This is a genomic window from Lysinibacillus sp. GW821-FHT14F06, from assembly GCF_058803665.1.
In genome coordinates, this window is sequence record NZ_JBXAPF010000026.1 from 1 (window position 1) to 57,671 (window position 57,671).

The 57,671-nt window shown below is 36.5% G+C and carries 51 protein-coding genes and 1 pseudogene; 9 read left to right on the plus strand and 43 right to left on the minus strand.

The features are described from left to right. Nucleotides 1-201: 201 nt before the first annotated feature. Complete coding sequence (locus tag AC1RNS_RS19195; protein ID WP_492994992.1) at nucleotides 202-1,128, minus strand: manganese-dependent inorganic pyrophosphatase; 927 nt, start codon at nucleotides 1,126-1,128, stop codon at nucleotides 202-204. Nucleotides 1,129-1,541: 413 nt separating this feature from the next. Between AC1RNS_RS19195 and AC1RNS_RS19200 the strand changes: the two genes are divergently transcribed. Then, nucleotides 1,542-2,345: a GNAT family N-acetyltransferase gene (locus AC1RNS_RS19200; RefSeq protein WP_492994993.1), complete on the plus strand. Its 804-nt coding sequence runs from the start codon at nucleotides 1,542-1,544 to the stop codon at nucleotides 2,343-2,345. Between the two features lie 100 nt (nucleotides 2,346-2,445). Here AC1RNS_RS19200 and AC1RNS_RS19205 read toward each other — a convergent pair whose 3' ends face one another. Both AC1RNS_RS19205 and AC1RNS_RS19210 read right to left on the minus strand, forming a co-directional pair. Beyond that, entirely contained in the window at nucleotides 2,446-3,309 is an 864-nt protein-coding gene (locus tag AC1RNS_RS19205) for a MurR/RpiR family transcriptional regulator (RefSeq protein WP_492994994.1), read from the minus strand. 407 nt (nucleotides 3,310-3,716) lie between these two features. Further along, a complete protein-coding gene (locus AC1RNS_RS19210; protein WP_492994996.1) occupies nucleotides 3,717-4,946 on the minus strand; it encodes an MFS transporter in 1,230 nt (409 codons plus the stop codon). Nucleotides 4,947-5,150: 204 nt separating this feature from the next. Between AC1RNS_RS19210 and thrC the strand changes: the two genes are divergently transcribed. From thrC to AC1RNS_RS19225, 3 genes are read left to right on the plus strand one after another with little or no spacing between them, the layout of a single operon-like run. After that, nucleotides 5,151-6,203, plus strand: a complete 1,053-nt coding sequence (thrC, locus tag AC1RNS_RS19215) for a threonine synthase (protein WP_492994998.1) — start codon at nucleotides 5,151-5,153, stop codon at nucleotides 6,201-6,203. Beyond that, complete coding sequence (gene thrB / locus AC1RNS_RS19220; RefSeq protein ID WP_492994999.1) at nucleotides 6,200-7,093, plus strand: homoserine kinase; 894 nt, start codon at nucleotides 6,200-6,202, stop codon at nucleotides 7,091-7,093. Before thrC ends, thrB begins: the two co-directional genes overlap by 4 nt. A gap of 54 nt (nucleotides 7,094-7,147) precedes the next feature. Next, entirely contained in the window at nucleotides 7,148-7,834 is a 687-nt protein-coding gene (locus AC1RNS_RS19225; RefSeq protein ID WP_492995000.1) for a 2-hydroxy-3-keto-5-methylthiopentenyl-1-phosphate phosphatase, read from the plus strand. Between the two features lie 63 nt (nucleotides 7,835-7,897). On the opposite strand, the gene AC1RNS_RS19230 is transcribed toward AC1RNS_RS19225, so the two are convergent. The 7 genes from AC1RNS_RS19230 to AC1RNS_RS19260 form a co-directional block, all read right to left on the minus strand. Further along, nucleotides 7,898-8,506 (minus strand): phosphatase PAP2 family protein, encoded by a 609-nt coding sequence (locus tag AC1RNS_RS19230; RefSeq protein ID WP_492995001.1) that lies wholly within the window; start codon nucleotides 8,504-8,506, stop codon nucleotides 7,898-7,900. Nucleotides 8,507-8,760: 254 nt separating this feature from the next. After that, nucleotides 8,761-9,660, minus strand: coding sequence for a hypothetical protein (locus tag AC1RNS_RS19235; RefSeq protein ID WP_492995002.1), 900 nt, complete (start codon nucleotides 9,658-9,660; stop codon nucleotides 8,761-8,763). Between the two features lie 438 nt (nucleotides 9,661-10,098). Next, nucleotides 10,099-10,713 carry a response regulator gene (locus AC1RNS_RS19240; RefSeq protein ID WP_427537825.1) on the minus strand — a complete coding sequence of 205 codons (615 nt, stop codon included), beginning with the start codon at nucleotides 10,711-10,713 and terminating at the stop codon, nucleotides 10,099-10,101. Continuing rightward, nucleotides 10,697-13,018, minus strand: coding sequence for a sensor histidine kinase (locus AC1RNS_RS19245; RefSeq protein ID WP_492995003.1), 2,322 nt, complete (start codon nucleotides 13,016-13,018; stop codon nucleotides 10,697-10,699). The genes AC1RNS_RS19240 and AC1RNS_RS19245 overlap by 17 nt, the downstream gene beginning before the upstream one ends. Continuing rightward, a complete protein-coding gene (comX, locus tag AC1RNS_RS19250; RefSeq protein ID WP_492995004.1) occupies nucleotides 12,991-13,149 on the minus strand; it encodes a competence pheromone ComX in 159 nt (52 codons plus the stop codon). Before comX ends, AC1RNS_RS19245 begins: the two co-directional genes overlap by 28 nt. A gap of 12 nt (nucleotides 13,150-13,161) precedes the next feature. Next, on the minus strand, nucleotides 13,162-14,064 hold the full coding sequence (locus tag AC1RNS_RS19255; RefSeq protein WP_492995006.1) for a polyprenyl synthetase family protein: 903 nt from the start codon (nucleotides 14,062-14,064) through the stop codon (nucleotides 13,162-13,164). 76 nt (nucleotides 14,065-14,140) lie between these two features. Then, nucleotides 14,141-14,290, minus strand: coding sequence for a hypothetical protein (locus AC1RNS_RS19260; protein ID WP_492995007.1), 150 nt, complete (start codon nucleotides 14,288-14,290; stop codon nucleotides 14,141-14,143). A 145-nt stretch (nucleotides 14,291-14,435) separates the two neighbouring features. On the opposite strand from AC1RNS_RS19260, the gene AC1RNS_RS19265 reads away from it, so the two are divergent. Next, nucleotides 14,436-15,092, plus strand: a complete 657-nt coding sequence (locus AC1RNS_RS19265) for a hypothetical protein (RefSeq protein ID WP_492995008.1) — start codon at nucleotides 14,436-14,438, stop codon at nucleotides 15,090-15,092. Nucleotides 15,093-15,250: 158 nt separating this feature from the next. On the opposite strand, the gene AC1RNS_RS19270 is transcribed toward AC1RNS_RS19265, so the two are convergent. From AC1RNS_RS19270 to putP, 12 genes are all read right to left on the minus strand, one after another. Continuing rightward, nucleotides 15,251-15,565 carry an antibiotic biosynthesis monooxygenase family protein gene (locus tag AC1RNS_RS19270; protein ID WP_492995009.1) on the minus strand — a complete coding sequence of 105 codons (315 nt, stop codon included), beginning with the start codon at nucleotides 15,563-15,565 and terminating at the stop codon, nucleotides 15,251-15,253. A gap of 1 nt (nucleotide 15,566) precedes the next feature. Continuing rightward, nucleotides 15,567-16,574, minus strand: coding sequence for a siderophore ABC transporter substrate-binding protein (locus tag AC1RNS_RS19275; RefSeq protein ID WP_492995011.1), 1,008 nt, complete (start codon nucleotides 16,572-16,574; stop codon nucleotides 15,567-15,569). Nucleotides 16,575-16,637: 63 nt separating this feature from the next. Further along, the gene (locus AC1RNS_RS19280; protein ID WP_427537744.1) at nucleotides 16,638-17,399 is read right to left on the minus strand and encodes an iron ABC transporter ATP-binding protein; all 762 of its coding nucleotides are present in this window, start codon (nucleotides 17,397-17,399) and stop codon (nucleotides 16,638-16,640) included. Next, complete coding sequence (locus AC1RNS_RS19285) at nucleotides 17,396-18,349, minus strand: iron chelate uptake ABC transporter family permease subunit (RefSeq protein ID WP_492995012.1); 954 nt, start codon at nucleotides 18,347-18,349, stop codon at nucleotides 17,396-17,398. Before AC1RNS_RS19285 ends, AC1RNS_RS19280 begins: the two co-directional genes overlap by 4 nt. After that, a complete protein-coding gene (locus AC1RNS_RS19290) occupies nucleotides 18,342-19,292 on the minus strand; it encodes an ABC transporter permease (protein ID WP_492995014.1) in 951 nt (316 codons plus the stop codon). Before AC1RNS_RS19290 ends, AC1RNS_RS19285 begins: the two co-directional genes overlap by 8 nt. A gap of 479 nt (nucleotides 19,293-19,771) precedes the next feature. Then, nucleotides 19,772-20,824: a YkvI family membrane protein gene (locus AC1RNS_RS19295; RefSeq protein WP_492995015.1), complete on the minus strand. Its 1,053-nt coding sequence runs from the start codon at nucleotides 20,822-20,824 to the stop codon at nucleotides 19,772-19,774. Nucleotides 20,825-20,930: 106 nt separating this feature from the next. Further along, a complete protein-coding gene (gene menC / locus AC1RNS_RS19300) occupies nucleotides 20,931-22,037 on the minus strand; it encodes an o-succinylbenzoate synthase (protein ID WP_492995016.1) in 1,107 nt (368 codons plus the stop codon). A 22-nt stretch (nucleotides 22,038-22,059) separates the two neighbouring features. Beyond that, complete coding sequence (locus AC1RNS_RS19305; RefSeq protein ID WP_492995018.1) at nucleotides 22,060-22,884, minus strand: GNAT family N-acetyltransferase; 825 nt, start codon at nucleotides 22,882-22,884, stop codon at nucleotides 22,060-22,062. Next, nucleotides 22,884-24,029 carry a M20 peptidase aminoacylase family protein gene (locus AC1RNS_RS19310; protein WP_492995020.1) on the minus strand — a complete coding sequence of 382 codons (1,146 nt, stop codon included), beginning with the start codon at nucleotides 24,027-24,029 and terminating at the stop codon, nucleotides 22,884-22,886. The genes AC1RNS_RS19305 and AC1RNS_RS19310 overlap by 1 nt, the downstream gene beginning before the upstream one ends. 248 nt (nucleotides 24,030-24,277) lie before the next feature. Further along, complete coding sequence (locus tag AC1RNS_RS19315) at nucleotides 24,278-25,765, minus strand: peptide MFS transporter (protein ID WP_492995021.1); 1,488 nt, start codon at nucleotides 25,763-25,765, stop codon at nucleotides 24,278-24,280. A 380-nt stretch (nucleotides 25,766-26,145) separates the two neighbouring features. Continuing rightward, a complete protein-coding gene (gene hflX, locus AC1RNS_RS19320; protein WP_492995022.1) occupies nucleotides 26,146-27,429 on the minus strand; it encodes a GTPase HflX in 1,284 nt (427 codons plus the stop codon). A gap of 134 nt (nucleotides 27,430-27,563) precedes the next feature. After that, entirely contained in the window at nucleotides 27,564-29,048 is a 1,485-nt protein-coding gene (gene putP, locus AC1RNS_RS19325; RefSeq protein WP_492995023.1) for a sodium/proline symporter PutP, read from the minus strand. A gap of 157 nt (nucleotides 29,049-29,205) precedes the next feature. Here putP and AC1RNS_RS19330 point away from each other — a divergent pair, with 157 nt between their 5' ends. Continuing rightward, on the plus strand, nucleotides 29,206-30,366 hold the full coding sequence (locus AC1RNS_RS19330) for a class I SAM-dependent methyltransferase (RefSeq protein WP_492995025.1): 1,161 nt from the start codon (nucleotides 29,206-29,208) through the stop codon (nucleotides 30,364-30,366). Between the two features lie 65 nt (nucleotides 30,367-30,431). Here AC1RNS_RS19330 and AC1RNS_RS19335 read toward each other — a convergent pair whose 3' ends face one another. After that, complete coding sequence (locus AC1RNS_RS19335) at nucleotides 30,432-31,751, minus strand: ABC transporter permease (protein ID WP_492995026.1); 1,320 nt, start codon at nucleotides 31,749-31,751, stop codon at nucleotides 30,432-30,434. 1 nt (nucleotide 31,752) lies between these two features. Beyond that, nucleotides 31,753-32,439, minus strand: coding sequence for an ABC transporter ATP-binding protein (locus AC1RNS_RS19340; protein ID WP_492995028.1), 687 nt, complete (start codon nucleotides 32,437-32,439; stop codon nucleotides 31,753-31,755). Between the two features lie 376 nt (nucleotides 32,440-32,815). Between AC1RNS_RS19340 and AC1RNS_RS19345 the strand changes: the two genes are divergently transcribed. The 3 genes from AC1RNS_RS19345 (at nucleotide 32,816) to AC1RNS_RS19355 (ending at nucleotide 37,239) form a co-directional block, all read left to right on the plus strand. Further along, entirely contained in the window at nucleotides 32,816-33,436 is a 621-nt protein-coding gene (locus tag AC1RNS_RS19345) for a DUF47 domain-containing protein (RefSeq protein ID WP_283869854.1), read from the plus strand. A 20-nt stretch (nucleotides 33,437-33,456) separates the two neighbouring features. Then, entirely contained in the window at nucleotides 33,457-34,473 is a 1,017-nt protein-coding gene (locus AC1RNS_RS19350) for an inorganic phosphate transporter (protein WP_492995030.1), read from the plus strand. Between the two features lie 657 nt (nucleotides 34,474-35,130). Next, a complete protein-coding gene (locus AC1RNS_RS19355; RefSeq protein WP_492995032.1) occupies nucleotides 35,131-37,239 on the plus strand; it encodes an MMPL family transporter in 2,109 nt (702 codons plus the stop codon). A 51-nt stretch (nucleotides 37,240-37,290) separates the two neighbouring features. On the opposite strand, the gene AC1RNS_RS19360 is transcribed toward AC1RNS_RS19355, so the two are convergent. The 19 genes and pseudogenes from AC1RNS_RS19360 to AC1RNS_RS19450 form a co-directional block, all read right to left on the minus strand. Next, nucleotides 37,291-37,899 (minus strand): alpha/beta hydrolase, encoded by a 609-nt coding sequence (locus tag AC1RNS_RS19360; protein WP_492995033.1) that lies wholly within the window; start codon nucleotides 37,897-37,899, stop codon nucleotides 37,291-37,293. A 21-nt stretch (nucleotides 37,900-37,920) separates the two neighbouring features. Next, the gene (locus AC1RNS_RS19365; RefSeq protein WP_492995034.1) at nucleotides 37,921-38,112 is read right to left on the minus strand and encodes a hypothetical protein; all 192 of its coding nucleotides are present in this window, start codon (nucleotides 38,110-38,112) and stop codon (nucleotides 37,921-37,923) included. A gap of 22 nt (nucleotides 38,113-38,134) precedes the next feature. Continuing rightward, on the minus strand, nucleotides 38,135-38,599 hold the full coding sequence (locus AC1RNS_RS19370; RefSeq protein WP_492995036.1) for a hypothetical protein: 465 nt from the start codon (nucleotides 38,597-38,599) through the stop codon (nucleotides 38,135-38,137). 110 nt (nucleotides 38,600-38,709) lie between these two features. After that, nucleotides 38,710-39,333, minus strand: a complete 624-nt coding sequence (locus tag AC1RNS_RS19375) for an NUDIX hydrolase (protein WP_492995038.1) — start codon at nucleotides 39,331-39,333, stop codon at nucleotides 38,710-38,712. A gap of 11 nt (nucleotides 39,334-39,344) precedes the next feature. Next, the gene (locus AC1RNS_RS19380; RefSeq protein ID WP_492995039.1) at nucleotides 39,345-40,454 is read right to left on the minus strand and encodes an AI-2E family transporter; all 1,110 of its coding nucleotides are present in this window, start codon (nucleotides 40,452-40,454) and stop codon (nucleotides 39,345-39,347) included. 181 nt (nucleotides 40,455-40,635) lie between these two features. Further along, complete coding sequence (locus tag AC1RNS_RS19385) at nucleotides 40,636-42,333, minus strand: M3 family oligoendopeptidase (RefSeq protein WP_492995040.1); 1,698 nt, start codon at nucleotides 42,331-42,333, stop codon at nucleotides 40,636-40,638. Nucleotides 42,334-42,407: 74 nt separating this feature from the next. Beyond that, complete coding sequence (locus AC1RNS_RS19390) at nucleotides 42,408-42,983, minus strand: YdcF family protein (RefSeq protein ID WP_492995042.1); 576 nt, start codon at nucleotides 42,981-42,983, stop codon at nucleotides 42,408-42,410. Between the two features lie 85 nt (nucleotides 42,984-43,068). Next, nucleotides 43,069-44,811 carry a methyl-accepting chemotaxis protein gene (locus AC1RNS_RS19395; RefSeq protein ID WP_492995043.1) on the minus strand — a complete coding sequence of 581 codons (1,743 nt, stop codon included), beginning with the start codon at nucleotides 44,809-44,811 and terminating at the stop codon, nucleotides 43,069-43,071. A gap of 204 nt (nucleotides 44,812-45,015) precedes the next feature. Then, nucleotides 45,016-46,767, minus strand: a complete 1,752-nt coding sequence (locus AC1RNS_RS19400; protein WP_492995045.1) for a methyl-accepting chemotaxis protein — start codon at nucleotides 46,765-46,767, stop codon at nucleotides 45,016-45,018. An 82-nt stretch (nucleotides 46,768-46,849) separates the two neighbouring features. Next, nucleotides 46,850-48,145: an arsenic transporter gene (locus AC1RNS_RS19405; RefSeq protein WP_492995047.1), complete on the minus strand. Its 1,296-nt coding sequence runs from the start codon at nucleotides 48,143-48,145 to the stop codon at nucleotides 46,850-46,852. Nucleotides 48,146-48,197: 52 nt separating this feature from the next. After that, complete coding sequence (locus tag AC1RNS_RS19410; protein ID WP_492995049.1) at nucleotides 48,198-48,917, minus strand: YebC/PmpR family DNA-binding transcriptional regulator; 720 nt, start codon at nucleotides 48,915-48,917, stop codon at nucleotides 48,198-48,200. Between the two features lie 394 nt (nucleotides 48,918-49,311). After that, the gene (locus AC1RNS_RS19415) at nucleotides 49,312-49,776 is read right to left on the minus strand and encodes a low molecular weight protein-tyrosine-phosphatase (RefSeq protein ID WP_492995050.1); all 465 of its coding nucleotides are present in this window, start codon (nucleotides 49,774-49,776) and stop codon (nucleotides 49,312-49,314) included. Between the two features lie 109 nt (nucleotides 49,777-49,885). After that, entirely contained in the window at nucleotides 49,886-50,494 is a 609-nt protein-coding gene (locus AC1RNS_RS19420; protein WP_492995051.1) for a lysophospholipid acyltransferase family protein, read from the minus strand. A gap of 85 nt (nucleotides 50,495-50,579) precedes the next feature. Further along, a pseudogene (locus AC1RNS_RS19425) lies at nucleotides 50,580-52,498 on the minus strand (3'-5' exonuclease). Nucleotides 52,499-52,592: 94 nt separating this feature from the next. Then, nucleotides 52,593-53,423, minus strand: coding sequence for a putative RNA methyltransferase (locus AC1RNS_RS19430; RefSeq protein WP_492995052.1), 831 nt, complete (start codon nucleotides 53,421-53,423; stop codon nucleotides 52,593-52,595). Next, nucleotides 53,424-54,809 (minus strand): MATE family efflux transporter, encoded by a 1,386-nt coding sequence (locus AC1RNS_RS19435; protein WP_492995053.1) that lies wholly within the window; start codon nucleotides 54,807-54,809, stop codon nucleotides 53,424-53,426. Between the two features lie 136 nt (nucleotides 54,810-54,945). Further along, nucleotides 54,946-55,713, minus strand: coding sequence for a tyrosine-protein phosphatase (locus AC1RNS_RS19440; RefSeq protein ID WP_492995055.1), 768 nt, complete (start codon nucleotides 55,711-55,713; stop codon nucleotides 54,946-54,948). 173 nt (nucleotides 55,714-55,886) lie between these two features. After that, the gene (locus AC1RNS_RS19445; RefSeq protein ID WP_492995056.1) at nucleotides 55,887-56,417 is read right to left on the minus strand and encodes a hypothetical protein; all 531 of its coding nucleotides are present in this window, start codon (nucleotides 56,415-56,417) and stop codon (nucleotides 55,887-55,889) included. Nucleotides 56,418-56,431: 14 nt separating this feature from the next. After that, the gene (locus AC1RNS_RS19450) at nucleotides 56,432-57,664 is read right to left on the minus strand and encodes an aminopeptidase (protein WP_492995058.1); all 1,233 of its coding nucleotides are present in this window, start codon (nucleotides 57,662-57,664) and stop codon (nucleotides 56,432-56,434) included. Nucleotides 57,665-57,671 lie beyond the last annotated feature (7 nt).

Here is a 57,671-nt window from a genome sequence, read left to right on the forward strand (position 1 = left end):
GGCTCATCGGACGCCCCCAGGAAGCTCTGCTCTGCGCGAAAGCGAAGCGTCAGCGGCAAAGCACTCAGTCGGAACGGTGATCAACCCCTCGTTTTGAAAAAGGGCTATACTTTTTAATTTGTCACCTTGATTTCATGGACATAATAGTATTTCAACAACATGAAGAGGCTGTCTTTTTTTAAGACAGCCTTTTTTCTCTATTTATTTCAATGCATCCGTTAAAACTGGTACAATTTGTTTTTTACGAGATACTACACCTGGTAAAATAACACGATTATTAACTAGCTCTGCTCCAAAACCTTTTGCTGCAGCCTCTGCTACTTGTCCAATTGCAACAGCCGTTGAATCATTATTTAAAATATCTGTCACAACAAAGAAGAATAAATCTAATCCATTTTCTGCAACATTTTTATTTAATAAAATTTCTAATTCCTCTTGGCGTCCAAGCACGTCATTAATATCAACAGCGTTTACCTGAGCAACTACAGATTTATATTCCCCAAACTGGAACTCTTTTGCATCTAATGATAAAAGATCCTCTAATGATTTATCTGAAAGGTCAGCGCCTGCCTTCAACATTGCTAACCCGTACTCCGCGATGTCAACTCCTGCAATCGCTGCTAATTCATCACCAGCTTTTATATCTTGCTCTGTGCAAGTAGGTGATTTGAATAATAATGTGTCTGAAATAATAGCAGAAAGCATTAATCCCGCAATATTTGAAGGTATTTCAACACTGTTCTCCTTGAAGATTTTGTTTAAAATTGTAGCAGTACAGCCAACAGGTTCAGCACGGTAGTATAAAGGATCAGCTGTTTGGAAGTTTGCAATACGGTGATGATCGATAACCTCTGTAATTTGTACTTCTTCAATGCCATCAGCAGATTGTTGGAATTCATTGTGGTCTACAAGAATTACTTGTTCTGCCTCTCCTACTACTGTTGAGATGGAACGCGGTGCCCCAAAGCCAAATTTATCTAAAGCAAACTGTGTTTCGTTATTTACTTCTCCTAGACGTACCGCTTCAGCATCTACCCCTAGTTGTTGCTTTAAGTATGCATAGACAATAGCAGATGTAATTGTGTCTGTATCTGGATTTTTATGACCAAAAACTAAAACTTTACTCATTAAAATTACTCCTCCTAAATAGCAATAACATTTATTTTATTTTATCATACCCTATGAACTATCGTGATAGAAAGTAAAACTTTGTCTATCAGTGCTTGCAATATATTTGTATTAAAAATCCATATGATATTTTTCGTATACTAAAATAACTTCAATACATCGAATATCATACTTTTCCCATTGGTCAAAAAAGATAAATATGTGTAGCTATAAGGTAAATATTATCATCAACAACTATATTATTATCTTTTTTTACCATCCTATTTTTAACATTTAATATTAATAATAAATAATTCATTAAAAATAATTGCAATAAATAGATATATAGTTGCGTTTTTATGTTTAAGAAAACATAAGTTTATGATATTATCAGATAGTCTATATTTTAGGATATACAGGAAATGGGGATTACAATGACAAAGAAGATGGAAAAAAAGTATATTCCTTTAGCAAATTATTTTGAAGTAGCTTTACAACAAGAGATTACTTTATCCTTTAGCGAACTAGAAAATATTATGGGACAAGCCTTACCAAATGCAGCTTACCTGAATAAAAGCTGGTGGAAAAAAACAAAACCTCCTCTTACACATTATTTGTCATGGACAAATGCAGGTTACTACGTTATTGATATTAAACTTGGAACTAGTGTAACTTTCTCGCGTACACAAATGAAGGCTGCATCGAATAATATCTCTAAAGATGACGACATCCCATCTGCATACATAATCCGAGCAATCGAAGCCTCCGATGCTAGATCATTTATACATTTACAGGAAGAGATTTTCGAACAAACTGACTTTATGTATAACATTCAAGATGAGTTGGATTTAACTGTACAACAGCTTCGTAAAAATTTAACCTACTGGAAGCAACTAAGAAACAGAACAATTTTACTTTGTGTATTAAATGGGAATTTTGCTGGTTATGTAGTTATCCATGGCTACAAGCATTCAAAAAATAAACACGTTGCATCTATTCATCTAGCTGTTAAGGAAGAGTTTCAAGGAAAAGGAATTGGTTTGGCACTTATGGAGGCAGTTGAGAAATGGTCTAAACAGCGAGAAATTTCACGCTTAGAATTGTGCGTTATGGAGCATAATGATATTGCCTTAAATTTATTCAGAAAATTAGGTTATCAGCAAGAGGGTATTCGAAAAAACGCCATTAAGTTAGATGGTCGCTACATGAACGAATACAGCTTAAGTAAAATTTTATAAGCTTCTTTTCAAGGTGTCTAAAACTTATTTGGGCATCTTTTTTTATCTTCTCCCTCAAAAAAACGCATAGATCACTAACGTATCTACGCGTTGTAATGCCTTAGAAAACCTGCTTTTCTCTTGCAGCATCTAAGAATAATAAATTATTTTCTACTTGTTCATAGGATTGCTGATATTTCTCATATTGCACTTTATCTTGGTTGATCATTTCCTCAATTAATGCATGTAAAAACGAAAATAAAACGGGGACAATATCCAAAGACGTTTGGTTCTTCATTCCAAGCGCAAATATTGCACTTGCATAATCACGAACAGGCGACAACGCAGATCCAGTAATAGCAATAATTTTTACCTTCTTCATTTTTGCAATTTCAACGATAGTTTTTATATCATTTGTATGCTTATCACATGAGAAAACGATTAACGTTGTATGCTCTCCCATACTGTTAATTTGTTGAACAATATCATCAGAATCCGAACGAAGCTGCTTAACGTTAGAACGTAAAGTTCTTAGTGTGTATGATAGCCAGTTTGCAATAGATGCAGCTTGTCGAGTACCTAAAATATAAATATTATCAGCCTTATGCATCCATTTTGAACTTTTCTGCAACATACTATCATTAATAAGATGGATGGTATCTTGAATATTTTGACTATCACGTTGCATAACTTTACCAAAGCTTGTGTTTTGTTGCTTATTTGAAGTATATGTAGGTTGAAGAGTCGTCCCATTTTGAGACATTAAATAACCTCTAATTTCTTCCTGAAGCTCTACATAACCCGATAAATCCATCGCATAACAAAAACGGATAACAGTCGATTCACTAACATTTGCCTGCCTCCCGACTTCAGCCGCTCCGTTACCAATTACAGCTGTGGGGTTGTTCATAACAAATTGTGCAACTTTACGTTGTCCCTTTGATAGCCTTACAAACCTTCTTTTTATTTCTTCATTAATGCTCATCCCTAACAACCTTTCTTTCAATGAAATTATCACGAATGGAGATTGTTTACTACTGACTCTAAATTCGATTAAAAATACAGTATCACGATTACAATTTGAATACAATGACTTTTCAGAAAAATCTTTAGCGCTTCAGCTTGCTAATACAACAGTTCGCAATAAATTGACATAAATTCGTTATATTTTCACTAACCCCAGTATCTTTATCAACTTAATTTATTGGATGGAATTTTCTATTGATTTGTTATTTTAACAGATTCAAGAAAATAATTGTATAAAAATTAATAAAAACTAATTTTTATGTATTAAGAGAGCAATAATTAATAGCTTTTCGTTGCAAGATAGCACCTTCTTGACCAAAAAATAAATGTCTTGGACTATTATTAATCCAAGACATTCCTAATTTTTTAGTCTAATTCGATTTGCTTAGTTTCTTTTCCTAAAAATAGCACTCCGAGAACACCAATAATGATCGCTCCACAGAAAATCGTAAAAATAAAGCCAATATCATATCCTGCTTTTAAAAATGAACCCACTAGCAAGGGACCAAAAATACCGCCTATACGCCCAACAGCTGCCGCCATCCCTGCACCTGTACCACGAATCACAGCCGGATACTGCTCAGGAGTATAAGCATAAAGAGCACCCCATGCTCCTAAATTAAAGAACGACAAAAACATCCCAGACGTTAACAAGGCCGCTAGCGTCTCAGCATTCCCAAAAATGAAAGCACTTACAGCCGTTCCAATTAAATAGGAAACGAGTACAAATTTCCGACCAAATCTATCTATAAACCATGCTGCAGTAAAATAGCCTGGTAGCTGAGCAAGTGTCATAATTAGCACATATTTAAAGCTTGAGATCATATCGAAGCCTTTACCAACCATAACACTAGGAAGCCATAAAAACATTCCGTAATAGGAGAATACTACCGTGAACCATAGCACCCATAGCATAAAAGTAGAACGCGCATATTTCTTCGACCATACATCCACAATATTTTGTCTTATACTACGTGTCTTCGATTCTGCTTTTACAGTAAATTGAGGTGAATCTGGTAAATGCCAGCGAAGATAAATTGCATATACTGCTGGAAGCGCTGTTAACAACAAAGCAGCACGCCAGCCCCATGTAGGAATAACAAAATACGAAATCAGTGCTGCAATTAACCACCCTGCTGCCCAGAAGCTTTCTAGTAAAACAACTACTCTTCCTCTTTCCTTAGCTTCAACACTCTCCGAAACTAATGTTGAGGCAACAGGAAGCTCTCCTCCTAGCCCCATACCTACTAAAAAGCGCAAGGCCATAAATGCAAATAAAGTAGTTGTAAACGCGGACAGACCACTTGCAATCGAAAACAAAACCAATGTCCACATAAAAATTTGTTTCCTTCCTACTTTATCAGCAAATATACCGAAAACGAGTGCCCCTACAGCCATCCCAATAGAATTAATGCTACCTATCCAACCTGATTGATTTGGCTCTAGCCCCCAATCAGCAGCTAGGGCTGCAATGACGAACGATAAAATTCCTACATCCATTGCATCGAAAAGCCATCCAACACCCGCTACACCTAATAGCTTGTTACGTGAAATAGATTGTTGTGACTTATTTGTTGTAACCGTATTTGTTGTCATTTAACCACCTGTCTTTACACTTGACTTTACATTATGTGTATACTATACAGTTGTTTCAAGAAAGTGACAAGCACTATTCAAATTACCGAATTGTTTCGACAATTTCAGAATTGCTATTGAAAATATAGTACGATTTGCGTTAAAATGTCTTTTATATAAAAACAACTGTTCTTTCTATAAGAACAAAAGGAGATCGTAAACGTTATGTGGAAAGGCCTAATTGAAGAATATAAACAATTTTTACCCGTAACAGAAAATACACCTGCCCTAACTTTAAATGAAGGTAATACACCTCTTATACATTTGGTGAATCTATCCAAAGAACTTGGGATTGAGCTTTATGGAAAAATCGAAGGGGCAAATCCAACAGGCTCATTTAAAGATAGAGGTATGGTATTTGCCGTTGCAAAAGCAATTGAGGATGGAAGCAAATGCGTAATTTGTGCGTCTACAGGTAATACTTCAGCCGCAGCTGCTGCTTATGCAACGCGCGCTGGAATCCAGTCAATTGTAGTTATTCCTAAGGGCAAAGTAGCTCTAGGTAAGCTGGCACAAGCAACAATGTATGGTGCAAAGATTATCGAAATCGACGGAAACTTTGACGATGCCTTAAACATTGTTCGTCAAGTAAGTGAAACTACTCCTGTAGCTCTTGTAAACTCAGTAAATCCATATCGGATTGAAGGGCAAAAAACAGCCTCATTTGAAATCGTAGATGCTTTAGGAGCAGCACCAGATTATCTATGCATCCCTGTTGGTAATGCAGGCAACATTACTGCATACTGGAAAGGCTTTAAAGAATACAACGCTGCAAAAAGCTGTGGCCTTCCAAAGATGTATGGCTTTGAAGCTGAAGGTGCAGCTGCCATTGTAAAAGGAGAACCAATTGCTGAACCAGAAACTGTGGCAACAGCAATTCGTATTGGAAATCCTGCTAGTTGGAAATTAGCAGAGGCAGCTCGGGATGAGTCTGGGGGCATTATTGATTCCGTAACAGACGAAGAAATCGTTGCAGCCTATAAATTAATTGCTGGTACAGAAGGCATTTTCGTAGAACCTGGTTCTGCTGCATCATTAGCTGGTGTTATTAAATCCGTTAAAAATGGCAAAATCGCTAAAGGCTCAAAAGTAGTTACAATATTTACAGGTAATGGACTAAAAGATCCCGATACTGCCATGAACGTTTCAACAGTAGAGGTTGTTTCTCTTAAAAATAATGAAGAAGAAATTCGCCAATACATTGAGGGCGTACTATGAGTAAAATGTGGCAAATCTCAGTTCCTGGGAGCACAGCCAATCTAGGCCCTGGCTTTGATTCAATAGGACTTGGCTTGTCCCTTTACTTAAAACTAACTGTTTCTGTTCAAGAAAACTGGGAAATTATCCACCTCGATGATAATGGTCCTAAAGAGTTTGAGCTAGAAGAGCATTTACTATACGTGATTGCCAAAAAAATTGCTGATCAATTCGGGAAACAGCTCCCTGCATGTCGTGTAGAGATGGCAAGTGAGCTTCCATTAGCCCGTGGTTTAGGAAGTAGCGCAGCTGTTATTGTGGCTGGCATCGAGTTGGCTAATCAGGTCTGTGAGTTAGGCTTATCTGTACAGGATAAACTTAATTTATCCTCACAAATCGAAGGACACCCAGATAATGCAACAGCCTCAGTATTAGGAGGCTTAACCATTTCTTCAATGGATGAGAATGGCGTTGTTGATACATTCCATGTCAATGATATTGACGCAGCCTTTGTTGTTTTTGTACCTGATGTTGAACTAAAAACAAGTGAATCCCGTTCTGTGTTACCAGAGCAATTTGATCGTACATATGCAGTGCAGGCTTCAGCAAATGCTAATATGTTAGCAGCTGCATTAATGGCACGTGATTTCGAGCGAGCGGGTCGCTATATGGAAGCTGACTTATTCCATGAGCCATTCCGGGCAAAATTAATTCCAAACTATACAGAAATTCATGAAGCTGCGAAGAAGAATGGTGCATTTGGAACAGCATTAAGTGGTGCAGGACCAACGCTAATTTCTATTATTCCATCCACAATAGCTGACGATTTTGTAAAGGCTATGAAAAATCAATTCCCAGAACATCAAATTATCTTAACAAAAGCCGATGAACATGGTATACAAGTAAAGTAATGTATTAAACGTCTACTGAAAAAGTAGACGTTTTTTCTTGAAGGAGGAAGTAGCTTGAAACCAATTATTTTCTGTGATTTCGATGGCACTATAACAGAAACTGATAATATTGTCTCACTTATGACTCAATTCGTACCAGAGGCTTCTGAGAAAATCGCAAAAGCAATGATGGAACAAACCATATCCTTTAAAGAAGGTGTTTCAGCAATGTTCGAGCTATTGTCTACTAACCAAAAAGAAGCTGTGATTGACTATTTATTAGATACAGCCATTATACGTGAGGGCTTTGGGGATTTTGTAAGCTTTGCACAGGATAAGCAGATTCCGTTTTATATCGTTAGCGGCGGTGTTGATTTTTTCATAGACCCACTTTTAGAAAAGTACGGACCATTTTCAGGCATATATTGTAATCGTGCTGATTTTTCGGGGCAGCAAATCAAGCTCGTCTTTCCAAACAGTTGTGATGAGGAGTGTTCTAAATTTAATACACAAGGGTGTGGCTGCTGTAAGCCAAGCGTCATGCGTAAAGTTACACAGAATGATCATTTTAAAATTGTGATTGGAGACTCCCTATCTGATTTTGAGGCTGCTAAACAGGCAGATTTTGTGCTTGCGAGAGATCATCTTATAACACGCTGTAAAGAACTTGATCTCCCCTATAAACCTTTCGAAACATTTCACGATTGCTTAGATGCTGTAAAACTGCTTATTGAGGTTGAACAAGCTGTTTCCTTATCATGAGCTTCTTAATTTTTTATACAACAAAGGGAGCTATGCTTATTAAGCTAGCTCCCTTCCTACATATCATTTTTGATTTCTTTGAAAATATCGCTTTCGACGTTCATACCAAAACATACAAATGATGAACCAAGTATAGCCCATGCTCCAGCCAGCTAACACATCAGATGCAAAATGACGAGCCCCAGCAACTCTAGACAAACCAATAAGAACTGTTAAAATAATTGCACCAATCCAAAGCAATATTTTACGTCCTTTCCTATTATTTTCCGCTAAAATATAGGCTGTTGTGAATAAATACAAAATTCCAGTCATAGAATGTCCAGATGGAAAACTGAAAGAAGTAAGTTGCTCTTCGATTTCAGGACGTGGTCGTTGTACCCATTTTTTTAAAATTTGATTCAGTACATTACCACCAGCTACCGTTAACAATACAAATAAAATACCTCGATAATTTTTTGCCTGCCAAGCTAAATAAACAATTAAAACAAGGGCTACAGAAACTACAAATGCAGGTTCGCCGATATAATGAAAAAATTCAATAAAACGATTCCCGAAAATAAATTCTGCCATTTTTGTATCAAAATTTTTAATTGAATTACTTTGAAAAGTAGCTTGTAGCATACAATAGATAATTAGTGTTAATAATGATAATGAATATGCAAAAATTTTCATACCAGACTTCTCCTCAAACTGCTATCTATGTTTTCACATCATATCATATTTTAGTTAGTAAGAGGTGAATATCCATTTGTCTAAATCGCTGAACAATTGCTTTCATTTTCTTGAGCCATAATTAATGTTATTTTATCGGTTTTATTAAAATAATTGGAAAATGCTAATGCAGCGATAAATAAGATTGCAATGATAGGTATTATTTTTCTAAACAAAATAAACACTTCCTCATCTTAATATCATTGTTCAGATAGCTATTTTAATAGTACAGGGTCAAATAACCAATCCCTAGGTCCAAAGTTTTTATCCTTTTCGCCCCTTACCTCACGAGAAATATTATTTTTAATAATGATTTCTCTGAACTTTCTACTAAACAAAGTTTTTCGGTACAAATATCTGCCATCATGACTCCATTCTGCCGAGTAGAATATATCACCCGTCAGATCTTTCAAATCTTCATTCTTGTATATATCTGGACCATTAATAACTCCACTTAACCCACATCGACATGGAGGTTGCTCCGTTGCAAAATATAATTTCACTCTTTCATTACTACATTCAGGCAATACTTGTGTTGGTATAATTTGAAATGCCTTTTGTTTACCTTTCTCAGGTCCTTGATGAATTACCTCAAGAAGCTCATAACCTTGAATGTTCTCCAGCTTCATTAATGCTACTAATTCCTGTGAAGCTATCCAATATCCGCTCACATGTACAAGATGGCGATCTTTCATTTCTGTTGTATCAATAACAATTGGTGAAAGTTGCTCTTTCTCCATTAGCCCACAATGCTGGCAATGGGTACTTATAGAAAATAAAGTTCCTTTATCATCTAAAAACATATCAGGTGAATTACCTGTTGAATTTAACGTAAACAATGGTGCTTGCTCATATTCACTATCTGAAAAATCAAAGTAAAAACGTTCTCCAATAGAAACAATTCCTAATTCGCGCTCTAACGATTTATATAATGCAGCCACCTGTTCATATGTCACTTCTTCATTTAATGTAAAAATAGGATTAAAAGATGCCTTTAAATTTCTTTTTCTAATTTCAGGCGCACCGATAAAAATTCCATATCGATTATAAACTTTAATGACTTGATCTTGATTAGATTCATCTATAGAAAATAAATTTTCAAGTTCTACTTTCAAAATACACGCCTACCTTTATATAAAGTTTTATGGTGAAGTACGTTGACTAGCTAGTAACTTTAAAAAATCTACAATTTCTACTTTATTTATAGATAGCAAGGTTACCTATTTTCACTAATTTTTCTCATCTATCATTACTTACTGCAGCAAAATTTACTTAACCACGATTAACTTAAGCGTACCAGTACTTATACCGCCATTTCAACGTTAGGTTTACGCCAATTTTATGGCGGTCTTTACTCAAATTTCCGGCGTGATTTGGCGTATATATAAAAAACACCGCCACTTTTTGGCGGTGTCAACAGAAAAAAATAGGTACTTGGTATTATTTATAAGGAAATATTACCTAAGTTAATATATGGGAGTTTAAAACTACCTAATGTCTCCCTTTTTATTGAAATATATACCAGTACCATTTTAGTGTAACATATAATTGAACTAAAGTAAATTCATTCTTTCAGCAAGATTTACAGCCTCTGTACGTGAGTCAACGTTTAGCAAAGAAAACAACTGTGTTAAATATCTTTCCGTTGTTCGCTGAGGGATATTTAGCTCAATCGCTATTGCCTTATTCGTATGTCCTTCGGCAATTAATCGTAAAATCTTCTTTTCTTTTTCATTTAAATGAATATCAAGTTTAGCATCTTGCAATTTAAATCTATTATCAAGAAAGTCTAAGAAATTTTGAGGTAAGACGATTTCTCCATTTGCAATAGCTCGTATAGTCCGTAATATTTGTTCCTTGGATGCTGTTTTCGCCAAAATTCCTTCTATTTTCCGTTCTAAGATAAGTGGATAATAATCCGTAATATCATCACCAGTATAAAGAATAATTGAAGCCTTTGACTGAATAGCTTTAATGTTACGAGCTAAGTTTATTCCATTTTCTAATGGCATATTTATATCTATCAAATATATATCATGGGGGTTATTTCTAATTCTCTGGATAACATTTGTTGCGTCGCATTCTGTATCAACGATAATGTCTTCGTTTTCTTGAAATAAATTCTTTGTTCCCTCTAACACAATAGGGTGATCATCCACTATGAGCATCGTAATCAAGTGTGTCACTTCCTTCTTTTACTGTAATTCTAATCGACATCCCTTCATTAATTTGCGAATCAATATAAAAATGCCCGTTAAAGGCTTTTACACGCTCCTGCATACCCCGAATTCCCATTGACTCTGCAATAATAATATCATCAATATTGCAACCTACACCATCATCTTTGTAAAAAATTTCAAATCCATCGTCTGTCTCTTGAAGATGAATTTCAACCGTTCTCGCATAGGAATGTTTTAAAGCATTATTGAGCAATTCTTGGAAGAGTCGATAGATCATTAAATTCATGCGTTCATCCTCTAGGTAAAGGCGGTCAATCGTATATAGTAACATAAAATTAGCTCTCTCTGTTACTTTTCGAATCAGCTTCTCTAAAGCTGCATTTAATCCTAAAGTATCGAGTAATGGAGGCTTCAAATTTTCACAATAAGTTCTTAAATCATGCAAGGAACCAACCATCTGCTTATGAATCTTTGCAAGTTTTTGCTGAATATCTGTCGTATCCTTTGCATTGACAAGGACATCAACCTCTCGAGCAATATATAGCTGCTCTTGCAAATTGGTATCATGTAACTCCTGTGCTAATTGATATTTTTCTTCTTCAAAGCGTAGCCATAGTAGTTTGTTTAACCAAGGTAAATGACTATCGTCTGCTTGCTTCATATGCTTTAATTCCTCTAACAGTTCTTCCACCATCTTTGTATTTTCAATAAAATTATTTACATAGAGCAGGAGTAATTCAAGCCATAAAAGTTCTTCTTCTTTTAAATGAATCAAATTGTTATGTCCTAATACTAAGGCTCTTTTACAATGAGCATCCTGATGGAGAAAGGCTATATAGACTTTGTCAATTTTTCTTATCTCCCCCAATTTCAAATCCTCTATTACTATAGGATCAAACGGAAGCCTCCCCTCTTCCTTTGAAGAAAATTGATGGTTGTCATAATCATAGGTTAGTACAAATACATGCTCCAGCTCAAGATGTAGCGATACCTCCTGCGCAAATTTCTCTAATAACTCATCTATTTTAATAGTTTTACCAATTCGATCTACCGCAGTATATAGCTGATGTATGTAATCCCCTTTTGTTGAAAATAAGATTTTTCGTTTTCGATAATCAACCTTTTCTTTTATGTAAAAAAGTACAACTAAAGATACAAAGGTAAAGAATGAAATACCTGATATAACAGACATCGTTAAGTATTTACCAGCAATCCAGTATAGGCCAGCTGTAAACCACACAGTAAACAATAATGAAAAAATGACATAATACCGGAGTCTTGTAATATGATATTCAATATCAAATAATCGTTCAGCTAGCTGTGTAAAGATAAAGCTAAAAGGAATTAATAATAAAAATAGAGCACTAATTTCAGCTGAAAGAATGTATTGATGAAATAAGATATTAGGGAATGCATAAAGAAATAGGAATGGCAGAAATGGAATCATAATACTATTCAGCAACATCTTCAACTGAGGTGATTTATATTTGAAATAGCTTAGCAATAATATACTAAGTATGGTTATAAGGAAAATGAAGAAAATAGCTAATACAACATTAGAAAGTAAATTATGAGTAGATGGATAGATAATGCCGATACATCCTAAAACCATGGCTATTATGGGTAGTAAATAAAATAATTTAATATTATTAGAAAGCAACCAGTTTGTTTTTAAAAATGTATAATAATTTCTTAAAAAGTGTAGTAATAACACTAGGCATAGCAACATGCTTCCACGGTTAACTAGAATCCCAAGCTTATTTAGACTACCTGATGACCCTATGCTAACATAAGCCATTGAAACAGTTAGCATAAATAATGTAAGTAAGCTTAAAAGAAATGTATTCTTCTGCTTTTTAACTAAATAAATAACAATTATTAAAGTTAAGAAATAAAAACAGGCTGGTATTACTAGGACATAATATAATTGATCAGGGATATCTTTATTGCTTATTGGTATTTCTATTATTTGCCCATCAGGTTTCTTAATGGTTAATAAGCTTGCCGCTCTAATTATAAAATCATGCTTAACATTTGGTACATCTTCGGTTTGTATGCCATCCACAGTTAAAACAGTATCTCCTACTGAGATATTTTGCCCATTACCCCATTGCTTATAGTATGAATTAGTAACAATCCAACTTTCATTAGCTTCTTTTAAATCTATACCCAAATAAGGCTTGCTATAAGTAACATAGAGCAAGTAAAAACCTAGCCCTATGTAAGCACTTACAGCAAGCAGAAACCATTTACGTTTTATTAAACTTAATTCCAAAGGCCACTTTGTACGCATAAGTCTTCTTCAAATGAATCAAGTATTGCTTTTTGTTCCATAGTTGAAATTCCAATCAATGAGGCTTTTTGTTCCTTCAATAGTGTAACTAGGGCTGGGTTTTGTTCTAGATACTGAATTACGTTCATCATAATAATCTCTCCTCATTTCATTAGTTTTTTTAGGTAATCTTTACCTACTTCGTTTATAGCTACATTTTCAAGATAACTCAATGCTTTAAACTTATAGACATTTTTAATGGTAATGGCATAACGTATCGCACCACCATTTGTCAACTCGTTTTCTGTAGCATTATTATCCAAAACTGCAACTATATCATCATTATAATAGTTTTTTACAGATTTTGAAACATCATTTTTTTGTGATAAAAGATAAATAATAGGCAATGAGTATCTTTTATTTAGCAAATCATTTTTTGGCCCCCAAGTTTTTAGACCCTGGATATCATTTTTTATTTGTTGAATGATGCCTATGTATTTACTATATTCCTTCACCTGAGAAGAGATTTCGCCCTTCGCAAGCACTTCCCCTATTAAGCAGCTCAGAGCTGTTAAAGAGCCTGATTTTTGTTCAATCATTTGTATATATGACTGCTCATCTCTACAACTGTTGAGTAAGTCAAGCTGCTGTCCGTTAATACTGCTTAATGCGTACTCCTCAAGGATTTGATTAGCCTTATTTTTGTGTTCAAAAGAGGTTTCACGTATTATTTTAGAAGCCATAACTAACATAGCTAAAGCAACATTTAATGATAACTCAGGTGTTTTACTCCAACTATTGTCTGAATCCTTATCTTGCAAGTCATCTATAATATCGAAGGACAAAATTAGAAGTTCAATAGCTGCAGCTACTTTATAAATGTCCTCATCTACACAATCTGTAAATGCCTCATAATGCAAAACACAGAGTCTGCCAAATGAATAGCCTTCCGTTCTTTTTTCTTCTTTAAAGCTTTTTAGCATCGATTTTAAATCATAGCCCATCAAAGTCTCGTTTTCTAAAAGAATGTCCAATGATTCATTAATATGTTCATCAAGACCCTTCAATAGTCCCTTCCTCCTTTAATTATATTACTAAATATTATACATTTTAATGGGAAATAATACTACATGCTTCATTTTTTTAGTAATACTTTCCATATACTATTTTGACGTAAATACCGCCAAAAAATGGCGGTATTTGTAGACACCACGCCATTTTTTTGTTAAGAATTAGTAAAAAAAGTGGCGGTGTTGTATGATTGACCGCCACTTTTTGGCGTAAACTCACCATTGAAATGGCGTCCTTATTGATGTTACGCTTAAATTAAGCTACGATTAAGCATTTGGGCATATGGTATATAATTTTAAGTGATCAATATTTAATAAAGGAAGAATTTAAATCTATCGAAGATTCTCCGAAACTGGGAGTGATTGAAATGAAAAATGAAGTAAATGAAAATGTTTTAATCCTTACAGCTACCTTTTCTTGCGCAATTTCTGTCTTAGAAGAAGAAATTATCATCAAAAAACCTTCACATGAACAACAAAGCATTGAACAGATTATTATTGGAGCCGAGCAACAAGCTTATATGGAAACCTTGGCAGAATATAAAAATAATACTACATTATCAAATTTCATTATGGAGATACCTGGATTTGAAGATACTTATCAACAGAGGTTGGACATGTTTATTGAACCTTACGGAATTATAAGAGTTTTTGAAGAGGGTTCGTCCGTTTCACCTTTAGTCATTCCGTTTACCTCTGGGCTGAATATTAATGCACCAATTCTATATACAACTGCACATTGTACCATTATTAATGCAAGAGGTGCATCTATGACTAGTAACGACTCCAATACTTCAATTATTGGAAAGGCGGAGAATTTAATGGGCTCCTCCATCTATCATAGTAATACTGATTTAGCGATCGATATCTCCTCTTCAGGGGATTTATCAACAGTGAAGGAAACGAATTGGACCCACTATCACCCTACTGCCAATTTAACTGGCGTTTCCATTAATGATAGTGGTATTTCTTTTAATATTACTAAGGCCTTTAATTCATGGAATAGAGCGTCAATGAAACATTAACTTATATCTAAATGCTAGATTGTACGATTCATCAAAAAACCGCAAATTCCTCGCTCTCTTATTAGTCTATGGGAAGGTATCTTATTTTGTTGCCTTCCCTATCCTCTTCTACATCAAAAAAAAGGTGCCTCAAATTACTTTGAAGGCACCTTTAAATATTAATCTTTTACATAGTAAACTTCTTGACCGCTTTCAATAACGTATTCAGGCTTCGGCTTTCCTGCACTTGCCTTGTGACCTGCAATATGCTCGGGACTCTTCTCCCAATTTTTCCATGCTTCCTCTGATTCCCAACGAACCATAATTAGCACTTCCTCATCACCACGGCGCACTTTCTTAACAAGTACTTGCTTATCAACAAAGCCAGGTTGTTGCTCAAGCAATGATGGCCCGTCTGGCTTAGCGCCAAAACGTCCCACAACCTTATCCGAATTTCCTTCCGTCACTATAATACGTTTAATTTGTACAAACATATTAATTAAACGCCTTTAAAACATCTTCTACTTTTTGTGTTTCAGAAGTTAATCCACCACCTGATAAATACCATACTTGTGGATCAAGGTAGAAGATTTTGCTGTTTTTCGCAGCGTTAGTAGCGCTAACGATTTCATTTTCAATTGCAGCTTTTGTACCTGACTCACCTTCTGGGTTTACTGCAGCGTCACGGTCAACTACAAATAAAACATCTGGATTTGTATCACGAATATATTCAAAGCTTACATTGTCACCGTGAGTATCAACTTTAATATTTTCATCAGCAGCCTTTACACCAAATACATCATGAATCACACCGAAGCGTGAACCAGAACCATATGCAGATAATGAGCCTTCAGAACCTAAAACGATTAAAGCTTTCTCTTCTGACGCAGCAGTTTTTGCTTTTACTTCTTCTACTTTAGCTTGGTATGCAGCAAATGCATCAGCAGCTTCTTTTTCTTTACCGAAAATTTTACCAGCTAATTCAGTAGTCGTTTTGAATGATTCTACAAAATTAGCGTTATCTACACCAACAAATACTGTAGGTGCGATTTTAGAAAGTTCCTCATAAGCTGAAGCTTGACGACCAGAAATGAAAATAATATCAGGAGTCATTGAAGAAATCGCTTCAAAATCAGGCTCTTTTAAAGAACCAACGTTTACGTAAGTTGTATCAGTATATTTGCTTAAATAGCTAGGAACTGATTGTTGAGGAAGACCTGCAACTTCTACTCCTAAAGCATCTAAAGTATCAAGGAAACCGTAGTCAAATACTACAACGTTTTTTGGTTGTTCTTTAAGTGTTACTTCTTCAAATGTACTTTCTCCACTTGTGCTACCTGGAATTGTGATTGGGTAAGCTGAAGCCTCTTCTTTTTGTTCTTCAGCTGGTTTATCAGTTGTCGTACCTTTATCTTCTTCTTTAGCTTCTTCCTTAGAACTACAAGCAGCTAATACTAATAGCATCATCGCCATTAATACAGTAAGTAATTTCCAATTCTTCATTGTAAAATTGCTCCTTTAAAATTATAATTTATAGTTTAATGATGGTTGAACCATCTATTACTACTAAGAGTTAAAATACACGCATATACGACAGCCATTCTGTTCCTGAACAGGGATATCCATATCATAGATTTCCTTCAAAGCATCTGAGTTGATGATGTCATTGGTTGGTCCGTCTTTCACAACACGTCCATTTTTTAAAGCTACGATATGATCAGAATATACCGATGCAAAGTTAATATCATGCAATACAATCACAACCGTTTTACCTAGCTCATCTACTAGCTTTCGTAAAATTTTCATGATTTGCACAGAGTGCTTCATATCTAAATTGTTAAGTGGTTCATCAAGCAATATATAGTCTGTATCCTGAGCTATAACCATAGCAATAAATGCACGCTGGCGTTGACCACCTGATAATTCATCCAAATAATTGTGTTGCATATCATCTAAATTCATATATTGAATAGCTTCATCTACCTTTTGCTCATCTTCTGGCTTTAAATTCCCTTTTGAATAAGGGAAACGGCCAAATGATACAAGCTCACGAATGGTTAGACGTACATTCATATAGTTTGATTGCTTCAAAATAGAAACACGCTTCGCAAAGTCATCTGATTTCCAACGACGTACATCTGATTTATCGAGTAATACTTCTCCAGTATCTGCATTTAGTAAACGGCTTACCATTGAAAGTAATGTTGATTTACCTGCACCATTTGGTCCAATAAATGAAGTAATTTTCCCTGGTGCAACGTCGACACTGACATCTTGAATGACCGGTTTCTTACCAAAAAACTTGGAGAGTTCCTTTACTTGGATCATCCTGCTGACCTACTTTCCTTCAATAATAAGTAGATGAAGTACACGCCACCTACAAAGTTTATAATAACGCTAAGTGTTGTATCAAAGTTGAAAATACGTTCGACCATCCACTGACCACCGACTAAAGCAACAATACTCATTACACAAGAACCCGCTATTAACACAGAGTGCTTGTACGTTTTGAAAAATTGATAAGATAAATTCGCTACGATTAAACCAAAGAATGTAATGGGTCCAACAAGAGCAGTAGATACTGCAATTAACACCGAGGACAGTATAAGCATGCGCTGTACAAGCTTATCGTATGGCACTCCTAAGTTAATAGCTGTATCACGCCCAAGAGACATTACGTCTAATTGGCTCATATGACGCCAGCCATAGACAAAGGCAACTACAATTGCAATAGCTGCTAGCCACACTAAATCCGAATTCACATTATTGAAGCTTGCAAACATTTTACTTTGTAAGCTTAAAAATTCATTCGGATCAATTAATACTTGGAAGAACGTTGTAACGCTTCCTAAAAACGTTCCTACTATCATCCCAACAAGCAGTAAGAAATAAATTGGACGCTTTCCCTCTTTGAACAATACTCGATAGAAAATTAGCGCAAAGACAACCATCGCTGAAACAGCAAGTAAAAAATTGTATTGAGCGCTAATCACAAATATCGACATTGAACCAAAGAAATAGTAGATGATTGTTTGGACCATCATATATAACGCATCAAGTCCCATTACACTTGGCGTTAAAATACGGTTATGTGTAATCGTTTGGAAAACCACAGTAGAATATGCAATAGCTATTCCAGTTAACGTCATCGCTACGACTTTAATAAGGCGTCGAGGGAACGCATAATGATAGTTTCCATTCAATTCATAAAATACATACAGTAAGATAGAAGCTACTGCAAGACCAATCAAAATCAACATCTTTGTATGATTACGCATATGCTCTCCCCCTAAACAACATAATTAGGAAAATCGCACTTCCGATGACACCAACTGTCATACTAATTGGAATTTCATAAGGGAAAATCAGCACACGCCCTAAAATGTCGCATAATAGTAAAAACGACATCCCTAGCAAAGCTGTATGAGGCAATGTTTTAGCAAGATTATCCCCCTTGAACAGCGAAATGATATTTGGAATGATTAACCCAAGGAAAGGAATCACACCAACAGTAAGTACTACTGTTGTTGAAATAAGGGCTACTAGCACTAAACCTAAATTCACAACGAATTTGTAGGAGAGACCGAGGTTTTTAGCAAAATCCTCACCCATACCAGCCACTGTGAAACGGTTTGCATAAATGTAAGCTAAAATCAGCACGGGTACACTTATGTATAAAAGTTCATAACGACCTTTCATCATTAATGAGAAATCTCCTTGTAACCATGCAGAAATGTTTTGTATAATATCCGCCTTATACGCAAAGAATGTCGTAATTGACGAAAGGATATTCCCAAACATCAAGCCAATAAGCGGTATAAAGATCGCATCTTTAAATTTTATTCGATTTAATATTTGCATAAATAGTAGTGTGCCAGCTAAAGCAAATATGAAAGCGAAGGAAATTTTTTGAAAATACGTGACATTCGTAAAAAACATCATCGAAATCAGTACACCCAGCTTTGTGGCATCTAAAGTACCTGCTGTTGTGGGTGACACAAACTTATTCCTACTTAAGCTTTGCATAATTAAACCAGCAATACTCATACCTGCTCCAGCCAGTAAAATGGCTACAAGTCTTGGTACACGACTAATTAAAAAAAGTCTAGTTTCTTCTGATTGGAAGTCTAATAGATCACTCGGTTTAATATTCACTACTCCAATAAACAGTGACACAATCGACAACACTACAGTTGCTGTTAAAAGATATCTTATTTTCATTGTAATCCCCGGTAGATTCATTTTAGCTCGTAATCCATTCTCTAGTGAAAATGATTATCATTACTCACGATTTTCATTATAAGTCTGTTTTCATTCTCAGTCAACCTATAAATGAGAATTGTTCTCGTTTTTACTAGAATCCTTTAAAAACGAGCTTAAATAACAAAATAGCAACATTTTCTTTTATTTCACAAAATCAATTATGCCTCGGCATAATTGAGTCCGGAATCGGCTTTGTGCTTACACAAAGTACTCCTTTCCGATTCCGTGACATCCGCCGGAGGCTTTAACTTATTTCAGCGGGTGTTTGGACACCCGTTGAAAAGTAGCTTAAATTTGCATTCACCTCACCGCCTATAGAGGTGGGAGACTTCTGCTGAAAGAAGTTAAAAACTTTCACTTATTCTTCAAATTTCTTATACAAAGTGAAAAGGTAATTGAGAATAAAATACTTTATCTTTCCTCAATCACCTTTTTAATTAAGCTATACGTTGATTTCTTTTTAGCCATGCAAAAATAATAAAAATTACTAACATAAAACCTACATATCCCATAACAGCATATAGCTTTGCCACAAGTGTCGTAAATCCAGCAAGGCTTGCAAGAAAACCCAAGATGCCAATAATGACGCTCGCTACCTTAAAGCTCGGTTTATTAGGTTTAAAAAAACGTACCATGAAGGAATAGAACATTCCTACCGCAGTATTATAAATCATTCCCAATAGAGAGAAGGACATTAGAAGACCAACGAATGGATGAATTTCATTTGCCAATGCCAGCATCGGTATGTCCAATCCTACTATGACATTCATTTTAGCAAGAAGGGAAAGATTAATTAGCAATATTAAAGCTCCAAGCAAAACCCCACCTATAATGCCACCCATACCCGCAACTTTTTCATTGCGAATAGCCCCACACATAACTGTTAAAAGTGAAAAACAAACACCAATATTAAAAGACATATAGAGTAAAGCTGTCATCCACCAGCTTTTAGTACTTATTTGTGCCTGCTGTGCAATAACAGCTTGTTCTACAAAGGTAAAATCCATCGTGGCTAATGAATAGACAGCTATTATGGATACAATGATGAGCAGATAAGGGGTAGCAATCGCAATGATATTGATGATGCTTTTCACATTCATCATGACTGTTACTATCGTAAGAACAATCATGCAAATGCTCCCTAGCCAAACAGGTAGTCCAAACATTTGGTGGAATGTGGCACCCGCTCCAGCAAACATGATAACCGCTACGCCAAATAGAAAGAGTGACAGTAAATAATCCATCACAAAGCCCATAGATTGTCCTGATATTTGGTAAATCAAATCCTTATGTGATGATGTACGGTATCTTGAGCTAATTTGGGCAATGCACATACCTACTAAAGCAAACCCAAAAGTAGCAATAAATGCACCGTAAATTCCTTTAAAGCCGTAGCTCGTAAAATATAGTACGATTTCCTGCCCTGACGCAAATCCTGCACCGACGATAATCCCTACATAGGCACCACCGATTTGCAAGCTTTTCTTCAAACAGTCCTCTCCTCGTTTATGATGTTAAAATCACTAATTCAAGAGATGCATATCACAAAAAAGACTATAGGTTTTAGAGGAAGAATCGCCCTACATCCCACTCTAATTATTGGTAAACCTTCTTGCTAAGTGTCAACTTCTCAATTACTTTCATATTAGGCATATATCCTATTCCTATAGTCTGTGGCACACTTATATAGCCTTCATCCACGATAACTTCAGGAAAGATGATATCCTCATACCAATAATGACTAGAGCCTGCAGTATCTCCAGGCAATACGAAATTGCTAAGCGATGTTAATGCAATATTTTGTGCTCGTCCTATTCCTGCTTCTAGCATGCCGCCACACCAAACTGGAATATTATTATCTTTACATAAATCATGGATTCTCTTGGCTTCGGTTAATCCGCCAACTCGTCCGATTTTGATATTTATAACACCACAGCTACCCAGCTCTATTGCTTTGCGGGCATCCTCATAACAGGTGATGCTTTCATCTAAGCAAATGGGTGTTGTTAACTTCCCTTGCAGCTTTGCATGATCCACAATATCATCTACAGCTAATGGCTGCTCAATCATTAGCAGATTATATGCATCCAGTTGCTGCAATACATCTAAATCATTTAATGTATAAGCTGAATTAGCATCTACCATCAAGGGTAAATCAGGCATCTTAGAACGAATAGTACGTACCACCTCTACATCATGACCGGGCTTAATTTTCACTTTTACTCGTTTATAACCCTTCTCAAGATGATTCTGTATAACATTCAGTAATTCTTCCTTTGAAGGCTGAATACCTACACTAACGCCTACCTCAATTCGCTCCTTTTCACCACCTAAGGCTCTTGCCAGCGATTGATTTGTTTGCTGTGCATAAATATCCCATACAGCGCCTTCAATTGAGGCCTTTGCCATGCAATTACGTCGAATCGAGGAAAATAAAGTACTTACCTCATCTGGGTGCACAATCTCTTTATATAACAAGATAGGTATCAGAAAGTCCTCCAGCATATGCCATGTTGTTTTTATTGTTTCCTCAGTATACCAAGGTGCTGCAAAGGCAACTGCTTCTCCCCATCCTATTGTGCCTGATTGATCTTTTGCTTCTATCAGTAGTAATTCTTTTTCGTCAATGGTGCCAAAACTTGTTGCAAAAGGTGCCTTCATCGGCATTTTTATATGTCTAACGATAATTTCTTCTAGTTTCACAAAAATTCACTCCTTAATCTTATTATAAAGCTAATAAGGAGCGTCTTACTAATAGATAGCTATGCACATATTCTTTGTGTTTTTTCATTCTTACAATGGCATAATCTTGTTCAAATAATGTTGTTAAGATTGTACGAACCTTATAACGCCAGTCCTCCGCAAGCTTAGGGCTTTCCACTTTCATCTTTTGTAAACATTGAGGGATGGGTAGTAAATAGGCATCTTTATAAAAGGATTGCTCTCGCTGGAATTCACCATCGATATCTAGCACAGGTAAGCCATCCACCGTCAACGACCACGGTACAATTTCCTCAGCCCCCTCTTCCAGCTCATCCAGGCTATCCTCTACTCGATCACGTTCAATCCACCATTCCACAACAATTCGATCTGAAGGCAGCCCCTCGTTAAAATCATCTTGGAGCGGACCATAATAATCATTTTCATACTGATAACTAAAAGCATTCAACTTCAAAAATGACAAATTAGCCATACGTGCTTCCAATGGTTCAAATAGCCAATGCACAAGCTGAAACCCATGATCCCTTGCATATTCTTGTTGCGCGTGCTTTAATAATTCTCCTACACCTTGTTCACGATATGTTTTCTCCACACCAATCATGTGTGAATGCAGATACATTTTCCCTTCACGATAACCTACAAAACAATAGTTAAAGCCAATAAGCTTGTCCTCTAAATAAGCTCCAAGTACTAGTCCACCATTTTGTACAGCTGCCAATAATTGATGTGAGGGGATAGCCTGTGTTCCCCAAATCTCCGCATTTAAACTCTGCACTTCTGCAATCTCAGCAGGTGTCATTATTTTTTGAATTCGCACTCTTTCTAACATTATGCTGATGCCTCCTTTGTATTCCCCGACTCCAAAGCTAACAATACAGCTCTTGTCAGGATTTCAACTCCCGTTACAAGTCTTGCCTGCTTAAATCTCATCTTTGGATGGTGCAGCCCAGGCGTTAATCCACATCCTAAACCTAACATACTTGTTTTTAAATGGGGGCGTTGCACTGCATAGTGATGAAAATCCTCTCCCCCTGGTGTACGAACTGGTTTTCTTAAATTCGACAACCCGGTCGCTTGGACGATCGCCTGTTCCATAATGTATTGAGCAGTAGTGTCTACCTCCGCTGCGACTATATTCGCAACTGTTCTTAATTCAATTTGTACTTTATGCAAGATTTTAGAAGAGTCAATGACTCGCTTTACACCTTGGGCAAGTGCATCCATGACATCATTTTGCTGTGCGCGAATATCAATCGTAAAGGACGCATTCCCCGGAATAATATTGCCAGATTCTCCCCCTGCGTGGAATTTAGTCATCTTGATGGATACAGGAATCATTGGATCTGTATGAATGGTTCTCAAATCTTCAATAATCGTAGCTCCTACCTCAATGGCGTTTACACCAAGATGTGGTCTTGCTGCATGTGCATCCTCACCAATAATCTCTCCCTCCATTAATCGTGAGGCGCCATGATACAATGCAGCACAATATGTACCATCTTCAAGTTCATGCACTGGTCTTACATGGACACCAAATAAAAAGTCTAAATCATCAATAACCCCCTCCTTTAGAACCGATAAAGCACCTGTTCCTTTTTCTTCAGCGGGCTGGAATATTACACGAATAGTACCCTTAAACGACTGAGCCTGCTCTTTTAAGAGCAATAAAGCACCAATAGCCATCGTCATATGTCCATCATGCCCACAGGAGTGATTTGCTCGAAATACACCATCTACCTCCTGCCATAATGCATCTATGTCTGTACGCAAGCCAACCTTAGGACTGCCTTTTCCTATGTCAACATAAAGTCCTGTACTGTTTTTAAAGCGTATAGGTGAAAATCCTTCATTTGTTAATAAATTAAAAATATAATTGGTGGTTTCAACCTCATGCCAGCTTACTTCTGGATTTGCATGTAAATACGTAAAAATTTCCATTAGTCTTGGCCTCAAACGATCCAATGCTTCCTTCACAGCAACCAGCTCCTTTAATTTTCATACTAGTAAGATTATTATAACTAAAATAAAATCTTTTCATAGAAGCTTATACCTACATTTAGCAAATAAAACGACTGTTAAAGCTCTAATTGTTGTGACAGCTCTTTCCTATCAAGCACTTTATATATTCTATCCTTCACTTGAGCTCCCCTATCCATCACTTTTAAAATCAATAAAAAAAATGTAAATACAGCCTTCGATAAACTGTACTTACATCTTTTGATTTAATTAATACCTCGCATAGCTTTTGAAATGATTGGCGAAAGTACTAATAAAATTATCCCTATAACAATTGATAAAGAACCTAAAAAGCCGAAATAAGTGAATTCGCTTACAACTTCATATACCCTAACAAGTTGCGCATTAATTGCTTGCGCTGCGGCACTTGTTAAAAACCATAGAGACATTGTTTGTGCAGCAAATGCCTTTGGTGCTAATTTTGTCGTAGCTGACAACCCTACTGGTGATAATAATAGCTCTCCAACAACGACTAAAAAGAAGGATAGGACTAGCCACCATGGGCTTACCAAAGTTTCTCCACCTGATAAATATGCTGGAATCATCATTACTAGGAAGGATAGTCCTGCAAAGAATAATGAATAGGCAAATTTTCGAGGTGTCGTTGGTTGTTTATCTCCCCATTTTAACCATAGCATTGCAAATAACGGAGCCATCGTTATAACGAATAAAGGGTTTAATGATTGGAACCATGAAGATTGAATGCGAAAACCACCAATATTCAACTGTGTACGCGAGTCTGCATACGTTGCTAAAATAGTAGCACCTTGTTCCTGAATTGCCCAAAACATAACTGCCGATAAAAACAGCGGAATATAGGCAAGTAGACGAGATTTCTCATCCTGGGTTGTTTTTTTACTACGATACATGAATATAAAGAACAGCGTTGGAATAATAATTCCTAAAGCTGTAATGATTAAACTGAATACATTCATTGTCAATACACCCGTTTTAATGCCGATTGCACCTAAAATAATAATAACTAATGCAGCCACACCAAATTGTGTAAAAACTTTTTTACGCTCTTCTGGCTTTAAAGGATTATTAACTTGTAGGCCTGCTAATCCTAAATATTTTTTCTCTGTTAATTTATAAACAATTAAACCAATTAACATTCCTAACCCTGCAAATCCGAAGCCTAGGTGGAAACTAAATTTTTGTCCAATTGTTCCGACAATAAATGGTGCAATGAATGCTCCCATATTAATACCCATATAGAAAATTGAAAAACCTGCGTCACGACGGCTATCTGTTTCAGCATAAATATCACCAACGATACTTGAAACGTTTGGCTTTAATAAGCCTGTCCCCATAACAATAAAGGCCATTGAAGTAAATAACATACCTATTCCACCAGGTAAAGCTAGCAGTAAATGACCAATCATTATTAACACGCCACCATAAAAGATCGTTTTACGTGTACCTAACAGTCGATCGGCAATCCAACCTCCAATGATTCCCGACATATATACAAGTGACCCATAAATAGCCATAATAGAGTTTGCTGTTCCACGATCTAAACCAAGTCCACCTTGATTCAATTCATAATACATAAAGAAAATCAGAATCGCTCGCATACCATAGTAGGAGAATCGTTCCCAAAATTCTGTAAAAAATAATGTAAAGAGCCCTTTAGGATGTCCAACAAAGCCATTTTGAGGGACGGATTTTACAATTTCATCTTTAGTAGACATAACAATTACCCACTCCCAATTTAATTATTCAACAAAAATATTATTACCCATTTTCATGGATAAAAAACTTTGTTTCATCATACTAAAGTGTTTTAAAAACTTTATCAAGAGTTTTAAAAAATGTTGAAAATTTATCTCTTTTCTATAAATTCTGATTAAATATTACGAAATAATACTAAATCCTTTGATATATCTAAGTTTTCTTACTCTTTCACTACAATGTAATTCCAAACGACCATTAAATTATTCTAAAATATTTTATAGTCAGATTATTTATAGTATTAACATATAAGCTAGGATTATCCTCAAAGCCTTCAGACATAGCCATGAAAAAAAGCATGCTAGAAACGTATCCAGCATGCTTTAAATCTGTATGGTGATTAAATTACATATCCTTCATATTTCGTATAGTCCGCTTCCTTGACTTCGAGAGTTAGCAGTGTGCCATTTTCTTCATATTCTGTGTCGTAAACAGAAGCATGCTCATTTAAATAGGACACAATATTTCCTTGTTCATAGGGTATGAGCATTTTACACGTCACATAGTTAGCAAAAATATGTTGACGTATCAATTGGAGTAATTCTTCTAAACCAACTCCCTGCTTTGCAGATATCCAAATATTATCTCCACTTACAACTGGGTATGGAACGTTTGCTAAATCAGCTTTATTGTAAACATAAATAGTTGGTATTCCTTCAACACCTACCGCTTTAAGTGTTTCATTCGTTACCTCCATCATAAAACCATGCTCAGCATTTGACACATCTACAACATGCAGCAATAAATCCGCATCACGAGCTTCCTCTAACGTAGAACGGAATGCCTTTACTAAATGATGTGGTAATTTACTAACGAATCCAACTGTATCCGTTAATAAAAAACTCTTTTTATCAGGTAGTTCTATTTGACGGACAGATGTTTCAAGTGTGGCAAATAGCATATCCTTTTCAAACACTTGTTTATGATCCTCCTGCCCGATTCTAGCAAGCAGTTGATTCATAATAGTGGACTTCCCAGCATTCGTATAGCCAACAATAGAAACGACAGGGACGGCATTTTTACGTCGTTGTTTACGCTGTGTCTCTCTTTGTTCCTTTACTTGCTCTAGCTCTTTCTTAATTTTTGCAATTTGATCCTCGATTTTCCGACGGTCTAGCTCTAGCTTTGTTTCACCAGCTCCCCGGTTTTTAAAGCCACCGCCTGTACCACCTCCTTGACGGCTCAAAGAGGCATGCAAGCCAACTAATCGAGGCAGCATATATTGTAACTGCGCTAACTCTACTTGCAGCTGTGATTCTCGTGTTTTTGCCCGACGTCCAAAAATATCTAAAATCAACATCGTTCGATCAATGACCTTTGTCTCCAAATCACGCTCTAAATTACGGATTTGTGAAGGAGACAATTCATCATTGAAAATGATTAGATTGGCTTTTGCTTCTTCAAAAAAGTTTTTTATTTCTTGAATTTTGCCTGTACCCACATAATGAGATGGTGTAATGCGCTCTAAATTTTGAGTAACAACCCCTACTACCTCCACATTTAAAGCTTCTGCTAAATTTTTTAGCTCCTCCACTGAATAATCAAAATGCTCATCATTTCGTAAATTGACGCCAACTAATATGGCCTTTTCTAACAATATATCGACATCCTTGATTCTATTCATCCACAATCCTCCCACCAATACTTGGTGTTTCTTACGACAAATTTTCTTCATCTTACCATATAATGCCCTAAATCGTGCCGTTTAAAAGCTGATTTAAATAAGAAAAATGCGCCCTCCTAAAAGGCGCATTTTTCTTATTTTTCTTCCTTCAGTAATTTTTCCGTACGTTCAAATTCTTCTTCTATTTCTTTGTTCGGTCTATACGTCACAATACTGACGATAACAGCAACGATTAAACAAACCACGAAGCCTGGTACAATTTCATACAGTGTCTCAGTTAAAACTTTAATCTTACCCCAAATAAAGGCTGTTGCAGCTCCTGTTACCATCCCACTTAGCGCCCCGATATTTGTTAGCTTTCTCCAATATAATGACAGTAATATGATTGGACCAAATGCAGCACCAAAGCCTGCCCATGCAAAACCAACTAAGTCCAATATAGAACTATCTGGATTCCATGCTAAAATGGCGGCTACAATGGCTACAACTAATACAGCGATACGCCCAACGAATACATAATGCTTATCATCTGCTGTTTTATTAAATAATGCTTTATAAATATCTTCTACAAGTGCTGAAGATGTCACAATTAATTGTGATGAAATTGTACTCATTACCGCAGCTAATATTGCTGCTAGCATAATCCCCGCAATAAAGGGATGGAATAAAATTTGACCAAGCACAATAAATACTGTTTCAGCATCCTTTAACTCGCTTGCATTTTGTTCGTAATAGGCTACACCGACCAGTGCAGTCCCAATTGCACCAAATAGACTAAGCATCATCCAACCAATTCCAATACGTCGAGCCTGCTTTGTCTCCTTCACTGAGCTAATAGCCATGAAACGAACAATAATATGTGGCTGTCCAAAATATCCTAACCCCCATGCGAGCGAAGAAATAACTCCTGCTGCTGTTGCGGTTGCTGGCAATAAATTCAAATGCTCAGGATTAACCGCTTTAATAGATGCTATCGTATTGCCTAGACCGCCCGTTAAAAACAAACCAAATAATGGTACAGTTACAAGCGCCAAAAACATAATAAGTCCTTGTAAAAAATCGGTATAACTAACCGCTAAAAAACCACCGAAGAGAGTGTATGCTACAACAACTGCTGATACAATCAATAAACCTGTGTGATAGTCATAGCCAAATGAACTATCAAAAAACTTACCTCCTGCTACCATTCCTGAGGATACATAAAATGTAAAAAAGATTAAAATAATAATACCAGATGCAATTCTTATCAACTTGGTATTGTCACGCAAACGATTATCCAAATAACTTGGAATGGTGATGGAGTCGTTCGTCACTTGTGTATAAACACGAAGTCGCGGTGCAACAACTAACCAGTTCAAATACGCTCCTATGGTTAACCCAATAGCAATCCAAGCCTCCACCAAACCAGATAAATAAATAGCTCCTGGCAAGCCCATTAAGAGCCAGCCAGACATATCAGCGGCTCCTGCACTCAGCGCAGTTACAGCTGGGCCAAGCGATCGACCACCAAGCATATAATCTGTTAAATTGGACGTTTTAACAAATGCATACCATCCGATTCCAAGCATTGCGACCATATAAATAACAATCGCCAGTAATTGATACATGTTACCTGACATATTTTCTCCTCCTTGTCGCTCTTTCAGCTATTCCGATTAAATATACCATAAATATACTTATATGCCTTTATTTTGTATAATCTTTAAAGTATCATCGCTCTATATAAAGTGTGTTAAACTAGTGCCATCTATTACAGAATAAAGAAGGCGAAAAAGTATGATATTTGAAGAAATGAAAACTCAACTGACAGAGAGAATTTTACAGCAGCAACTTGTTACTGCTACCATTAGTCAACCACGAATGAAATCAAATGAAGTTAAGCGCATCAAGCTAAAGCCTATTTTGCTTAAGGATGTTTATCATATACAAATTGAATACCAATTTGAACGCATTTTAAAACACGAAAATATCCTTCTAGAAGATTTTCCAGAAAGACTTGCATTATTTTTTGATGATTACCGTCAAGCGCATATTGATTTTATAGACGAAAAAGTACAAATCCAACTATCCAAAAAGAATAAAGTACTATGGAAATCCGATAAATCAGTCGCTCCCAAGCAAATTAATTTAGCGCATAATCGCCAAAAAAACTATCTTCTTAAAGAGGAGCAACCATATCCATTTTTAATTCGGCTTGGTGTGCAAACAGAAGAAGGAAAAATTAAAAAACAAAAATATGATAAATTTAAACAAATTAATCGCTTCATTGAATTTATTGATGATACCCTAGCTTATTTACCAAAGGATCGTCAGGTTCGTATTTTAGATTTTGGCTCTGGAAAATCCTATTTAACATTTGCGCTATACCATTATTTAAAGGTTGAAAAGGGATTAGATATTCGTGTTACAGGCTTAGATTTGAAAAAAGAAGTCATTGAAGAATGCTCCACAATCGCAGCTGATTTAGGTTACGAGCAACTCGAGTTTTTAGTAGGGGATATTAATGAATATAATAGTGAGTCAAATGTAGATATGGTTGTTACGTTACATGCCTGTGATGTTGCTACAGATATGGCATTAGCTCGGGCTGTGAAATGGGGAGCAAAGGTTATTTTAAGCGTTCCTTGTTGTCAGCATGAGTTAAATCGCCAATTAGATACACCTGCACTTGACATCATGCTTCAGCACGGGCTTGTACGCGAACGATTTGCCGCACTTGCTACCGATGCTATTCGTGCTGAAATTTTATCCCTTGTTGGCTATGAGGCACAATTGCTGGAGTTTATCGACATGGAAAATACACCAAAAAACATTCTTATCCGTGCTTATCACACAGGGAAAAAACCAAGCCCTGAGCAGCGTACTCGTTACGATAATTTTTTAACCTTGCTAAATGCCCAGCCATTCTTAGCAAAGGAGTTAGAAACATATCTATAAGTTTTTTGTATTTGTAGTTAAATACAGGAAAAAGGCGATCCAACGTATTTGGATCGCCTTCTCTATTATAGTTCTTGTCGTAACGCTTGGATAACATCAATTTTAGTGGCTTTACGGGCTGGACGGTAGCCTGAAATCATAGCCACCCCAATACTGATAGCTGCTGCAATAACAACAAGCTGCCAAGGAATCAAGGAAAATGTAATATTGTTATTTCTAAAACCTTCTTCACCTGTTGCAGCCTGTAAAATTAACGGTAATGCGGCATTAGCTACGAAGCTAATAGCATATGATATTATTACTGCGATAACAGTACCGATGATACCAATGAACGTACTTTCCATTAAAAATAGTCGTTGAATAAGCTTAGGACTTGCGCCAATAGCCTTTAACACACCAATTTCACGAGTACGCTCTGTTACTGCCATTGTCATTGTATTGAAAATACCTATAGATGCAATTAATACGGCAATCGTGCCAACGAATATAAGGCCAACTTTTAGCACAAGGAAAAATACATTCATTTGATCTAATTGCTCAGTAATGGAATACACGCTATAGCCTTTATCTTTAAGTTTATCTAATATAGGCTTTACATTTTCTAACGTATCAGCAAAAATATTAAATTCTGAATAAAACATTTCATCTTCTTTAAGATCTACTGCTGTAGCCAAATTAGATGTTACTACTGGCTTTTGTTTTATATCCATATAGACAACGTTATTAATCATCCAATCATAGGTAGGCTCCTTCATCACACCCACAATTGTATAGTTCATTTTCTCTGTCTCTTTAGCTGCACTAATGTTAGGTGCTAATGATAATTCGATTTCTTTGCCAATTAAAGATTCCTTATATCCTTCTTCTTTACCATCGTAATATGTGCCTTCTGCCTCGGCCTTTTTATTCTTTTCTTCAATAATTTTGCGCTCAGCATCATTTAATAAGGTTTGAGCAAAATGATAGCCGACTATGATTTCATTTGGCTTAGATGGATACTTCCCTTCTGCAAGCTTGCCATTTACTTGCCCAAAATCCTGCATATTGGCAACATAGAGGTTAGAGCTTGTATCTCGTCCCTCAAAAAATGAGTGTGCAGAGGCATTCACTGTAATTGTTTCAAGTACAGTTTCAACATGCTCGACCCCTTTTATTTCCTGTATTTGTTTATCTGTAAACGGCTCATTATCGAATACTTGAATTTTTGTTACTTTTTCATTTGATAATATTTCATTGCGTAATGAATCCTGTAGACCAAACCCTACAGATGCAAGGACAATTAAAAATGCACAGCCCATTGTTGCTGCTAACACTGTCATAAAGACACGTAGTTTATTTTTCTTGATATGCTGTGTAACAAAATCTATCTGATCTTTAAATAACATGTTATTCCTCCTCCTTAACAAGTTCACCATCGTACATACGGAAACGTCGATGCGCTATGGTTGCTACTTCTTCGTCGTGAGTAATGATGACAAATGTTAAACCAAGCTCACGATTTAAGCTTTGAATAAGCAGCAAAATATCTTGCTCAGTTTCTGAATCAAGACTCCCTGTGGGTTCATCTGCTAACAATATAGGCGGATTAGTGATCAAGGCTCTAGCAATACTAACACGCTGTTGCTGTCCGCCAGACAATTCATTCGGATAATGGTCTGATACCTCTGATAGGCCAACCTTGTCCATTATTTTTTTGACCTTTTCTTTTCGTACAGCTTTCCCAGCGCCCTGTAATTTTAAAGGAAGCTCAATATTTTCAAATGCTGATAATCCAGGCATTAGTTGAAAGTTTTGAAAAATAAAGCCAAATTGTTTCAAACGAAAAGCTGCACTTTCTGTTTCTGTAAGATGAGCCGTTTCTTTTCCATTGATTTTAATGGACCCTTGCTCAGATTTCATGAATCCTGCTAAAACTTGTAATAGGGTTGATTTTCCAGAGCCACTTTTGCCAACAATTGCAACAATCTCTCCTTGCTTTACCTCAAAGTTAACTCCTTTCAATACAGGAATATGTTTTTCCTTGCCCTTTTTTCCTATTAGAAATGTATGTTGTAAGTTCTCGACTTGAATCATTTTCCTTTAACGCCCCTTTCTCATTCTTTCTCTATTGTAGAAAAGAATTCTTAAAAAAGTTAAAGGATAAAAATGAAGATATTCTTAAGAAAAAGGGCACACTAAATAAAAAGCACTTCTTTACATTATCTTTACAATTTATGTTGTATGAATGAGAACTTTTTGGCTATTTCACTCTTTATAAATCCCCTATTTAAAGCTCTTTTAATACTATTTCAAGCTTCCACATGATATTTTGTGAACAATTTGTATATTACAGGAATGTAAAGTTTTATGTAGAATGTATGAATTTTATGTAGATAAATTAAAGATTTTGTTATGATAGTAAAGTTTAGAGGTCGATTAATTTATTTATATCCAGGAGGATTCGATTTGCATGCTTAACTCAAAAAAACAAGACCCTTTCTTTATTGCCTTGCATAAAATTGCTGAAAATATGAGAGAGGCCGTACATTACGCAAATGATTTTCGTATCAACAGTGTAGCTGACCTGAAAGAGATCAGCATTACTATGAAAAATTACGAAACGGCTGGCGATAAGCTCATTCATGATCTAATCGTAATGCTAAATAAATCATTTATGACACCTATCGAGCGTGAAGACATCTTAGAATTTGCGATTCGTATGGATGATGTATTGGATGGTACGGAGCATTGTATCGCTCATTTTGAAATGTTCTCCCTAACAGAAGTTGATGAATCAATGCGCATCTTCTTAGGCTACATCTCAAAAAGTGCTGATGAAATTGTTAAAGCAACAGAAGAGTTAAAGAAAAAGAATCTTATTGGTATGCGTCCACACGCAATTCTAATTAAAGATTACGAGCGTGAATGTGATGAAGTACAACGTTCGTCCATTAAGCAATTATTTTTAAATGAAAAAGATCCAATTCGAATTATTAAATTTAAAGATATATACGAACAATTAGAAGATATCGCTGATTATTGTCAAAATGTTGCCAACACAATGGAAACAATTATCATGCGTAACGCGTAATTAGGAGATGGGCACTTACAATGAACACAATCATTATACTAACCGTACTGGTCGTCATCTTTGCCCTAACATTTGACTTTATCAACGGCTTCCATGATACAGCAAATGCTATCGCAACTTCGGTTTCCACTAGAGCATTGCCACCGCGAGCAGCCATATTAATGGCAGCGACGATGAATTTTGTCGGAGCTATTACTTTTGTTGGTGTGGCAAAGGCTCTTACAAAAGACATTGTAGATCCATTCTCTTTAAATGCCTTTCAAGGAGACACAACTGGCTCAATTGTTATTTTAGCCGCATTAATTTCGGCAATTATTTGGAATTTACTCACATGGTATTTTGGAATTCCTTCTAGTTCATCACACACATTGATTGGCTCCATTGCAGGAGCTGCTGTGGCATCTGCTGGTTTCAGCGTTTTAAACTATGGCGGCTTTACAAAAATCATTATGGCATTAGTATTTTCACCGATCCTTGCTATCTGTGCCGGTTTTCTGATGATGACACTATTTAAATTATTATTTAAAAATTTGAATTTATATCGTACAAATAAAGGATTCCGTACAATGCAAATTTTCACAGCAGCTATCCAATCATTTACGCACGGTACAAACGACGCTCAAAAGGCAATGGGGATTATGACCATGGCTTTAATTGCTGGAGGCTTACATACAGGAGATGAAATTCCTTTTTGGGTACGTGCTGCCGCAGCAACTGCCATGGGTCTAGGTACCTCTATTGGCGGTTATAAAATTATTAAAACAGTCGGTGGTAAAATTATGAAAATCCGCCCTGTAAACGGGGTAGCTGCCGATTTAGCATCTGCATCTGTTATTTTTGGCGCTACTTTAATCCACCTACCAGTATCAACAACTCACGTAATTTCTTCCTCCATTATGGGAGTAGGCTCTGCACAACGTGTACGTGGTGTAAACTGGGGGATGGCTCGTAAAATAGTTACTACTTGGATTATTACAATGCCAATTTCTGCAGTAATGGCTGCTGTTATTTACTTCTTTTTATCTTTATTCTGTTAATTTTCTTGCATATGAAGACTCCTGTTCTTATTGGACAGGAGTCTTGTTGTTGAAAAACAAAATGCTCAAGGAAAACTTTGTGATATTGTGGAAAAATGAAAATGATCTCCGTTTCAGGCTACTCGTTTGCCGCTGACACTTCGCTTTTTTGCATAGTAAAGCTTCCTGTGAGCGAGCAACGAGCCTGTAGAGTAGACTTGCACACCAATTAGCATTAGTGTAGACCTTTATATATTTTCTTCATCTCAAATGTAAAGTAAGCTTGGTTACTCACCATCATAGATATAACAGTGACACACTTCTACCAAATGTCCTACCACTAAGAGCCACTTTGTTGCTGAGATTTCGTTTTATCGCTATACATTAGTGTGAGATGCCATAAGAAAATACTATGAGCAGTGGTTGATTGGAGTGTAGACTGAGTGACTCCTCGGGGATCACAACGCGAGTGAAGCGGCTCATCGGACGCCCCCAGGAAAGCACTCAGTCGAAACGGAGATCAACCTCTCGTTATGCAGCTATACTTTTAAATTTGACATCATAGTTTTTCAACAACATGAGACGTTTGTTCATTAGTGGGCAGGAGTCTTAACATTGTCACACGACAAAATGTGACACATCCTTTACACTATTTGAAAAGGGGGATGCTACACGACTATGAAAACTTTTTCAGCTTTTATAACAGCACATGCTAAAGCTATCGTAGCTATTTGGCTCGTAATTTTTATTGCAATGGCTGTGTTCGCCATACAACTTCCAAGTAAGTTGCAAGGAGATGGTTTTTTTGTGGAAGGAGATCATACCTATGTCACAAAAGAGCTAGCCGAAAATTTTGATTTACCTTCAGATACTATTTTGGTTGTTTTTGATCCAGCTAAGGATAAGGAAATTCAAGATACTTTAAAAAAGTTAGATAACATCAAGGAGATCCACTCCATTCAGTCACCACTCGATGATGCCTCTTTACAAAAGAACGGCATTGCCTATGCTATGATTCATCTGAAAAATGATATTGATAATCTAACTGATATTGTGAAGGATATTCGTTCTTTAATTGAAAAAGATGGTGTGACTGTAACAGGTGGACCTGTTATTTCGGCAGACATTAATACAGCAAGTCAAAAGGATTTAGCATCAGCAGAAGCAATTGGCTTGCCGATTGCCATTATAGTCCTATTACTCGCTTTTGGAACTGTTGTAGCCTCTGTACTACCAATTATTATCGGGGTTGTCACAGTTGTAACTGCGTTTGGTGTTATGACATTGCTTAGCGGTAATGTTAATTTATCGATCTTTGTCTTAAATATTGTACCGATGCTTGGACTAGCATTAAGTATTGATTTTGCCCTATTGTTTATTAACCGTTATCGTGAAGAACGTGCCCATACATCCATCCCTGAGGCCATACAAATCGCTATACAAACCGCTGGAAGATCTATTATTTTTTCTGCAGTTTGTGTGATGATTGGCTTGGGCGCGATGATAGTAATTGGCGTTGAAATATTCCATAATATCGCATTGGGTGGCACTATTGTGGTATTACTGGCAGTGCTTTCTGGCCTTACATTACTACCTGCCACGATGATGCTATTAGGAGATCGTCTAAATAAATGGCGTTTAATACGTGTTAAGCCTGGTGGGGCAAATCGTTGGCGTGGCTTTGCAGGCTTTGTTATGAAATATCCAGTCACGATTGTTATTGTTGCACTAATACTATTAGGTATTGGTATGATTCCATTGAAGGATATCCAACTAAAAATACCTCAGGTGGACTCATTACCGACTAAATATGATGCACGTACTGCCTATGATAAATTAGATGATACATTTGGGCTTGGCGAAACCTCAACATTATACTTGCTTGCTGAACGAAAGGAAGGCTGGGAGGATAATGAGGCAAGAGAGCTTATATATACTATTCAGGAAAAACTACTTGCTGATCCATTAGTGACCAATGTGTCAACGATTTATACGGCTGCTAAAATCAAAACACCTGAGGAGTTGAATGCTTCCTTGGAAATTCCACAGATGGCAGAACAATTACAGCCCGTTCTAAGTACGTTCTCTAAAAAAACTCAGCTATTTATCCCAATTACATTAGATGCAGCCGGTTCTTCATCTACTGCGCAAAAATTCGCACGAGCGTGGAAAGATAAGGATTTGGGTGTCAATTTTGCACTTGGAGGACAAGCAAAATTCAATCAAGAAATCTTTGATGAAATTGCCAATAAAATTGTATTGGCTATATCAATTATTCTCATTTCAACATTCTTTATTTTAATGCTCGCTTTTCGTTCCGTGTTAATTCCGCTAAAGGCGATTATTATGAACATTATTGGTCTTTCTTCTGCCTTTGGAATACTCGTTTATATTTTCCAATATGGACATTTTGGTATCGATGCGGGTTCAATTGTCCTGATTATCCCAGTTATTGTTTTCTGTCTTGTGTTCGGCTTAAGTATGGACTATGAAGTCTTTTTAATTTCACGTATCCAAGAGGAATATTTAAAAGGGGCAGATAATACACGCGCCACAATTGATGGACTTACTTCTACCAGTCGGATTATTACATCAGCTGCCCTTATTATGATTGTTATTACAGGTGCCTTCGCCTTCACAGATGTCATGCCTGTTAAGCAAATTGGTGTAGGTATAGCCATTGCCGTTGCTATCGATGCAACCATTATCCGTCTCATGCTCGTACCTAGTCTTATGAAGCTGTTTGGTGATTGGAACTGGTGGCTACCCTTCGCTAGAAAAAAATAAATAATAGTTATAAAAAATCCGCTTCCTTTTAAAGGCTGCGGATTTTTCCTATTATGCATAAATGTTGTTATACCATTCTTTTGCTGCTACTACCTCAGGCATAGTTAGCTGGTGGCCAAAATTAAACCATTTAGTCGTCACATTTGCACCCGCTGAGGTTAAAAGTGTCTCTAAATCCTCTGATTCCTGCGCAGTACACATTGAATCATTCGTACCAGCACTGATAAAGACAGGAATAGATGAAAGCTTTGGTAGTTCTATACCTCGTCTAGGTACCATCGGATGATGTAAAATAGCGCCTGCTAAAGCATCCTCATAATGGAATAATAGGCTTGCTGCAATATTTGCACCATTTGAATAGCCAATAGCTACAACTCGGCTGCCATCAAATTCATACTGCTGTGCTGCCTCTGATAAAAAGTCATATAATTCCTTTGTACGGAAGACTAAATCCTCTATATCAAAAACACCCTCTGCTAAACGACGAAAGAAGCGCGGCATGCCATTCTCTAACACATTCCCACGAACGCTTAAAATGCTTGCAGTTTCATCAATTTCCCTTGCAAGACCAATTAGGCTCTCTTCATTTCCGCCTGTACCATGCAATAACAACAATACTGGCTTTGTTTCATCTGTTCCTTTATAAAAAACGTGCTGCATAAACAACAGTCCACCTCTCAATTATCTTGAATTCGAGATAATTGTAGCCTGTGGTAAAATTAAATTCAAGCTCTTTGACTTATTTATTTCACGATTTTCACTATTTGGCTGTTCCTTGTGGTCTTTATAAAATTTAGTAATCGTGAAAACTGAAAATAAACATGCCGCGACAACAACCACAATAACTATTCCCACTAATTTTTTTCCATTCATTGACCATGTTCCCCCGAACTACTTATTTCTTATTACGAAAACCTTCTTCTAGTAAATATTCTTTCGCAGCATCATACGTACCAAAAGCTTCTTCTAAATTTTCTCCATGATAAACATTCCAAGAACGCTGCTCAAAGGCTAGCTTTAATTGTACATTGTCTCTGCTTTGCCATATCTCAACAATCGGCTCTTGTTCATCTTCTTCCTCTGATAAATATTGAATAGCATCTTCAATAATTTCACGAAGTCGTTGCTCATCATAATCACGAATATTCACTAAGCCTTTATCATTCGCTTCTTCCTCATAACGCAATAAATCTCCAACAAAGACAAATCCGTTGCCATTTGGATGAAGCTTTTCTACAACAATGGTCTTTTCATACAGACTGTCCATAAAATGATAATTTAAGCGTTTTAAAGAAATCTCCTTCTTTGTAAGCTCAGAAAATGATTCGATGATATCTTGTTTTTGTTCAAATGTTAGCATATAAAATGCTCCTTTTCTATACAATCTCCCTACAGTATAACTTATTTTTTCTGTTATAACGAAGCGAAATAGGACAAGCACAATTAATTAATGGCTTGTCCTATTTTTACTTATGTTGTTTTATTAAACATCTTATCTTTTACAAACTGAATCACATGTGCTACATATAGTTCTCGATATGGAACAAATTGTGCAGTACTTACTGGACGCACAATTTTTGCTCGCTGACCGTCTGGGAAGTATTCATAGCCTTCAATATTAAGAGTGGCCGTTTTTCCTAAAAAGAAGGCCTCTGCCTCATTCAAATTCGCTCTAACAACCCCTGACACTTCCTCATATTGAAGATCAAAAGAATTCCAATCATGTTTGAATGGATATATGTAAACATGGCAAAATTCATTGTCGATCATATTTTCTGAAACTATACTACAGGATGTCATGCCCATTTTTACAACATCATCTACATTGATAGCAAGGCCCAGCTCTTCCTTCACTTCCCGAATGCCTGATTCAACTGTTTCAACCGCTAATAAATGCCCTGCTGCTGTTATATCCAACAACCCTGGGTAATCTTTTTTTTGCGCACTGCGGATTTGAAAATAGATATAGTTCTCATTGACAAGCCAGCAGTGGAATGTTTCATGCCACAGCCCTTTCTCATGTACCTCATCTCTCGTTGCTGTTCCAATTTGTTCATGCTGCTCATTAAAAACCTTCACAATTTCTTGTTCCATTTTTTCGACTCCTAAACTGACTTCGTAGCCCTTTTCTTAATGGCGTTACGTTGATCGTAAATATTAGATACGATAACCTTTAATACGGCATAAAATGGCACAGCAATAATAATTCCGATAAAGCCTGCAATATTACCTGCTGCTAAAATTATCGTGATAACTGTTAAAGGATGTATATCGAGTGTTTTTCCCATAACGTTTGGTGTTATAAAATTACTATCAATTTGCTGCGCAACAAGTGTGACAACCGATACCCATATTACAAGCACAGGATCCTGAATTACTGCCACAATTAAAGCTGGTGTAAAGGCAATCCAAGGTCCTATAAACGGAATCATATTCATAAAGAAAGCGAATATGACAAGGAGCAATGAATACTCCAAACCAATAATTAAATACCCAACGTACATAATAAGCGCCAATAAAAAGCTAATTTGCAGTTGTCCTTGAATATAGCTACGTAGAACATCATCAATTTCACTTAACGTTTTTTTAATCCATTCACGACGTTCACCACTGAAATATTTATAAATTGAAGGCGCAAATTTTTCGTGATCCTTCAACATAAAAATAAAGAAGAATGGAATTAAAATAGCTAATAAGGAGACAGACACTATAGATTGTAAGAAGGAGACAAGCCCTTTACTCGCAACTACAGCAATATCCTGTACAGAATTTGCCATTTTATCAATAATATCTTTTAACTGTGTTGGGAAGTTATCCTTATTTTGCAACAAATAGTCCGTTGCATCTTGAATACTCATGCTAATACTTGCACTTATATTTGCACTAATCATAGGTGCATTCTTTACTAATTTATTGACCTGCTCTGCAATCGGATTTCCTACAATCCATCCAAAGATACCTGCAATAGCAATCAACCCTATAATAATTGTTAATATACTTGCCCACCGCGGGAATTTACGTTTTTCCAAAAATCGCTGAATTGGCTCTGTCACGTAGTATAAAACTCCACCAAGTAATAGAGGCACAAAAATTGCTTTTAATAGGATGACTAGCGGTGAAAAAATCCAATGAATCTCCACAAAATATTTAATGATTAGTAGTGTTAATAATATCCCTACGCCTACTTGAAACCAAACTTTTCTTGTCACTCTCATTCACTTCCTTTTTTCACAGTTACTGAAAATACTACTGATATATAAACCATTTCGCAAGTATCCTAGTATTGATTATCAAAATAAAATTTACTATCCATTCTCAACTAAAAAATTCGTGACACTTTCACAAGTATTTATCCAGTGAAAGTGTCACGAATTTAAATAGTTAATTGTATAAAATTTATAGTGCCACGTCGTCTATAGAATTTAGGTATGCCTTAATTTCCCCAATAACAGATTCAACACATCCATCTTCAAATGGCGATATTAACCCAGCTTCTTTTACAAGCTTCGTGAAGGACATAGAACCACCTAACCCACATAAATGAATATAGTCCTTCCAAGCTTCCTCAAACTCTTCTCTTGAGCGTTTCCAGAACTGGAAGGCACAAATTTGTGCTAGCGTGTAGTCAATATAATAGAATGGGCTTGCATAAATGTGACCCTGACGCTGCCAAATTCCTCCTGCCTCAAGGTAGCCATTATGATCATAGTCACGATGCGGTAAATACGTTTCCTCAATTTTCTTCCATGCTGCCTTACGCTCAGTTGGTGTCATTGTTGGATTTTCGTATATAACATGCTGGAACTCATCTACCGCAACACCATACGGTAAGAATAAAAGACCACTGCTTAAATGTGTAAATTTATATTTCTCTGTATCCTCTTTAAAGAACAGTTCCATCCAAGGCCATGTAAAAAATTCCATACTCATCGAGTGAATTTCACAAGATTCAAATGTTGGCCATAAGTACTCTGGGATACCGATGTCACGGCTTGAATACACTTGGAAGGCATGTCCTGCTTCATGTGTTAATACATCTATATCACCTGAAGTACCATTAAAGTTTGAGAAGATGAATGGTGAATGATAGTTTTCGATAAATGTACAATATCCACCGCTTTCTTTCCCTTTCTTCGCTACTAAATCCATTAATTCATGATCAATCATGAAATTGAAGAATTCACCTGTCTCAGGTGATAACTCCTCATACATTTTTTTACCGTTCTCAACAATCCAGTCTGGATCACCTTTTGGTGTTGCATTTCCAGATAAAAAGTTTAACGCTTCATCATAGAATTTAAAATCAGAAATACCGATACGCTTTGCCTGACGCTCATACAGCTCAGAAGCAACTGGTACTATTAAATCGCGAACCTGATCGCGGAATTTCTTCACCATATCTGCATTATAATCAATGCGATTCATGCGAACATAGCCTAGCTCCACATAGTTTTTATAGCCTAATTTAACAGCAATTTCATGACGTACCTTTACAAGCTCATCATAGAGTCTATCAAATTCTTCTTCATGCTCAGCAAAAAAACCAAAGCGTGCTTCTGTTGCTGATTTACGTATTTCACGATCAGTAGACTCTGCATATGGTCCAAGCTGAGCAAGTGTTAATGTTTCGCCATTAAAATCAATCTGCGCAGAAGCTACTAGTTTATTATATTCTGATACAAGCTTGTTCTCCTTTTGCATTAAATCAATGACTATTGGTGAAAAGCCTTTTATTTGATAAGTTGCTAAATCGAATAGCTGCTGTCCCCATTTATTCTCTAATTGTTCACGGAATGGAGAAGCAATCAATGCTTTATAATATTCTGTAGTTACCTCTTCTAGCTCGGGACCCACTTCATCGAAATAATCACGCTCTGCTTGATAAAATTCATCATTTGTATCAATTGATGCACGAATATACACTAAATTCGCCATTGTGGCATAATCATTACTTAAAGCGTTTAGTTGTTGAATGATGCTGCTTTGCTCATCCTTCGTTCGCGCATGTTTAAATTGCTCAATTAAAGATAATTGCCGCTCTTTCATTTCTTCAATATTTGGACGATGGTATTCATAGTCTTTAAACGTTTTCATAGAAGTCCCCTCTTTCTGTCGCATACACCGTTATATTTCTATTATATGCCAAATATCTAGTATTAAGAAACAATTTAATAGCCAATTATATATGTTTTTAATAGTGCTGCTCTTTCCCGTAGCTTTAACTTAGCTTCTACTGACTTTGGTGTTTTAGCCGCCACCACATCTACTTCTAAATCCAATGTTTCGGCTAAATATTTTGCTCGCTTTAAATGAAAATCATTGGAAACAATCGTAACCTTCTTCGTTTTCTCCGGCAGTAGTTCTTTTGAAAATAGTAGATTTTCATAGGTTGATGTAGATTTGTCTTCCATTACTATCCTGCTAGCTTCAATGCCATTGTTTAGTAAATATTCAAGCATAACGGAAGCCTCTGTCTGATCTTCATCTGGCCCTTGACCGCCAGAAACAATTACTTGGACATGTGGGTATTTCTTTAGATACTCCGCAGCCTCTTCCAATCTATTTTTCAATGAAAGCGATGGAATGCCCCCTGGTTTTACCTTTGCTCCCAGCACAATCATGTATGCAGCTTTTCCGTTTGCAGCTGGCTGAACGCCTTCTTTCATCTCTTCACCCAGCCAAATATAAATGCCAATACATATGGCAATACCTAGTATCCCTAGTCTCATCATCCATTTTTTCATGATATTTTCCTCCCTTACCTTTTAATAACGTTAGGTAAAGAAAAAGGATGCTTGTACTAGGCTACGGTACAAACATCCTGTTAAATTATCTTAATATAAAGCGTTTAATCGATTCTTGTAATGCCGTTATTTCGTCCGTTAAATCATTCGAAGATTCACTAACAAGTTGAATTGCACGCTGTTGCTCATCAACGGAGGCTGTTACCTCCTCTGATGCAGCAGCATTTTTCTCACTTATCATGGCAATACTTTCAATAGAGTGCATAATGTGATTCTTCGAGTTATTTAAATAGGCTACGCCCTCAGTCATATCCCCAATGACTGCAATAATTTTCTCTACCGCTAATTCAATTTCCCTAAAGGAGGATTCAGTAATAGCCACAGAGTCATTTTGCTGACGAACAATGACATTTGTTTTCTTCATCTCGTCGTTTACTAAATTGGTTTCGCTTTCAATTCCCTTTAAGGTTGTTCGAACTAGTTCTGTTGCAACCGATGTTTGGTCAGCAAGCTTCCTTACCTCCTCTGCCACAACAGCAAATCCCTTACCATGTTCACCAGCTCTGGCTGCCTCAATGGATGCATTTAATGCAAGTAGATTTGTTTGATCCGAAATTTCTGTAATCGTACCGACAATCCCTTCTATTTCTCTTACCTTCTCAATTAAACTGCTGAATACTGATTGTACAGTGTGAATTAATGCAGAAGATTCTTGTGATTTCTCTTTTAAACCAGTTAAGTTGACAAGCCCTTCCTGATTAGACTGTTTCATATGTTGAGAGGCATCGAGTATTAATTCATTTTTATCATGCAGTACTTCAATCTGCTGTGCAAAATTAATAGCCGTTCGATTTGTATCCTCAGAATCTGAAGCTTGCTTGACAGCACCTTTTGAAACCTCATTAATTGCTTTTACTATTTCATCTCCATAAGCATTTGTCTCCTCTGCTACAGATGTTAAATTTGACGATGTTGATTGAATCTCTACAATGGCTTCCTCTACATCCGTAATTAACGTTTTCAATTGATCGACCATTTCATTAAAGCCTTCATTTAGCTGCCCAATTTCATCCGAGCGTTGTAAATCTTCAATTTCTACAGTGAGATTTCCTCTGGCTACTTCACGCACACGCTTAGATAACTTTTGAACAGGGACGGCTAAATGTCTAGAAACCATTATAACAATTGCTGTTCCAATAATGGCGGCTCCTAATAACGTAATGCCAATAACAAATAATAATGAATTAGCTTCCTTATTAAAGTCTTGCATATATGTACCTGATGCTATGATCCATCCCCAGTGAGGATCCTTCGCAGAATAAATAATTTTATCAGCTAATACATCTTGACCAGGTAGCTCAAATTCATACTCCGTAAAGCCTCCTCCCGCAAGTGCTTTTTCTGTTACTTCACGAATAAAATAATTACCGCTGCTATCCTGATCACCCCACAGATTATCCCCTTCTCTAGTTGGGTGAGTTGTTAATGTCCCCTTGTCATCTAAGACATAGATATAACCGTACTCTCCTAAATCTCCAGGATAATTAATTGGTCGCTTTCCTTCACTATCCTTTGGTCCGAGAAATGCCTCACGCACTCGCTCCTGTGCTTCCCCTAAAGGGATGTCCCCTTTTTCTACACTTTCATTTGCGAGCTCGATTAATTGCAAAGCAGATTCAACACTATTTTTAATAACTTGCTCCCCAATATCTTCCATACCATTTTTCGCTTTACCATAGCTAACTAAGCCAATAATTAAACTAGGTATTATTAATAATGCTAGTGAAATGATAATCAGTTTCCCCTGTATCGAACGTAAAAACCTCATGCTTTGACCCCCTTTTTTCCTCGTTCACCAAATGTATTATTATATATTATGTTATGGTTTGAAAATTTTCACAATGGGTAAAACGCATTTATGCGCGAATTATTTGATTATTTACACAAATATGCTTATATTCATACTTTTATGCTTAAAAAAAAGCTATCTTTCTACAGGGAAAGCCCCCATTGAAAAATAGTTTTTTGACTTTTATCCTAATTTAAATGTATGGATTGCTTTTATAACTTCCTTAGATGTTTGGTCCAACGTATTGACAATCTCATTTAATTGGGTCACCATTGATACTTGTAAATCTGACGCGGCTGCTGCTTCCTTCGTTCCTTGTGAACTATGCTGTGCAATATCCTTCATTTGCTCTGTTGTCGCTAATATTTCTTCTGAGCCAGCAGACATTTCCTCGATGACAGCTGAATCATCTTGAATTTTATTGTTCACTCCAACGACTGAGTTCAAAATTTTCGTTAAGCTATCCCCTATTTGTTGAACTGCTGTATTACCAGCCTGCACATCGATCGTGCTATTAGACATTTCCTGTAGAGCACGCTCTGTTATCAGCTTAAAACTAGCTAGATGATTGTGGATATCGTCGGCAGATGCTTTAGACATCTCTGCCAATTTACGAACCTCATCAGCCACTACAGCAAACCCTTTGCCAGCCTCTCCAGCTCTTGCTGCTTCAATCGCTGCATTTAACGCCAGTAAATTCGTTTGGTCGGCAATACTCGTAATAATAGATACCATTTCTTCAATTGATTGGAATTTTTCGCCCATGTCTTTCACATGACCAGCAGTACGTAAAACAGATGACTCTACGTTTTGTATTTGAGATACAACCTTCTGTGAATGATGAACGCTTGTCTCTACTAGCTCTGTCATAGCCGAGGATGACTCAGCAATTTCTGAAGTTGTATCAGCTAGGCGTTGAATACCAATCGACATTTCGTTCATGGTTAACACAACTTCTTGGTTGTTTTGCTGTTGCTGCTCACTACCAGCAGCGATCTCAATTATTCGATTAGCAATTTGAGAATTGGATGCCTCGACATGTTGTGAGGTTTCATCAATTTTACTCACAACCTCCTGTAATGCTGAAGTTCGTTGTTGAATCATCTGTAAGGTTTCTTTTAATTTTTTTAAGGATTCTTGGAAAGCATGTGCAAAAATTGTAATCTCATTTTTCCCTTTTAAGTGAATTTTATTGACTTCTATCGTAGCCTTGACAATATCTCCTTGTGCAAAGCTTTCTGCAGCCATTCCCAAAACTGCTAGTGGTCTCAATGCATGATTTATATAGCTATACATCACAAAAATCACAATTCCAGTTAACACTATAATCACAACAATCAAAGCAGGGAGAGTAGAGGTTAATACAAGGTTCGCTGTACCACTTACCTGCGTGGCTTCAATATCAACCCCAACAAAGGCAACAATTTTACCAGATGCATCTTTCAATGGTACAGTTCCTGATAAATAATCACCAAATTCACTATGCAAAATATCTGAGTAATAGCTACCTGACTTCATTACTTTTTCAAGATCCCCATAAAAAGTTGATGAGGACTCATCGCCAATAAGACCTGCATTTTCTTGATCATCTGCAGGCATACCATCCACTAAAAATCTTACCTTTTTATCATCCTCTGGTACCCCAAAAGTATAGGCGTATAACACACCATTTTTTTCACGTAAATCATTTAGCCCTTCACGTAACTGCCAATACAATTCAGACTCGGTAGGATTTTTTGATAGTTTACTATAATCATCTGCATTTAAATGATTAGCAATGTTTTCTGCAACTGCTACTGCCTGTGAGCCCATTGTTTTATTCACTGATGATTTTGTTACATAAATAGTAGTTAGAATAAAAAAAATTAACAAAGCTAGTAACATAAAAAATGATATTAATACTATCTTATTGCTTAATTTCCCCGTCGCGCGCATACTTTCCTCCGTTAGTTTACTAATATACTAATTACTTATTATTACCTATTGAGTTATTTTTTCAACTATTTCGACTTCATTTCTATGATATTAGGGTTAACCAAGCAACTAATGCTAGTAAGGTAGCGAAAAGGGTAGGAATTGTTAGAATTATACCTATCTTCATATACTGTACCCAGCTTATTTGAATATCCTTCTTCGCCAATATATGCAGCCATAACAATGTTGCAAGTGAGCCAATCGGTGTCATTTTTGGACCTAAATTGGAGCCAATGACATTCGCATAAATTAGCCCTTCTTTTATAATCCCTGTAGCATTCGTCTCCGCAATGGCTAACGCATCGATCATAACAGTAGGTAAGTTATTCATGACAGCTGACAATATCGCTGCGACAAACCCCATCGTAATTGTCGAGACAACTAATCCCTGTTGAACAGCATGCTCTAATAGATCTGCAAGTAATCCCGTCATCCCCACATTTTTCAAGCCGTAAACCACCACATACATCCCAATAGAAAAGAACACAATATTCCATGGTGCTCCTTTCACAACCCGCTTTGTATCGACCGTCTCACTTTTGCGCGCAAGCCAGAAAAATATTGCTGCTACACCACATAAAATAAAGGATACTGGGATTGTTAAAAGCTCACTTGTAAAGAAACCTAGTAATAGAATAGCTATCACATACCAAGAAAGTGAAAATAATTTTTGATCACGAATTGCTAGTTTCGGGTTTTCAACTGCCTCTAAGGAATAGACTTTGGGAATTGAACGATGGAAAACTAAATAAAGTACAACAACGCTTATCAATAATGAAATGATATTGGGTACTATCATATGTAAGGCATACTCCATAAAACCTATATCAAAATAATCTGCTGACACAATGTTTGTTAAATTACTAATGACTAAGGGTAGTGAAGTTGTGTCTGCTATAAAGCCACTCGCAATAATGAATGGAAAAATCATTTTTTCAGTTAAATGTAGCTTACGAACCATAGCTAAAACAATCGGTGTTAGTATCAATGCTGCTCCATCATTAGCAAATAATGCTGCAACAATAGCTCCAAGACAGGCAATATAAATAAACAACCGAATACCACTGCCCTTTGCGAGCCGTGCCATATGGAGAGCTGCCCACTCGAAAAAACCGATTTCATCTAAAATAAGTGAGATTAATATAATTCCAATAAATGATAATGTGGCATTCCAAACTATGCCTGTAACCTCTAAAACATCATGCCAAGTAACAATCTTTAGTACCAATGCAAGTAGAGCCCCTATACAGGCAGACCAACCTATAGATAATTGACGTGGCTGCACTATTACAAAAAATAATGTTGCTAAAAATAAAACAATTGCTAAAACCGTTTGCACAGGTCTCCTCCTAATTAAAAACCAGTAGCGTTTATGCTACTGGTTTTCTTAATTATTCTCCTAAATCTGCATTATGGAAAACATTTTGTACGTCTTCTAAATCTTCTAATGCATCAATTAATTTTTCAAATTTAACTATATCGTCGCCTGTTAATTCTACCTCTGTTTGTGGAAGCATGGACAGCTCTGCTATAGTGAATTCCTGTACACCAGCAGCTTTTAAAGCTTCTTGTGTAGCAAAGAATTGATCTGGCTCCGCATAAATAATAACTGTATCCTCTTCTTCTAGAATATCACGTGCATCAAGATCCGCTTCCATTAAAATTTCAAGAACTTCATCTGCTGACTTGCCCTCTAAACCGATTACTGCTGTAGAATCAAACATGTAAGCAACTGACCCACTTACACCCATGTTCCCATTATTTTTACCAAATGCTGCACGTACATCAGAAGCTGTACGATTAACATTATTTGTTAAAGCATCGACGATAATCATTGTGCCTGCTGGTCCGAATCCTTCATAACGTAATTCATCATAGCTTTCATCACCAGCGCCCTTTGCCTTTTCAATTGCTTTTTCAATAATATGCTTAGGAACGCTATATGTTTTTGCTCGTTCAAGAACAACTTTAAGCGCACGGTTTGATTCAGGATCTGGTTCGCCCGATTTAGCTGCCACATAAATTTCGCGTCCAAATTTTGCATAGATGCGACTTGTGCTCTGGTCTTTAGACGCTTTCTTTTCTTTAATATTGTTCCACTTACGACCCATTGTTTCCACTCTCTTTCAACATGTAAGTTTATCAAAATCATAGATGCGAAATTACACACCTGTATATGGTAAATCAATTATGCCTAGGCATAATTGCGTCTGGAATCGGCTTTGTGCTACACAAAGAATTCCTTTTCGATTCCGTGACATCCGCCGGAGGCTTTAACTTCTTTCAGCGGGTGTTTGGACACCCTCTAAAAAGTAAATAAAATTCGTATTCATCTCACCACCTATAGAGGTGGGAAACATCTGCTGAAAGAAGTTAAATACTTGTCGTATCTTTACTCTGCAAATAATAACACAAAATACGCTTGCAAAGCTAGGTATACCAATGTTTAACACTAAAAAATAAATTGTAAAATTTTTCGTTATTAAGGTACCTAACCATCGAATTCTACAGTTTCTGTTCTCCTTTGATTTTTTCCAGTAAAGCATAGCAGCCCTCTAAAACTAAATCATAGGTTTCTTGAAAATCCCCTGTATAATATGGATCAGGTACATCTTTTTGATGGACAGTTAAATCTAAAAAACGGAAAATTTTTGGCGAATCGGGATTGCCTAGCATTGCTCGAATATTACGTATATTACTTTCATCCATACCAATAATGTAATCAAATTTTTCAAAGTCTGCCTTGTGCAATTGGCGTCCTTGCATTCCTTTTATCGAGATGCCGTATTCTTTAAGCTTCTCTTGAGTCCCTTTGTGAGGAGGCTCACCAATATGCCACGAGCTTGTAGCGGCTGAATCTACTGCTATTTTATGAGTCAAGCTCTCCTTCTCAACTAAATCACGCATAACTGCTTCCGCCATTGGAGAGCGACAAATATTCCCCAAACATACAAAAAGTACATGAATCAATTTCCAAATCCTCCTACAACAAAGCACCCAAAATCAAACGTGATTCTGAGTGCCTTTTTATTTGAATATCTACTAGTGTTCAGTAAATCTTCTCAAAATAACAGTGACTTTATTTTTTCCCTGCTGCAATGCGCTGTTCTAATTCCTCTGTTAAAGACATTAGTTCATGCTCTAATCGATGTGTAAATTCATCGCGTCCTTCTTTGCCTTTCCCTGTTACATAAAAGGGTTCACCATAAATTAGATAACCTTTTCCACGTTTAAAAACGTCACCAACATTACGCGCCCCAACATAAGCAGCTGGTACAATTGGCGCTTTGGATAGCTGTGCTATTGTAATGGCGCCCTGCTTTAAATCTGTTCCCTCAGCACTCCTTGTACCTGAAGGGAATATGCCCACAATTTTACCCTCTTTCAATAACTGTGAAGGAATTTTAATAACACTAGGACCAGGATTATCACGATCAACTGGGAAGGCATTTAAACGATTAATAAGCCAGCCAAGTCCCTTCATTTCAAACAATTGCTTTTTAGCCATAAAATGAATTTCTTTAGGATACATCGCGACCCCTAAATTTAAAATATCAACATAACCTGTATGGGTACATGCAATAATATACCCGCCTTCTTTTGGTAAATTTTCTTCTCCATATACGCGAGCCTTGGAGCCCATTAATTTTAAAAATACTTTGACAACATTTGCTGCTAATTTATACACTGTTTCATTCCTACCTTATTTCAATAGTTATCCCCATTGTAATCGAAAAGACCAGTATACTGCAATTGCATAAGTCCTTTCGAAGTTATCCGCTATAACTATCTTTATTATCTATTGTCCTTCTTGTCAGAACAATATCATCAAAATATTGTGTATAGGCAGAATCACCTGAATAGGATAAACATAAATATTGCTTTGCACGTGTCATACCAATATAGAGACGTGAAGCTTCCTGTTCTAAATCTTTTTCTAGATACCAAGGTGTATTATCAAGATTCACGATAAATACCACTTGAAAATCCAAGCCTTTACTGCTATCAATTGTACTAATTTTGACCGATTCTTCATTGCGCTCAAAGGCACGTTTGCTGTCAGCTGATTCTGCAATCCAATAATACGGAATGTTTATTTCCCGTAACTTCTGCTGTAAAATGCTACATAATCCTGTCCCTTGCTCTTTCGTACCCTGTATAAAATAAGGATTTCATGATATGGAATTTTCTTTTCAATATGCAATTTTCGAATTTGTAATGCTACAATTTGAGCCTCTTCAAAGAAATTATTCCGACGAATTATTGCAGGTTCTTCACCTTTACGTCTTGTACTTTGCGGGGCAATAATTTCGCCCTCCATCTCCTTTGACACAACCTTATTTTTAAGTACTGAGAAATGTTGATAAAAATCCCAGGCAAACTTCACAATTTGAGCTGTATTACGATAATTAATACTTAATACTCTTGATCGGCCCTGGAAGCTTAAACCTGTATCTTGAATATAAGAGCGCGCTCGTTTATATATTGATTGGGCACGGTCCTCAACTAAGAGTAGTGACATGGTATCAGGATTTAATAAATTTGCCACTAGTTTTAACCATTCACCTTCAAAATCCTGCCCCTCATCAATCATAATAGCATCGTATTTTGGTAAGATAGCTTCTCCCTTCTCTAGCTTTTCTAGTAAAAGTGGTATTCTTTCTTCAGAGGTTTTTAAATCCTTTCTTAAAAATGCATGAAAATTGCGGACTTGTATTTGCTGAGATTTCTCTTGGAAGCCATCTGTTCCTTGAGAAAAATCAAAATCAAACAAACTATCAGGGGTGTGCATCATATGAAAAATCATTTGCTCTATTGCCCTAGCGAGAGAAATATTGTAGCACAAAATCAGGATTTTCCAATCAGGATGCTGCTTAGCTAAAATCTTGGCTCTAGCTGCCAAAATTAAGGTTTTACCACTCCCAGCTACTCCACGGATTAGTCGATTTTTATCGCCAATTTGCTTTGCTAACTTTTCCTGATGTAAATCCATTGTTTTGATATCATGCAATGACAGCAATAACTGATCTTGATAAGGGACAGGTGCTTTAAATTCCGCACTTATTCTGACCTCTGGGAATAGGTGATAGCGTATTCTATTGATATCCTCTGGAGATAGAGGTTCCTTTAATCGGAATGGCATACTGAACATATTCATAATTTTTTCAAAGAGATTTTCCTCTGAAAAGCCTTCATAGTCTGGATCAATTTCATCTCTAGTTAAACAAAAATTAGGCTCTACTATACTATAAAGATCATGTTCAATAAAATCACTTTGTGTCATTCTTGTAAATACCGCACCTGCTCCACAGGGGAATTTAAGTTTAAATTGATATTTACCTTCCAATTGCACAAGACCTTTATCCTTTTTTAGTGCATCACAAATATGGAACATATAGTCTTTTGCTTGCTTATATGGACTTTTAACCGTTGTTTGATTTCCTTTAGCAGAACGAATCATACAAGTATCTTGATTAACATGCAATAAGGTATGCTTAGTATAATCCTTCACCTCAAGTACAATTAACCCTAAATCAGGACCTAAAATAACAAAATCCGGTCTTCTTCCTAATATTTCAGGCTCATAGTAAACAATATAATCATCAGGCAGATATTCCTTCAATGTTCGAAAAAGTAAGCGCTCACCAGTTGTTGCTGTGGAACGTATTGTTTCCGGCATGGTCATTGCCATACGCACACCTCCATCTCTATTACCTCACTTACTTCTTCTTCAGAAACGACAAAACTCCTGTTTTTTTCACAGGAGTTTCCAAATTTATTTATAATTATACACGGCCCACTAATACATCAACATCTATCGTGATTTCATATAAATGGATAGCAGCACCTTCTTTTTTATGCCACCCCATTGGCGTCATTTCAAGCAATGCTGGGATTAGCTCAATAGCAAGTGATGTCGTATAGGTGATGCGCTTCACGCTTACTTCCATAAAGCTTTCTTTAAAACGAGCAACTATTTGGTCATTTGAATAGGACTCCTTGTCTGAATCCGCATATAATTGTGCTCGAAGCTCATGTAAATACTTACTTTGAGGGACAACTTTTACTACACAACCACCCGGAGCTAGTAAACGTTTAAATTCTTCGTAATTTGCAGGTGATAGAATATTTAAAATGGCATCAAAGCTCGATTTTGCAAATGGACTTTTTGCCAAATCACCCACACACCAAATCTGTTCTGGATAATGTCTAGATGCAGCAAGTATACCTTCCTTTGCAATATCAATCCCCACACCGATGCCTTTTTTCTCAGCCATTATACGAGCTAAATGTGAGCCCTCTCCACAGCCAGTATCAAGCACTGTTTGTGCAGGAGCAATTAGTTCTATAATTTTATCTTCAATTTCATCATAAATGCCACTATCAATAACCGTCTTACGAGACTCAAAGAGCTTCTTGCTATATTTTGAAGCAGCTCCATGTGTCAGCATATTAATGTAGCCTTGCTTGGCAATATCAAAAGAATGATTGGCCGAACATACCATTCTCCCTTGCTCCTGTATTGTCATGGACTCCTGACAAATCGGACAAGCAAAAAGTGATAAATTTTTATTCATTAAAGCCGCTGCTGCAGCTCGTTTAGAAAGTGCCCCCATTTAATGTGCCTCCTTCTGTTCTGATGGCGAAACAAGTGCATAACGCTCCCATTTACGACTTTTCCATCTAAAGTATACGATAATCGCTCGCATCCATTCATCTGCTGATATCGCTAGCCAGATGCCTACTAGACCCCAATCTAAAACAAAAACAAATAAATACCCCAATGGAAGACTCATACAAACCATTGATAAAAAGCCAATTTTCACAGGAAATCTAGCATCACCGGAGGCACGTAATGAGTTAATAACCACGATATTCATCGTACGCCCAGTCTCAAGCAGAATACTTAATGCTAATACAGAGGCACCAATAGCAATAACCTCTGAATTATTCGTAAAAACATGCATTAATGGCTTACGGAAGATTGTTACAATCGCAACCATTGCAAATGTAAATACAAAGGCTGCACGTACACTTTTCCAAAGCTGTTGATAGGCCTGATCCTTATTGCCAGCTCCGACATAACGGCCGATAATAATGGCTGTTCCTGTACCAATTGCAATGGCAAATAAATACGTAAACATTGAAATATTCATTGCATATTGTCTCGCTGCCAATGTCTCTGCTCCTAAATATGTTGCATAGTATAGGAAAACTATCTGACAGAACTGATAAAGAACCTGCTCAAATGCAGAAGGCAAACCGATGTTTAATATTTTTCGAATATAGTCCTTTGAAAACTCAAAATAATATTCTAGCTTCACCCTTACCTCCATCACCTGATATAACAGCCAGAAAAACACTAGAACTGCTAATCCACGGCTGATAACAGAAGATATAGCTGCTCCCTTTACACCTAGCTCTGGTAATCCTAAGTTTCCAAAGATTAAACCGTAATTTAAAATAACATGTAGTACATTCATTCCTAGTGATACATACATTGTTTGTTTTGTCCAACCATGCACACGAATTATTGCTGCTAATGCATTGATAATTGCCTGTAAAAAAATAAAGCTTCCTATGATGACTAAATAGCTTTGTGCATATTTAAGTACTTCTCCTTGTAAGTTCATCATTGTCATTAGATGGCTCGCAAAGAAGAAGAAAAGTACACTCATAATGATTCCAACAATCATGTTCATCGTAACTGCCAAAGCTGATATTTTCGCAGCTTCAAAAAAACGCCTTGAGCCTAAATATTGAGATACAACAATCGATGCACCATTACCAACTACTTCAAGTATTAAAATCGCAATATGAATATATTGATTGGCTGCACCAACTCCTGATACAGCATTATCAGATAAAGCGCTGAGCATAAAAGTATCGGCAAGGCCCATTAACATAAATAAAAATACTTCTAAGAAAATCGGCCAAGTTAAATGAAATAAGCTTAATTTGTTTGTGTCTTTACTATCACTTTCTCTTACTGTAGTTGCCAATACATTTCACTTCTCCTATTTCCATTAAAATAAATAGTATCTTATCATAGATTTCATGACTGTAAAGAATTTTCTAGAAATAAAATAGCCTATTTCACTTAAAAACCCCTCTCACCATATGTGAAAGGGGTTCCTATCATGTTAAGCAATTAGCCTGTAATTGCCTACGTTTATCTGCTGTTAATCCGAATTCCTGCTCTAAAAAGGCAGCCTTTGAACCATACCGTCTATCCATTGCATCGAATGCTGCCTGTAAATAATCCTCCCGAGCAGACATCAATGCATAAAATTGCTGTAATTCTCGTTCATTATAATGTTGTTGAATGGCCTGAGCCATTCTTTCAACCATTGGACGTAGATGTAGATTTGTATCTAAATAGTCTTCCATAATCGTTTCCTCTGGTACATCTAAAGCCAGTAAAATAAGTGCACCGCCGATACCTGTTCGATCCTTCCCAACTGCACAGTGATGAACCAGCCCAAGATTATTCGGGTTTTGAATAATCGTCATTAACTCTTTAAAGGAAGCATTATTAAAAGGCATTTGTGCATAAAATTCCTGGAACATCTCTGGACTAACAACCTTATAAAAATCTTTTCCACCAGTGTTTGTTGGCATCTCAAAAGCATGGTTGCCCTTTGCAGGGATTTGAATATAGTGAGCATGCGGTAAAATGGGATTAGGATTGTTTTGGGCTTCATGGTTATCACGATAGTCAAATATCGTTTTCACACCTAATGTTTCAAAAAGCTGCTTATCCGCTGTCGTCATCTTACCAAGTGCTGCTGAGCGAAAAAACAAGCGACTCTTTACGACACGACCATCTCTCGCTTTATACCCACCCATATCACGAAAATTATAGACTGCTTCAAATGGAATAACCTTCACATCAAACGGTTTCATTCATTACCCCTCCCATAATTGCAAGCATTATTATCTTTATTTTATAGAACGAATCGAAAGAATACCAATTTTTGCACTATGAATTCAAAGATTTATTCACTACTTAAAAATAAAACTCCAACAATCATCCCTTAAAATGATGTTGGAGTTTCAATTTGCCAATTACGCTCGCGTCATAAATCTTTCTGATTTTCACTTTTTTTATAAAAGCCTTCTAAAAATTGCATTAATTTTTCAAACTCCACCGAAAAAATATCCTGCATACCGAAATATCCCTCACTGTCCCCTATTATATTAGCGAATTTTTTATAGAGTCGATGGATATATTCATGGTGACGATAAGCATAAAATTGAACTTCCTTTACCTCCTTATGTTCTTCTAAAATATGCTTGAGCATTTGTGAAAAGCCATTAACAAAGGAACGGCTATTTTGATATTCTTTCTTTAATAGAGCACAATCAATAAAGACAATTTCTTTATTTTTAAAATGATCCTCCCGTAATCCCAACGTATAGCTAGCTGCCGCGATTACTTCCTGTTGAGTATTATAAAAGAGAAGTAGATTTGTTTCTTCTATCATGATTGATAAACTTCCTAGAGTCTCCAAAATGGGATACATATCATCAAACATATTTCTGTTTTGCAAAAAGAAAATCGCAAACTTTTCATAATCCTCTTCTGTCTTACATTTCATTATATGCATTCATATCCCTCCTTCTAATCGGTAAATTTAGATACCCATTTTCCATGCATCAAAATTGGTTCCATTGAGCCGTCATCATGAACACCATTCACTTGTAAATGCTGGGAGCCAATCATAAAATCAACATGGATTATACTAGAATTAATACTATTTTCATGATCTACTCTATCTTCCTCTTTCAAGCCTGATGTATATGCCTGCCCAATCGCTAAATGACAGGATGCATTCTCATCCAATAAAGCATGGTAAAAAATAAGATTACTTGCTGAGATAACAGAGTCATGGGGCACTAATGCAACCTCACCAATATATTTTGCTCCCTCATCTTTATGCAAAATACCATTTAACACATCCAGCCCTTTTTCTGCACTACAATCAATAATCTCTCCATCTTTAAAAGTAAGGGTAAAATCATCAATTACCTGCCCTTCATAAACTAATGGCTTTGTATTTTTAACGACCCCATTAACACCCGTTTTAAGTGGTGTTGTATAAATCTCTTCTGTTGGCATATTACAAATAAATGGTGTTCCATTGTCATTTGTTTCTAAGCCATTCAACCAATAATGATTTTTTGGTAATTCGATTTTTAAGTCTGTGCCTTCACAGATAAAATGTAAATATCTAAAATGCTTATTGTTTAATAATGCTGCCCTTTTATTTAATTCTTCTATATGCTGCTCCCATGCTGCTATTGGATTTTCATTATCCAATTTCATTATCTTAAAAAACTCCTCCCATAGCTGCTCTAGTCCATCCTTTGGCACCATATGAGGAAAGATAGACTCTGCCCATTTCTCCGTAGGATAAGCAACAACAGTCCAGCTCACTTGCATGCTGATCAATTTTTCAGTAAAGGAACGGAAGGCAATTGCCGAAGCATATTCAGCTTTTTCTACTTTAATGGGATCGATTCCCTCCATATTTTGCAGATGAGGTGAAATAATATAAAGAAAGGCAGCACCATCACTTGCCAGCTCTTCGTAACCTTTTACAAGCCAATCGGGTGTATATCCCAACCCCTGTTCTGACATTAATTCGCATTCAATGCGAGCCAGCTCTTCGTCAATCCATTTTACATAAACAAAATGCGCGCCATTGATATAAGCATATCGACAAATTCTTCTGACAAAATCAGCAGCAGTAATAGATGCAGAAATTACTAATGTCTGCCCCTGTTGAATATTTATTCCTACTTTTATGATTAACTCCGCATACTGCTCTACCTTATGTTCAAACGTTTTCATTTTATAT

What these genes read in the sequence shown, in the direction of transcription:
- AC1RNS_RS19450 (WP_492995058.1), bottom strand. Translation starts at nt 57,664, where the DNA reads ATGAAAACGTTTGAACATAAGGTAGAGCAGTATGCGGAGTTAATCATA.
- AC1RNS_RS19400 (WP_492995045.1), bottom strand. Translation starts at nt 46,767, where the DNA reads ATGCGCGCGACGGGGAAATTAAGCAATAAGATAGTATTAATATCATTT.
- AC1RNS_RS19230 (WP_492995001.1), bottom strand. Translation starts at nt 8,506, where the DNA reads ATGAAAATTTTTGCATATTCATTATCATTATTAACACTAATTATCTAT.
- AC1RNS_RS19375 (WP_492995038.1), bottom strand. Translation starts at nt 39,333, where the DNA reads ATGGAACAAGAAATTGTGAAGGTTTTTAATGAGCAGCATGAACAAATT.
- AC1RNS_RS19385 (WP_492995040.1), bottom strand. Translation starts at nt 42,333, where the DNA reads ATGAAAACGTTTAAAGACTATGAATACCATCGTCCAAATATTGAAGAA.
- AC1RNS_RS19365 (WP_492995034.1), bottom strand. Translation starts at nt 38,112, where the DNA reads ATGAATGGAAAAAAATTAGTGGGAATAGTTATTGTGGTTGTTGTCGCG.
- AC1RNS_RS19350 (WP_492995030.1), top strand. Translation starts at nt 33,457, where the DNA reads ATGAACACAATCATTATACTAACCGTACTGGTCGTCATCTTTGCCCTA.
- AC1RNS_RS19285 (WP_492995012.1), bottom strand. Translation starts at nt 18,349, where the DNA reads ATGCGTAATCATACAAAGATGTTGATTTTGATTGGTCTTGCAGTAGCT.
- AC1RNS_RS19315 (WP_492995021.1), bottom strand. Translation starts at nt 25,765, where the DNA reads ATGTCTACTAAAGATGAAATTGTAAAATCCGTCCCTCAAAATGGCTTT.
- putP (WP_492995023.1), bottom strand. Translation starts at nt 29,048, where the DNA reads ATGTCAGGTAACATGTATCAATTACTGGCGATTGTTATTTATATGGTC.
- AC1RNS_RS19345 (WP_283869854.1), top strand. Translation starts at nt 32,816, where the DNA reads ATGCTTAACTCAAAAAAACAAGACCCTTTCTTTATTGCCTTGCATAAA.
- AC1RNS_RS19305 (WP_492995018.1), bottom strand. Translation starts at nt 22,884, where the DNA reads ATGTTAGAAAGAGTGCGAATTCAAAAAATAATGACACCTGCTGAGATT.
- AC1RNS_RS19245 (WP_492995003.1), bottom strand. Translation starts at nt 13,018, where the DNA reads ATGCGTACAAAGTGGCCTTTGGAATTAAGTTTAATAAAACGTAAATGG.
- AC1RNS_RS19410 (WP_492995049.1), bottom strand. Translation starts at nt 48,917, where the DNA reads ATGGGTCGTAAGTGGAACAATATTAAAGAAAAGAAAGCGTCTAAAGAC.
- AC1RNS_RS19380 (WP_492995039.1), bottom strand. Translation starts at nt 40,454, where the DNA reads ATGAGAGTGACAAGAAAAGTTTGGTTTCAAGTAGGCGTAGGGATATTA.
- AC1RNS_RS19355 (WP_492995032.1), top strand. Translation starts at nt 35,131, where the DNA reads ATGAAAACTTTTTCAGCTTTTATAACAGCACATGCTAAAGCTATCGTA.
- AC1RNS_RS19395 (WP_492995043.1), bottom strand. Translation starts at nt 44,811, where the DNA reads ATGAGGTTTTTACGTTCGATACAGGGGAAACTGATTATCATTTCACTA.
- AC1RNS_RS19265 (WP_492995008.1), top strand. Translation starts at nt 14,436, where the DNA reads ATGAAAAATGAAGTAAATGAAAATGTTTTAATCCTTACAGCTACCTTT.
- AC1RNS_RS19260 (WP_492995007.1), bottom strand. Translation starts at nt 14,290, where the DNA reads ATGGTGAGTTTACGCCAAAAAGTGGCGGTCAATCATACAACACCGCCA.
- AC1RNS_RS19340 (WP_492995028.1), bottom strand. Translation starts at nt 32,439, where the DNA reads ATGATTCAAGTCGAGAACTTACAACATACATTTCTAATAGGAAAAAAG.
- AC1RNS_RS19195 (WP_492994992.1), bottom strand. Translation starts at nt 1,128, where the DNA reads ATGAGTAAAGTTTTAGTTTTTGGTCATAAAAATCCAGATACAGACACA.
- AC1RNS_RS19275 (WP_492995011.1), bottom strand. Translation starts at nt 16,574, where the DNA reads ATGAAGAATTGGAAATTACTTACTGTATTAATGGCGATGATGCTATTA.
- AC1RNS_RS19390 (WP_492995042.1), bottom strand. Translation starts at nt 42,983, where the DNA reads ATGAAAAAATGGATGATGAGACTAGGGATACTAGGTATTGCCATATGT.
- AC1RNS_RS19360 (WP_492995033.1), bottom strand. Translation starts at nt 37,899, where the DNA reads ATGCAGCACGTTTTTTATAAAGGAACAGATGAAACAAAGCCAGTATTG.
- AC1RNS_RS19330 (WP_492995025.1), top strand. Translation starts at nt 29,206, where the DNA reads ATGATATTTGAAGAAATGAAAACTCAACTGACAGAGAGAATTTTACAG.
- AC1RNS_RS19445 (WP_492995056.1), bottom strand. Translation starts at nt 56,417, where the DNA reads ATGCATATAATGAAATGTAAGACAGAAGAGGATTATGAAAAGTTTGCG.
- AC1RNS_RS19240 (WP_427537825.1), bottom strand. Translation starts at nt 10,713, where the DNA reads ATGCTCATAGTGGATGATCACCCTATTGTGTTAGAGGGAACAAAGAAT.
- AC1RNS_RS19210 (WP_492994996.1), bottom strand. Translation starts at nt 4,946, where the DNA reads ATGACAACAAATACGGTTACAACAAATAAGTCACAACAATCTATTTCA.
- AC1RNS_RS19200 (WP_492994993.1), top strand. Translation starts at nt 1,542, where the DNA reads ATGACAAAGAAGATGGAAAAAAAGTATATTCCTTTAGCAAATTATTTT.
- AC1RNS_RS19205 (WP_492994994.1), bottom strand. Translation starts at nt 3,309, where the DNA reads ATGAGCATTAATGAAGAAATAAAAAGAAGGTTTGTAAGGCTATCAAAG.
- AC1RNS_RS19280 (WP_427537744.1), bottom strand. Translation starts at nt 17,399, where the DNA reads ATGATCCAAGTAAAGGAACTCTCCAAGTTTTTTGGTAAGAAACCGGTC.
- AC1RNS_RS19430 (WP_492995052.1), bottom strand. Translation starts at nt 53,423, where the DNA reads ATGGGGGCACTTTCTAAACGAGCTGCAGCAGCGGCTTTAATGAATAAA.
- hflX (WP_492995022.1), bottom strand. Translation starts at nt 27,429, where the DNA reads ATGAATAGAATCAAGGATGTCGATATATTGTTAGAAAAGGCCATATTA.
- AC1RNS_RS19335 (WP_492995026.1), bottom strand. Translation starts at nt 31,751, where the DNA reads ATGTTATTTAAAGATCAGATAGATTTTGTTACACAGCATATCAAGAAA.
- comX (WP_492995004.1), bottom strand. Translation starts at nt 13,149, where the DNA reads ATGATGAACGTAATTCAGTATCTAGAACAAAACCCAGCCCTAGTTACA.
- AC1RNS_RS19370 (WP_492995036.1), bottom strand. Translation starts at nt 38,599, where the DNA reads ATGCTAACATTTGAACAAAAACAAGATATCATCGAATCATTTTCTGAG.
- thrB (WP_492994999.1), top strand. Translation starts at nt 6,200, where the DNA reads ATGAGTAAAATGTGGCAAATCTCAGTTCCTGGGAGCACAGCCAATCTA.
- AC1RNS_RS19440 (WP_492995055.1), bottom strand. Translation starts at nt 55,713, where the DNA reads ATGAAACCGTTTGATGTGAAGGTTATTCCATTTGAAGCAGTCTATAAT.
- thrC (WP_492994998.1), top strand. Translation starts at nt 5,151, where the DNA reads ATGTGGAAAGGCCTAATTGAAGAATATAAACAATTTTTACCCGTAACA.
- AC1RNS_RS19290 (WP_492995014.1), bottom strand. Translation starts at nt 19,292, where the DNA reads ATGAAAATAAGATATCTTTTAACAGCAACTGTAGTGTTGTCGATTGTG.
- AC1RNS_RS19270 (WP_492995009.1), bottom strand. Translation starts at nt 15,565, where the DNA reads ATGTTTGTACAAATTAAACGTATTATAGTGACGGAAGGAAATTCGGAT.